Annotated in this window: 49 protein-coding genes and 1 pseudogene (2 of these 50 running past the window's edge); 24 read left to right on the top strand and 26 right to left on the bottom strand. The window is 69.8% G+C overall.

Annotation, left to right across the window (positions count from 1 at the left end):
* Together OH735_RS24590 and OH735_RS24585 are read right to left on the bottom strand one after the other, a co-directional pair.
* Window positions 1–1,407 carry the 5' portion of an ABC transporter family substrate-binding protein gene (locus OH735_RS24590; protein WP_406383691.1) on the bottom strand. Its footprint begins 735 nt before the window's first position, so only the first 1,407 of its 2,142 coding nucleotides appear in the window; the start codon lies at window positions 1,405–1,407; the stop codon falls past the left edge of the window.
* A 365-nt stretch (window positions 1,408–1,772) separates the two neighbouring features.
* Complete coding sequence (locus tag OH735_RS24585) at window positions 1,773–1,934, bottom strand: alpha/beta fold hydrolase (protein ID WP_406386714.1); 162 nt, start codon at window positions 1,932–1,934, stop codon at window positions 1,773–1,775.
* 137 nt (window positions 1,935–2,071) lie between these two features.
* Between OH735_RS24585 and OH735_RS24580 the strand changes: the two are divergent.
* Window positions 2,072–2,203 (top strand): annotated as a pseudogene (locus OH735_RS24580) (glycoside hydrolase family 1 protein); the annotation flags it as partial.
* A gap of 5 nt (window positions 2,204–2,208) precedes the next feature.
* On the opposite strand, the gene OH735_RS24575 reads toward OH735_RS24580, so the two are convergent.
* Window positions 2,209–3,882: an IS200/IS605 family accessory protein TnpB-related protein gene (locus OH735_RS24575; RefSeq protein WP_406383690.1), complete on the bottom strand. Its 1,674-nt coding sequence runs from the start codon at window positions 3,880–3,882 to the stop codon at window positions 2,209–2,211.
* A gap of 310 nt (window positions 3,883–4,192) precedes the next feature.
* On the opposite strand from OH735_RS24575, the gene OH735_RS24570 reads away from it, so the two are divergent.
* Together OH735_RS24570 and OH735_RS24565 are read left to right on the top strand one after the other, a co-directional pair.
* Window positions 4,193–6,304: a TPM domain-containing protein gene (locus tag OH735_RS24570; protein WP_406386713.1), complete on the top strand. Its 2,112-nt coding sequence runs from the start codon at window positions 4,193–4,195 to the stop codon at window positions 6,302–6,304.
* Window positions 6,305–6,367: 63 nt separating this feature from the next.
* Entirely contained in the window at window positions 6,368–7,081 is a 714-nt protein-coding gene (locus OH735_RS24565) for a PspA/IM30 family protein (protein ID WP_406383689.1), read from the top strand.
* A gap of 33 nt (window positions 7,082–7,114) precedes the next feature.
* Here the strand turns inward: OH735_RS24565 and OH735_RS24560 are convergent, their stop codons facing one another.
* The 5 genes from OH735_RS24560 to OH735_RS24540 all read right to left on the bottom strand — a co-directional run bounded on the left by OH735_RS24560 (window position 7,115) and on the right by OH735_RS24540 (window position 12,321).
* Window positions 7,115–9,694 (bottom strand): SpoIIE family protein phosphatase, encoded by a 2,580-nt coding sequence (locus OH735_RS24560; protein ID WP_406386712.1) that lies wholly within the window; start codon window positions 9,692–9,694, stop codon window positions 7,115–7,117.
* A 205-nt stretch (window positions 9,695–9,899) separates the two neighbouring features.
* The gene (locus OH735_RS24555; protein WP_406383688.1) at window positions 9,900–10,328 is read right to left on the bottom strand and encodes an ATP-binding protein; all 429 of its coding nucleotides are present in this window, start codon (window positions 10,326–10,328) and stop codon (window positions 9,900–9,902) included.
* A gap of 273 nt (window positions 10,329–10,601) precedes the next feature.
* Window positions 10,602–11,003 (bottom strand): NUDIX domain-containing protein, encoded by a 402-nt coding sequence (locus OH735_RS24550; RefSeq protein ID WP_406383687.1) that lies wholly within the window; start codon window positions 11,001–11,003, stop codon window positions 10,602–10,604.
* A gap of 84 nt (window positions 11,004–11,087) precedes the next feature.
* A complete protein-coding gene (locus tag OH735_RS24545) occupies window positions 11,088–11,270 on the bottom strand; it encodes an SPOR domain-containing protein (RefSeq protein ID WP_406383686.1) in 183 nt (60 codons plus the stop codon).
* A 298-nt stretch (window positions 11,271–11,568) separates the two neighbouring features.
* Window positions 11,569–12,321 carry a GntR family transcriptional regulator gene (locus OH735_RS24540; protein WP_406383685.1) on the bottom strand — a complete coding sequence of 251 codons (753 nt, stop codon included), beginning with the start codon at window positions 12,319–12,321 and terminating at the stop codon, window positions 11,569–11,571.
* 300 nt (window positions 12,322–12,621) lie between these two features.
* Here OH735_RS24540 and OH735_RS24535 point away from each other — a divergent pair, with 300 nt between their 5' ends.
* Window positions 12,622–15,255, top strand: coding sequence for a discoidin domain-containing protein (locus OH735_RS24535; RefSeq protein ID WP_406383684.1), 2,634 nt, complete (start codon window positions 12,622–12,624; stop codon window positions 15,253–15,255).
* 171 nt (window positions 15,256–15,426) lie between these two features.
* On the opposite strand, the gene OH735_RS24530 is transcribed toward OH735_RS24535, so the two are convergent.
* The 4 genes from OH735_RS24530 to ychF form a co-directional block, all read right to left on the bottom strand.
* On the bottom strand, window positions 15,427–16,713 hold the full coding sequence (locus tag OH735_RS24530) for an IPT/TIG domain-containing protein (protein WP_406383683.1): 1,287 nt from the start codon (window positions 16,711–16,713) through the stop codon (window positions 15,427–15,429).
* Between the two features lie 282 nt (window positions 16,714–16,995).
* Window positions 16,996–17,742 carry an IPT/TIG domain-containing protein gene (locus tag OH735_RS24525; protein ID WP_406383682.1) on the bottom strand — a complete coding sequence of 249 codons (747 nt, stop codon included), beginning with the start codon at window positions 17,740–17,742 and terminating at the stop codon, window positions 16,996–16,998.
* A gap of 872 nt (window positions 17,743–18,614) precedes the next feature.
* Window positions 18,615–19,280, bottom strand: coding sequence for a Fic family protein (locus OH735_RS24520; protein WP_406383681.1), 666 nt, complete (start codon window positions 19,278–19,280; stop codon window positions 18,615–18,617).
* Window positions 19,281–19,506: 226 nt separating this feature from the next.
* Window positions 19,507–20,595 carry a redox-regulated ATPase YchF gene (gene ychF / locus OH735_RS24515; RefSeq protein ID WP_406386710.1) on the bottom strand — a complete coding sequence of 363 codons (1,089 nt, stop codon included), beginning with the start codon at window positions 20,593–20,595 and terminating at the stop codon, window positions 19,507–19,509.
* A gap of 317 nt (window positions 20,596–20,912) precedes the next feature.
* Here ychF and OH735_RS24510 point away from each other — a divergent pair, with 317 nt between their 5' ends.
* Window positions 20,913–21,521, top strand: a complete 609-nt coding sequence (locus OH735_RS24510; protein WP_406383680.1) for a DUF6542 domain-containing protein — start codon at window positions 20,913–20,915, stop codon at window positions 21,519–21,521.
* Window positions 21,522–21,548: 27 nt separating this feature from the next.
* On the opposite strand, the gene ppgK is transcribed toward OH735_RS24510, so the two are convergent.
* Together ppgK and OH735_RS24500 are read right to left on the bottom strand one after the other, a co-directional pair.
* Window positions 21,549–22,289 (bottom strand): polyphosphate--glucose phosphotransferase, encoded by a 741-nt coding sequence (gene ppgK / locus OH735_RS24505; protein ID WP_406383679.1) that lies wholly within the window; start codon window positions 22,287–22,289, stop codon window positions 21,549–21,551.
* A gap of 131 nt (window positions 22,290–22,420) precedes the next feature.
* Window positions 22,421–23,401: a 4-hydroxy-3-methylbut-2-enyl diphosphate reductase gene (locus tag OH735_RS24500; protein ID WP_406383678.1), complete on the bottom strand. Its 981-nt coding sequence runs from the start codon at window positions 23,399–23,401 to the stop codon at window positions 22,421–22,423.
* A gap of 83 nt (window positions 23,402–23,484) precedes the next feature.
* Here OH735_RS24500 and OH735_RS24495 point away from each other — a divergent pair, with 83 nt between their 5' ends.
* The 4 genes from OH735_RS24495 to OH735_RS24480 all read left to right on the top strand — a co-directional run bounded on the left by OH735_RS24495 (window position 23,485) and on the right by OH735_RS24480 (window position 27,612).
* Window positions 23,485–24,876, top strand: a complete 1,392-nt coding sequence (locus OH735_RS24495) for an APC family permease (RefSeq protein ID WP_406383677.1) — start codon at window positions 23,485–23,487, stop codon at window positions 24,874–24,876.
* Window positions 24,877–25,201: 325 nt separating this feature from the next.
* The gene (xseA, locus tag OH735_RS24490; RefSeq protein WP_406383676.1) at window positions 25,202–26,413 is read left to right on the top strand and encodes an exodeoxyribonuclease VII large subunit; all 1,212 of its coding nucleotides are present in this window, start codon (window positions 25,202–25,204) and stop codon (window positions 26,411–26,413) included.
* Between the two features lie 85 nt (window positions 26,414–26,498).
* Entirely contained in the window at window positions 26,499–26,771 is a 273-nt protein-coding gene (locus OH735_RS24485; RefSeq protein ID WP_406383675.1) for an exodeoxyribonuclease VII small subunit, read from the top strand.
* A 250-nt stretch (window positions 26,772–27,021) separates the two neighbouring features.
* Window positions 27,022–27,612 (top strand): malonic semialdehyde reductase, encoded by a 591-nt coding sequence (locus tag OH735_RS24480; protein WP_266748289.1) that lies wholly within the window; start codon window positions 27,022–27,024, stop codon window positions 27,610–27,612.
* 88 nt (window positions 27,613–27,700) lie between these two features.
* Here the strand turns inward: OH735_RS24480 and OH735_RS24475 are convergent, their stop codons facing one another.
* Window positions 27,701–28,219 (bottom strand): DUF4245 domain-containing protein, encoded by a 519-nt coding sequence (locus tag OH735_RS24475; protein ID WP_406383674.1) that lies wholly within the window; start codon window positions 28,217–28,219, stop codon window positions 27,701–27,703.
* A 141-nt stretch (window positions 28,220–28,360) separates the two neighbouring features.
* Between OH735_RS24475 and glpX the strand changes: the two genes are divergently transcribed.
* Window positions 28,361–29,392 (top strand): class II fructose-bisphosphatase, encoded by a 1,032-nt coding sequence (gene glpX / locus OH735_RS24470; RefSeq protein WP_365242733.1) that lies wholly within the window; start codon window positions 28,361–28,363, stop codon window positions 29,390–29,392.
* 283 nt (window positions 29,393–29,675) lie between these two features.
* Here the strand turns inward: glpX and OH735_RS24465 are convergent, their stop codons facing one another.
* Both OH735_RS24465 and OH735_RS24460 read right to left on the bottom strand, forming a co-directional pair.
* Entirely contained in the window at window positions 29,676–30,059 is a 384-nt protein-coding gene (locus OH735_RS24465) for a WhiB family transcriptional regulator (protein WP_406383673.1), read from the bottom strand.
* A 218-nt stretch (window positions 30,060–30,277) separates the two neighbouring features.
* Window positions 30,278–30,940, bottom strand: coding sequence for a DUF1707 domain-containing protein (locus tag OH735_RS24460; protein WP_406383672.1), 663 nt, complete (start codon window positions 30,938–30,940; stop codon window positions 30,278–30,280).
* Window positions 30,941–31,129: 189 nt separating this feature from the next.
* Between OH735_RS24460 and OH735_RS24455 the strand changes: the two genes are divergently transcribed.
* The gene (locus OH735_RS24455) at window positions 31,130–32,806 is read left to right on the top strand and encodes a fumarate hydratase (protein ID WP_406383671.1); all 1,677 of its coding nucleotides are present in this window, start codon (window positions 31,130–31,132) and stop codon (window positions 32,804–32,806) included.
* A 133-nt stretch (window positions 32,807–32,939) separates the two neighbouring features.
* On the opposite strand, the gene OH735_RS24450 is transcribed toward OH735_RS24455, so the two are convergent.
* On the bottom strand, window positions 32,940–33,449 hold the full coding sequence (locus tag OH735_RS24450) for a helix-turn-helix transcriptional regulator (RefSeq protein ID WP_406383670.1): 510 nt from the start codon (window positions 33,447–33,449) through the stop codon (window positions 32,940–32,942).
* Window positions 33,450–33,957: 508 nt separating this feature from the next.
* Between OH735_RS24450 and OH735_RS24445 the strand changes: the two genes are divergently transcribed.
* Window positions 33,958–35,259: a M18 family aminopeptidase gene (locus OH735_RS24445; RefSeq protein ID WP_406383669.1), complete on the top strand. Its 1,302-nt coding sequence runs from the start codon at window positions 33,958–33,960 to the stop codon at window positions 35,257–35,259.
* Window positions 35,260–35,337: 78 nt separating this feature from the next.
* Here OH735_RS24445 and OH735_RS24440 read toward each other — a convergent pair whose 3' ends face one another.
* Window positions 35,338–36,867, bottom strand: a complete 1,530-nt coding sequence (locus OH735_RS24440) for a ricin-type beta-trefoil lectin domain protein (RefSeq protein ID WP_406383668.1) — start codon at window positions 36,865–36,867, stop codon at window positions 35,338–35,340.
* A gap of 107 nt (window positions 36,868–36,974) precedes the next feature.
* Between OH735_RS24440 and OH735_RS24435 the strand changes: the two genes are divergently transcribed.
* Window positions 36,975–38,399: a class II fumarate hydratase gene (locus tag OH735_RS24435; RefSeq protein ID WP_406383667.1), complete on the top strand. Its 1,425-nt coding sequence runs from the start codon at window positions 36,975–36,977 to the stop codon at window positions 38,397–38,399.
* A 273-nt stretch (window positions 38,400–38,672) separates the two neighbouring features.
* On the opposite strand, the gene OH735_RS24430 is transcribed toward OH735_RS24435, so the two are convergent.
* On the bottom strand, window positions 38,673–39,296 hold the full coding sequence (locus tag OH735_RS24430; protein WP_406380869.1) for a transposase: 624 nt from the start codon (window positions 39,294–39,296) through the stop codon (window positions 38,673–38,675).
* Window positions 39,212–39,751, bottom strand: a complete 540-nt coding sequence (locus OH735_RS24425) for a winged helix-turn-helix domain-containing protein (protein ID WP_406383666.1) — start codon at window positions 39,749–39,751, stop codon at window positions 39,212–39,214. Before OH735_RS24425 ends, OH735_RS24430 begins: the two co-directional genes overlap by 85 nt.
* Before the next feature lie 214 nt (window positions 39,752–39,965).
* Between OH735_RS24425 and OH735_RS24420 the strand changes: the two genes are divergently transcribed.
* The 6 genes from OH735_RS24420 (at window position 39,966) to OH735_RS24395 (ending at window position 47,707) form a co-directional block, all read left to right on the top strand.
* A complete protein-coding gene (locus OH735_RS24420) occupies window positions 39,966–40,418 on the top strand; it encodes a hypothetical protein (RefSeq protein WP_406383665.1) in 453 nt (150 codons plus the stop codon).
* 9 nt (window positions 40,419–40,427) lie between these two features.
* The gene (locus OH735_RS24415) at window positions 40,428–42,242 is read left to right on the top strand and encodes an alpha/beta hydrolase (RefSeq protein WP_406383664.1); all 1,815 of its coding nucleotides are present in this window, start codon (window positions 40,428–40,430) and stop codon (window positions 42,240–42,242) included.
* A gap of 46 nt (window positions 42,243–42,288) precedes the next feature.
* Entirely contained in the window at window positions 42,289–42,738 is a 450-nt protein-coding gene (locus OH735_RS24410; protein ID WP_406386709.1) for a hypothetical protein, read from the top strand.
* Between the two features lie 307 nt (window positions 42,739–43,045).
* Window positions 43,046–43,744 carry a DUF402 domain-containing protein gene (locus OH735_RS24405; protein WP_406383662.1) on the top strand — a complete coding sequence of 233 codons (699 nt, stop codon included), beginning with the start codon at window positions 43,046–43,048 and terminating at the stop codon, window positions 43,742–43,744.
* Window positions 43,745–44,115: 371 nt separating this feature from the next.
* Complete coding sequence (locus OH735_RS24400; protein ID WP_406383661.1) at window positions 44,116–46,044, top strand: SpoIIE family protein phosphatase; 1,929 nt, start codon at window positions 44,116–44,118, stop codon at window positions 46,042–46,044.
* Window positions 46,045–46,237: 193 nt separating this feature from the next.
* Window positions 46,238–47,707 (top strand): catalase, encoded by a 1,470-nt coding sequence (locus tag OH735_RS24395; RefSeq protein WP_406383660.1) that lies wholly within the window; start codon window positions 46,238–46,240, stop codon window positions 47,705–47,707.
* A gap of 81 nt (window positions 47,708–47,788) precedes the next feature.
* Here the strand turns inward: OH735_RS24395 and OH735_RS24390 are convergent, their stop codons facing one another.
* Window positions 47,789–50,026 carry a transglycosylase domain-containing protein gene (locus OH735_RS24390; protein WP_406383659.1) on the bottom strand — a complete coding sequence of 746 codons (2,238 nt, stop codon included), beginning with the start codon at window positions 50,024–50,026 and terminating at the stop codon, window positions 47,789–47,791.
* A gap of 242 nt (window positions 50,027–50,268) precedes the next feature.
* Between OH735_RS24390 and OH735_RS24385 the strand changes: the two genes are divergently transcribed.
* Genes OH735_RS24385 through OH735_RS24375 form a run of 3 tightly spaced genes read left to right on the top strand, consistent with a single transcriptional unit; the run spans window position 50,269 to window position 52,103 of the window.
* On the top strand, window positions 50,269–51,240 hold the full coding sequence (locus OH735_RS24385; protein ID WP_406383658.1) for an SPFH domain-containing protein: 972 nt from the start codon (window positions 50,269–50,271) through the stop codon (window positions 51,238–51,240).
* Window positions 51,237–51,485 carry a hypothetical protein gene (locus tag OH735_RS24380; protein ID WP_406383657.1) on the top strand — a complete coding sequence of 83 codons (249 nt, stop codon included), beginning with the start codon at window positions 51,237–51,239 and terminating at the stop codon, window positions 51,483–51,485. Before OH735_RS24385 ends, OH735_RS24380 begins: the two co-directional genes overlap by 4 nt.
* Before the next feature lie 60 nt (window positions 51,486–51,545).
* Entirely contained in the window at window positions 51,546–52,103 is a 558-nt protein-coding gene (locus OH735_RS24375; protein ID WP_406383656.1) for a PadR family transcriptional regulator, read from the top strand.
* 118 nt (window positions 52,104–52,221) lie between these two features.
* On the opposite strand, the gene OH735_RS24370 is transcribed toward OH735_RS24375, so the two are convergent.
* A complete protein-coding gene (locus tag OH735_RS24370) occupies window positions 52,222–53,181 on the bottom strand; it encodes a hydrogen peroxide-inducible genes activator (protein WP_406383655.1) in 960 nt (319 codons plus the stop codon).
* A 131-nt stretch (window positions 53,182–53,312) separates the two neighbouring features.
* Here OH735_RS24370 and OH735_RS24365 point away from each other — a divergent pair, with 131 nt between their 5' ends.
* Complete coding sequence (locus OH735_RS24365) at window positions 53,313–53,867, top strand: peroxiredoxin (RefSeq protein ID WP_189542777.1); 555 nt, start codon at window positions 53,313–53,315, stop codon at window positions 53,865–53,867.
* Between the two features lie 12 nt (window positions 53,868–53,879).
* The gene (locus OH735_RS24360) at window positions 53,880–54,413 is read left to right on the top strand and encodes an alkyl hydroperoxide reductase (RefSeq protein ID WP_406383654.1); all 534 of its coding nucleotides are present in this window, start codon (window positions 53,880–53,882) and stop codon (window positions 54,411–54,413) included.
* Between the two features lie 94 nt (window positions 54,414–54,507).
* Here OH735_RS24360 and OH735_RS24355 read toward each other — a convergent pair whose 3' ends face one another.
* The 3 genes from OH735_RS24355 to OH735_RS24345 form a co-directional block, all read right to left on the bottom strand.
* The gene (locus tag OH735_RS24355; protein ID WP_406383653.1) at window positions 54,508–55,935 is read right to left on the bottom strand and encodes an AI-2E family transporter; all 1,428 of its coding nucleotides are present in this window, start codon (window positions 55,933–55,935) and stop codon (window positions 54,508–54,510) included.
* A 136-nt stretch (window positions 55,936–56,071) separates the two neighbouring features.
* Window positions 56,072–56,776 (bottom strand): transglycosylase SLT domain-containing protein, encoded by a 705-nt coding sequence (locus tag OH735_RS24350; RefSeq protein WP_406383652.1) that lies wholly within the window; start codon window positions 56,774–56,776, stop codon window positions 56,072–56,074.
* A gap of 383 nt (window positions 56,777–57,159) precedes the next feature.
* A protein-coding gene (locus OH735_RS24345) for a PhoH family protein (RefSeq protein WP_406383651.1) crosses the window boundary here: on the bottom strand, window positions 57,160–57,671 show its final stretch. Its footprint extends 811 nt past the window's final position; the window shows 512 of its 1,323 coding nt (coding positions 812–1,323); the start codon falls outside the window, past its right edge; it ends in the stop codon at window positions 57,160–57,162.

Genomic DNA, 57,671 nt, shown 5'->3' with positions numbered 1-57,671 from the left:
GGCCTCGCTGCCCGCCTTGGTGCCGTCCAATTTCTTGATCGCGCCCTCCCGCGTCCAGCCCGCGTCGGCCAGCAGCGCCCGCGCCTCGTCGGTGTCGTGCCCGCCGAGTGCGCCGCTGCTGTCCTTGTACGCCGGCTGCCCGGCCAGGGCCACGTGGCTGCCGAGCGGTGCGGCGGGCAGGCCGAGGGGTTTCAGTACGGTGTCGGCGAGCTCCTGGCGGTTCAGGGCCCGGGCCACCGCCCGGCGTACCCGGTCGTCGGCGAGCGGCCCGGACTCGCCGTTCAGCGCGAGCTGGGTGTAGGCGGGCTCCAGCGACTTGCGGACCACGTACGCGCGCAGCTTGCCCTGCTCGGCCGCGTACGCCTGGGCGGCGGTCCGGTTCTTCTCCCTGGCCGCCTGCGCGGCCGCCGCGGCCTTCTCGTCCGAGCCGTGCGCCTCGGCCCAGGAGCGCAGCGCGGCGGCCGGGCCGGTCCCGGATCCTGGGCCCTGGGCGAGCGGCTGCCCGTTCCCGCCCTTGTCGCGGCCCGCCTGGACGATGCGCTGCGCCGCGGCGGCGTCGATGTCCGCGACGTCGACCTTCCCCTCGGTCAGCGCCTGGGTACGGTCCTGCGGCTTGACGGCCCGGAAGACCAGCGTGTCGAGCTTGGCCGACCTCCCCCACCAGCGCGGATTGCGCTCCAGCGTGACCTCGCCGGTCTGCGCGTCCACGCCGCGCAGCCGGAACGGTCCCGCGGTGGCCTTGAGGGTGGTCCGCGCCCCGTCGTTGAAGGTGCCCGGGGTGCCGGTCACCTCCTTCGGGTACAGCGGGGAGAAGAGCGAGCGCCAGTCCGCGTACGGCTTGGCGAAGGTGACCCGTACCTCCTGCTCGTCGGCGCCGCGCTCGATCTTCTCGATCCGGTCGTAGCCGGCGTTGCGGGCGGTCCAGTACGCCGAGTCCTTGCCGTTCAGCGCCCGCCACTGGGCGACGAAGTCCGCCGCCTCGATCGCCCGGCCGTCGCTCCACACCGCCCGCTGGTTGATCCGGTAGAGCACCACCTGCCTGGGCTCGCGCTCGACCACCTTCGCGGACTCCAGATAGTCCGTGTCGAGTTGCGGCCTGCCCTGGGCGTCCAGCGGGAAGAGCGTCGGCAGCAGGGCGCCGGTGATGCGGGTGGTCGCGGCGTCGGCGTCGGCCTGGAAGACGTTGAGAGTGGCGGGCACGGCATCGATCGCCCAGGTGGCCGTACCGCCCGCCGCGACCAGGTCCCGGGCCGCGACCGCGATGTCCTGAGGGGCTGCGGCGGCGGTGGTGTCGCTGTCGTCAAAGGTGCAGCCGGCCAGCACGGGGAGCGTCAGCACACCCGTCGTGAGGAGCGCGAGCGAGCGGCGCTTTCGGGCCGTCCCCCGCGGGACGCCGACGTGGGACATGGCTGATACCTCCGAGGCCGGCCCGGTCCACCCGCACCGGGGTGGACCGGATTGTGCTGTTTAGTGGCATATGCAGTTGATCACACCGATTCCGTCCCTCCACTGAAGGCGCCCCCGCGCGAGAGGCGGCGCAGACACGGCGCAGCCCCTCCCGAACGTCACCCGTGCGGCGGAGCGGGCCCCTGGGAGACCGGAAGGGCCCGCACCCTTCCCAACAGGGGTGTGACGCGCGACACTCTCAGGCGCATGAACATGACCAACCGCGACTGCGGAAGTGAGAGCAAGTCATGTCACTGCACGAGGAATTGACGGCCATTCAGGACTGCCTCGACGACCTGGTCCGCACCCTGGTCCGGACCGCGCGGTCAGTCCGTGAGGAATCCGCGGATGGCCGCGGCGATCTCACCCGTGTGCGTCTCGAGCGCGAAGTGGCCCGTGTCCAGCAGTCGGACGTTGGCGCCGGGGATGTCACGCTTGAAGGCTTCGGCACCAGCGGGCAGGAAGAACGGGTCGTTGCGGCCCCAGATGGCCAGCAGCGGTGGCCGATGGGTTCAGAAGTACTCCTGGAACGCGGGATAGAGCTCGACGTTGCTCGCGTAGTCCAGAAAGAGGTGCAGTTGAATCTCGTCCGCGCCCGGACGAGCAAGGTAGTGGTTGTCGAGCGCTCTTCATCGAGGCCGCCCGCGGCGACGACTGGATCGGGCTGCAGTCCTACACCTGGACCAAGATCGGTCCCGAAGGACCCATCCCCACGGCGGACGGTGTCGAGCGCACCCTCACGCAGTGGGAGTACTACCGTTCCTAGCCAGTGTGTATGAGTGGGTCCTGGACCCACTGATGTGTACTGGGCGCATCCCGAACGGTGTTGGATGCACTCGGTCCCCGCTTTCGCGTCCCGTTCGGCGGCACGCCTCCAGGGGCGTGGTCCGTTGCGGGTGGGCGGGTTCCGTCACGCCCCCGTACACCTGGCCCGGCCTGGGCGGTCCGATGCCCCACACGATCACTCCGGTCGTGTGGGGGCGGTGCCGTCCTTCCCCAAGCTCTCAACTCCGTTCGAGCAGGGGATACCCCATCCCGGACCGGGTGTCCAAGGGCGCGTCGTCCGATCGCGATACCGGCGGCATCATGACGGGACATTCTGCGGTGCGGGGTGGCCAGTGGCTTCTGCCAGTGCTGGGCACCCCACATCGAGGTGTAGGCGGGATCGACCGCGACGATACTCAGGCCGTGTTCGGCGGCCATGGAGACCAGCCGGGCCTTGAGCTTCCCCGTCGGGATGCCGGAGATCAGCTGCCGGAACCGTTTCCTGCGGCCGTGCTTCTCGCGGGTCTTCTCGGTGGTGAAGTCGAGGTCTTCGATGGCGATCGCGGTAACACCGGCCTGCTTGGCCCAGTTGATCAGGCGGGTCAGGGCGTGGCGGATCTGTGCGTCGCGATGGGTGGTGGTGCCGGACAGGTCGTAGGGGAAGCGGCGTGGGTCGCCGACGGGGTTGCCATGCGGGTCGAGCTGGTAGGCGGCGAAGTGGTCGGCGTTGGTGTCGACGCCGATCATGCCCCGGGCGCGGGCGCGGGCGGTGGCCAGCGGGATGGTCTTCACGACGGGGCGTTGCCAGGACGCGGTGAGGTACCAGCGGCCACGATCCACGTCGAGGTGGATGCGGTAGGCGACGGACCGGTTCGCGGCGATGCGGTCGGCCCACTCCTGCCCCCGGTGCGCAAACGCCACGGTCGAGGTGAGGGTGTACCGGCCATGAGGGGCGTTGGCCAGGTGCGCGAGCGGGGCGGGCAGCTTGATGCTGACCTCGCCGTCCGGGGTGACACGGATCGTTTCGTTCCCGAACCGCTTCCCCGACTCGCCGTCGGCGGCGACGAACCAGCGTTCCGCCTCCCAGCGTTCTCGCCACTGTTCCTCGGTGAGGTGGGCGTCGGCGAGGTGGTGGCGAGTGTTGAGAAGGCGTTTGCCGCCCCGCACGACCCGGACACGTCCGGCCTGCCGGTCACGGACCGCAGCAGCATGCCGCGCCTCCAACGCCGCGAGACGGCGGGACTTGTGGAACCACTCACCCTTGGAACGGTAGCCACCGGCTGCCCGCTTCGTTCCCCTCGCGCCGACCGGGAGGGACAGGCGATGCCGCAGCGTCCCGATCCCGGCCTCCAACGTCCGGACATACGCCGCCTGGCAACGCCGGGCCTGCGCCCACTGATCATGCGTGGCCTTGGTGATCGCACCGGCGATCCGCGACGACGACACCCCGGTCAGGTCCCGCTTACGCGACGCCCAGGCCTCCGCGCCGTGATCCAACCCATCCGCGCAACGGGCCCTGAGATCACGGGAAGCCAGACGCCCCTGATGCTCACCGACAGCACGCAGAACCTTCTCGTCCTGGGGCGTGAGGTGCTTGAGACGGTCCCGGACCGCCACCCCGCACGGCCCGGGCACCACGAACGGCGCCGCCAGCTCCCGCACACCACCCACCACAACACCCCCTCCCACGAGACCGGACACCCGCTACCCAGCCCAACGAGCACCAGCCGCCAAGGTCACCCATTCGGCCCCAGAACCCCCGTTCCCACCCCATGAAGCCGCCGACAGGACCCACTCCTGCTCACTAAAACTCACTTCAGCTCAACAAACCGACAGCAGCTCACAACCCCCTGAGTCCTGCGGTGTGCCGTCGCAGTATGAACGGCATCGCCCCCGTTCCACGCCCGGTTCCGCCCCCCTGGTTCCGCGCCCGGTCGCCGGGTCGCGGGTCACCGAGGGTGGACATAGCCTCACAAACGTGATGCCGCTCGTGAGCCGTACCCGGATACCGATACCGGGCCGGGCCCTTCTCACCGTGCTGTTGGCGGTGTGCTGGCTGGCCCTGCCCGCCGCACCGACCGCTCGCGCCGACGATCCCGTCACCCTGTCCCGGGACGGGCAGATCACCGACCGGGTGGGGGCGCTCGGCGAGCGCAAGGACCAGGTCGCGGCAGCACTCGACCGGCTGTACGACGAACGCCGCATCCAGCTCTTCGTCGTGTATGTACGGGACTTCTCCGGCCGGTCCGCGCAGAGCTGGGCCGATGCGACGGCCGACCGGAACGGCCTCGGCCGCGACGACGTCCTGCTCGCCGTCGCCACCCACGTCCGGCAGTACGCCTACACCGTCGAACAGGGCTCACGCCTCACCGACGCCCAGCTCCAGGACGTGGCGAGCACGGCCGTCGAGCCCGCGCTCCGGAAACACGACTGGGCCGGCGCGGCGATCGGCGCCGCGAACGGATACTCCGCCGTACTGGCCGGCAAGGCCGTGCCCACGCCGACGCTCACGCCCGGCGCCCCCGATCCCGAAACCGGGACTTCCGGCGGGACGAGCGCCGTGGACCTGATTCTTCCGGTGGTCGTCGTCGGCGGGGCGGCAGTGGTCGCCGCCTATGCGTACACCCGGCGCAGGAAGCGGGCCACGACCCGCACCACGCCCGGTGCGACCGGCTGGGGACCGGCTTCAGCCGGACCGGGCGGGCCGCGGCAGCCGACTCCCTTGCCGGAGCTCGATGCCCGGGCGAAGGAGACGCTGGTGGAAACCGATGACGCGGTGCGCACCAGCGAGGAGGAACTGGGCTTCGCCACCGCCCAGTTCGGGGAGGAGGCCGCGGCCCCGTTCACGGAGGCCGTCGGCTACGCGAAGGGCGAGCTGACCGCCGCGTTCCGGTTGCGCCAGCAACTGGACGACGCCTTTCCCGAGGACGATGCGACGCGGCGCCGGATGCTGGACGAAATCATCAGCCGCTGCACGGACGCCGACTCCCGCCTCGACGCCGTGTCCGAGGACTTCGACCGGCTGCGCGCCCTGGAACGCAACGCTCCGCAGGTCCTGGCCACGGCCGAGACCGCCTTCCGTAGCCTCGCCGGCCGCGTCTCCACCGCCGAGGCCGCCCTGATCGCGATGCGCGGCCGGTACGCGGAGTCGGCCGCCGCGCCCGTCGCCGGAGCCGTCGAACAGGCCAAGGACCGGCTCGTCTTCGCCACCTCCGCCCTCAACCGGGCCCGGCAGTCGGTGGACGGCGGCGACAACGCCGCGGCAGCGGTGTACGTACGGGCCGCCGAGGGCGCCGTCGACCAGGCGACGACCCTCGTCGACGCCGTGGACCGGCGCAGCGGGGAACTCGCGGAGGCGGCGGGCCGGCTGCCCGCCGCCCTCACCGGGATGGAGACCGAACTGGCCGATGCGGGCGGACTGCTCGAAGGCACCGGGGCGGGGGTCCCGACGGCGGACCTGCGGGGACGGATCGCCCGTGCGGAGTCGGTGCTCGCAGATGTGCGGGAGGAACTGCGGTCCGGTCCGTACGACCCCATCGACGCGCTGCGCAGGGTGGAGGAGGCGGACACGGTGCTCGACGCGGCGCTGGCCGGCGCCCGCGAACAGGAACAGGGCGATCGCCGGGCCCGTTCCCTCCTGGACCAGGCGACGCTCACCGCGCGTTCGGCGATCGCCGCCGCCGCCGACTACGTCGCCACCAACCGCGGGGCCGTGGGCAGCCAGGCGCGGACCCGCCTCGCGGAGGCCCAGCGGCGGCTCGACCGTTCCCGCGCACTGGCCGGGAGCGACGATCCGCAGGGCGCGCTGGCCGAGGCGCAGCAGGCGGACGCGCTGGCCGGGCAGGCCCGGAGCCTGGCCGAGCAGGATGTGCGGTCGTACGGGGGCCGGGGCGGTCCGGGCGATGTGCGGGGCGGCGGAGGCGATGGGGTCGGCGGCGCGGTGCTCGGCGGAATCATCCTCGGCGGGCTCCTGGGCGGCGGGGGCGGCCGCGGCGGCGGGGGGTACGGAGGAGGGTTCGGCGGGGGCGGCGGGCCCGGCAGCTTCGGCGGTGGGGGCACGCGCGGCCGGCGGGGCGGCGGCGGCCGCTTCTGAACGGTCGGCACGGCCCGCGGCTCAACGCAGCACACGTACGCATTCACCCACAGGAGAGGCGCCATGACCAAGCAGACCATTCTCGGCCGCGTCACCCAACTGGCGAAGGCCAACATCAACGCGTTGCTGGATCAGGCGGAGGATCCGCAGAAGATGCTGGACCAGCTGATCCGCGACTACACGGCCAACATCTCGGAGGCCGAGCAGGCGATCGCCGCGACCATCGGCAATCTGCGGCTGATGGAACAGGACCACCGCGAGGACGTCGAGGCGGCCGAGGAGTGGGGCGGCAAGGCGCTCGCCGCCAGCCGCAAGGCCGACGAGCTGCGGGCGGCCGGGGCGGGCGTGGAGGCGGACAAGTTCGACAATCTGGCCAAGGTCGCGCTCGGGCGTCAACTCCAGTCGGAGAAGGAGGCGAAGACCGCGGAGCCGACCATCGCCTCGCAGACCGCGGTGGTGGACAAGCTCAAGTCCGGCCTGGATCAGATGAAGACCAAGCTGACGGAGCTGAAGTCCAAGCGCGACGAGCTCGTCGCACGCGCCAAGTCCGCCCAGGCACAGAACCGGATGATGGACTCCGTCAAGAACATCGACGTACTCGACCCGACCAGTGAGCTCAGCCGGTTCGAGGACAAGGTGCGGCGCGAGGAGGCGCGGGCGCTGGGCAAGCAGGAGCTCGCCGAGTCGTCCCTGGACGCCCAGTTCGAGCAGCTGGACGCCCTGGGCGACAGCGCCGAGGTCGAGGCCCGGCTCGCCGCCCTGAAGACAGCGTCATGACGACGGCCCCGGCGGCTTCCTGACCCCTTCTCCTCAGAACATGCTCAGCAGCTGCTCGACCGTGGGCTCGGCGGCCGGCTCCCCGTCGGGCAGCGCCAGTTCGAACCAGACGGTCTTGCCGCGCGGTGTCCGCCTGGATCCCCAGCCCACGCTCAGCAGGCCGACCAGCTGGAGCCCGCGCCCGCCCTCGTCGGTGTCGCGCGCCCGCCGTCGGCGCGGCTGGACGAGGCCCGCGTCCCATACCTCGCAGACGAGCGTACGGTCGCGCAGCAGCCTGAGCCGGATCTCGCCCTCCCCGTACCGCAGGGCGTTGGTGACCAGTTCGCTGACCAGCAGTTCGGTGGTGTCCACCAGATCGTCGAGGCCCCAGGCCAGCAGCTGGCCGCGGGCCAGTTCGCGGGCGCGGCCGACGGAGCGGGGTTCGCGGGGCAGCCGCCAGTCCCCGACGGCGTCCACCGGCAGCCCCCGGATGCGGGCCATGAGCAGGGCGATGTCGTCCTCGCCGTGCCGGGTATCGAGGGTGGTCAGCACGTGATCGCAGACGTCTTCGAGCGGCCGGCCCGGTTCGACGAGCGCGCCGCGCAGGGCGTCCAGTCCCTCGTCGAGCGGATGGTCGCGGGACTCGACGAGGCCGTCGGTGTAGAGGGCGAGCAGGGCGCCCTCCTTCAGTTCGACCTCGACCTCCTCGAAGGGTTCGCCGCCGACGCCGAGCGGCATCCCGGGCGGGACGTCGAGCAGCATGGCCGGCTCGCCCGGCTCTACGACGGCCGGGGGGAGATGACCGGCGTTGGCGAAGGTGCACCGCCGGGTGACCGGGTCGTAGACCGCGTACACGCAGGTCGCCAGGTACACCTCGGAGAGGTCCGCCTCGCGGGACTTGTGGGCGGCCCGCGAGGGCCACTGGGCGCCGCCGCCCGAGCCGCCGGAGGAGGAAGAGGTGCCGCCGCCGGGCGTGCCGAGCCCGCGGGCGACCTCGTCGAGCGCGGAGAGCACCTCGGCGGGTTCCAGGTCCAGCAGGGCCAAGGTCCGTACGGCGGTGCGCAGTTCGCCCATGGCCACGGCGGCACGCAGTCCGCGGCCCATGACGTCGCCGACGACGAGGGCGGTGCGGTGGCCGGGGAGTTCGATCACGTCGAACCAGTCGCCGCCGACCTCGGTGGCCGTGTTGCCGGGGAGGTAGCGGCAGGCGATGTCGAGGCCCGCGGCGACGGGGTCGCCAGGGGGCAGGAGGCTGCGCTGGAGGATCAGGGCGCGCTCGTGTTCGCGCCGGTAGAGGCGGGCGTTGTCGATGCAGACCGCGGCTCGGGCGGCGAGTTCGGTGGCCAGGGCACGGTCCCGCTCGCCGAAGGGTTCGCTGCCCTTGGTGCGGGCGAACTGGACGAGGCCGACCACCGCGTCGTGGGCGACCATCGGTACGGCGAGCATGGACTGGACGAAGCCCCGGTCGTCGCCGGGCACATCCTCGACATGGCCGGTGCGCAGGGCGATGGCACAGGGCGAGTTGTACGGGAAGCGGTGTACGGCGCCGAGCGCGGGCCGGCCGGCGCACATGCCGGATGCGGCGGTGTCCGGGGCAGGCACGGTGACGGTGGCGGGAAAGCCGTCCGACACGGCGCTGGCGAGGGCGACGCGGCGCAGCTCGGCGGAGCCGCCGAAGGACTCCTGGCGGAGCGAGTCCCAGCGGCCGGGCGGTGCGTCGTCGCCGGTGAGCAGCCCCTTGTAGAGGTCGACGGAGGCGAGGTCGCAGAAGCCGGGTACGGCGACGTCGAGGAGTTCGCGGGCGGTGGTCTCCAGGTCGAGGGAGTTGCCGATGCGGGCACTGGCCTCGTTGAGCAGCGCGAGGTTGCGGCGGGCGCTGGCGGCCTCGCGGGCGGCGATGTGCCGTCGGGTCACGTCGGTGGCCAGTCCGGCGATGCCGATGGGCCGGCCCGATCCGCTGTGCACGCGGTAGAGGTTCATCGACCAGTGGCGGTTCTCGGTGTCACCGGGCGCGGTGCCGACGAGCTGGAGGTCGGTGACGGAGGAGCCGGTCTCCAGGACGCGCTTCAGCGTGGCGGTGAGCCGGTCCGCCTCGGGGCGGGAGAGGTAGTCGTCGACCGTACGGCCGCGGTGGTCGGTGGCCCGGCCACCGAAGACGGTCGCGAAGCGCTCGTTGGCGCGGATGACCGTGAGGTCCATACCGAACAGCACGAAACCGAAGGGAGATTGACCGAATATCGCCTGTGACGCGGCGAGGTCCGTCTCGATGTGGCGCAGCGCGCGGACGTCCACGACGATGCAGAGCGCGGCCCGTTCCCCGGTCCCGGTCTCGCTCGGCATCACATAGATCTCGGCCAGCCCGTGCACCGGGTCGTCGCCCGGTATCCGGAAGGGGACGAGGCCCGTCCACTCCTTGCCGTCGAGGATCTCGCCGATCCGGCGGCGGCCGTCCGTGCGCAGGTCGGCAGGCATGAACGCCTCGACCGGATCCATGCCCACCGCTTTGTCCGCGGCAATGCCGAAGAGGCCGGCGGCCCGGCGGCTCCACTGCTCGATCAGGCCATCGGGCCCGATCGAGAAGGAGGCGACCCTGATGTAGTCGTAGATCGAGCCAGGCGGGCTGCTCTGCCACACAATGTCGCCCGCTGTCCCAGGTATTTCGCTCACGCGACCGTCCCCTCCAGCTCACACACCGGACCGGTCCTGCCCGCAGTATTCAGCACTATGGTCCCAACCGACACGGCGTTCACGATCACAGCACGGTCTCAGTCGCTTTCGGCCAGATTCCGTCCGGCCTCCGGACCGACCTTTGGTGATCGCTGTGTGTCCCACCCCACTCCTAACCAGGCAGGGGCAGCTCGAACCACACCGTCTTGCCGCTCTTTCCCCGCCGGGTCCCCCAGCGGCGTGCGGAACAGGCCACCAGCTGCAGTCCTCTGCCCCCCTCGTCATCGGGTCCGGCACTGCGTTCGGTGGGCGGATCCGGAAGCGGATCGGAGACTTCCACGAGCAGTCCGGGGTGGGCGGCGGGGGCGTCACCGTTGAGATGAGGCCGTTGCAGCCGCACGCCGATGGGGCCCGCCGTGTACTGCAGGGAATTGGTGACCAACTCGCTGACCAGCAGAACCGTCATGTCCCCGACGGCGTCGTCGAGCCCCCAGCCGCGCAGCGCCTCATGGACGGCATGCCGCGCGGAACGCACCGCGCCCGGCACAGCCGGAAAGGTCCACTCGGCGCAATCGCCTTCGGTGTCGATCACGCCGACCACTTCCCAAGACCAGCAGCGGAGAGTGTCCTGTTTTACGGGGGTTAATCAGCACATACCCGATATTCAGGGCGAACTATCACCGCGATCGACACGTGGGGCGTACGGGTGTATGGGTGCGCACAGGAACAGATGTACACAGGGAGAGGGGCGCACAAGGCCACCGGTGCGCGCCGCAGCCATCCACCCGGGCAGCACCCGACATCGGAGGGCGCGCCATGAGCGCGGCCCCCGGACGGACCCGCCCGGAGAGGTGCAACGGCCTTCGGGCCCTGCTCAGTTCAGCTCGCCCGCCGCCTTGAGGTCGTCGAAGAGCAGCTGATCAACCGGCGGAACGAGCGGACGGTCCGCGTACGAGAACCAGGCCATCTCCTCGATCTCGCTGCTCACCGCCAACGTCCCCTCGTAGTCCGCGGTGTAGCAGCTCATACGCACCACGGCGCCGCTCGGCAGATCGGGCGCCCCGGACTCGTACGTACCCACGTGTACCGCGGTGTGCGGCGCGAGGAGCACCGTCAACTCCTCCTTGATCTCGCGGAGCAGGGTTTCCAGATCGCTTTCCGCGCCCTCCCGCTTGCCACCGGGGATGTAGAAGACGTCCTTCCCCCGTGGCCGCGCGCAGAGAATCCTGCCGCCCTCCACACGCACCCACGCCACCGTGTCGATCAGGACCGACATCACTCCGCCTTCGCCGTCTGGAACCCACGTCAGGCAGGACCTTAGCCGGACAGGCGCCACCCACCGCCCCCTCGGCCCGGCACCCTACGGCCGGGCGCCCTGTCCGATGCGCTCCACCCAGTAGAGCTGCTTGTGACCGCGGGTATCGAGCTTGTCGGCGATCTGCTGGGCCTCGCCCTGCGTGGCATATCTGCCGACGCGGTAGCGATTGCCGTTGTCGTCCTCCCTTATCACCAGCCAAGGGAGCTCGGCACCACCGTCGGTCATCGCGCCCCTCCCGAGCATTGCGCCCCTCCCTCGAACGGCATGTACGTCTCTAAGAATCCCCAGGAAACCGCAGTACGCATATGCCCGACCCTACGCCTGACCTTCACTCAACGAATACGTAATTACACAAAGAGGTACCCATCCGGCCATGAAAAGGGGGGCGCACCCGATTGGATGCGCCCCCCTTAGAAGCGGGACATGACAAGCCATGACGGTCGGCGACAGCCCCTCGGTCATGGGGCCCGGCAGGGGGCCGGCCTGCCGGCACGGGCGCCGGAGAACGCCCTGCGCCCGTCGGTCACCGGACCGGAAGGTGGTAGGCGACCCGGAAGCGGTCGGCGGGCACCACCACGTCCGCGGTCTCGACCGCGCGACCCGACGCGTAATACGTCCGCTCGATCACCATCACCACATGCCCCGGAACACCGCCGAGCGCCAGGAGCTCCTCCGCCAGCCCCGGGCGCGCGCCGACCTGCTCGGCCACGTTGTCGACGACGACATCGATCGCGGCCATCCGCTCGACCACCCCGCAGCCACCCAACGGGCCCTCCTCCGGCAGCATCACCGGCGTACGCCCCGTCACGGCGAGCGGCTCCCAGGAGGTGGAGAGCATCATCGGCTCTCCGGCCTCCCGGAAGGTGTATCTCGTACGCATCACCCGATCGCCCGGTTCGATGCCGAGGCGCTCGGCGATCTCGCCGCTCGCACTCTCCTGCTCGCTGCGGGACTCCCACGTCCCGCACACCCCCTCCGCCGTCTGCTCCTGACGGAACGGGCTGGCCCCGGCCCCGGACCGGTAGCCGGAGCGGGCGATCCGGCGCGGAACGGGGCGCTCGCGCACATACGTACCGGATCCGGAGCGCCCCTCGACCAGCCCCTCGGCCATAAGCACCTTGCGCGCCTCCAGCGCGACGGTGTCCGAGACTCCGTACTCCTCGCGGATACGCGCCTGCGAGGGCAGGCGCGTATGCGGCGGCAGCGAACCGTTGACGATCTTCTCTCTCAGATCGCTTGCAACACGCAGATAGGCGGGCTGCTCACCGAAAGTCACAGGCCACTCCCAACAGGTTGACAGTCTGCAACAGCGTGACAACCGTCGGTTGTGCACCGCAAGCACGGGCCAGAGTTTCACTCGAAGTGATGATTCATTACGGCCTCATGCATGACCCGCCACCGAGCAGCGATGAGAACGGCGATCCCGGGACCGAAGCCCCGGCGTTCCTCGCGAGAATGCACTGAAAGCGGGCCTCGCGAGCCGACGGCAGGCCGGTGAACCGGTGGCGCCCGCCGTTCACCCGCCCGCCGCGCGCCGTGCGGCACCGCTCGGCGCGCGCGTCCATACCTTCGTACGGTGAGCCTCTCGCGCGTCTGTCTCCTCACGTCCCTCGCGTCTTTGACGTCCCTGGTCGCGGGCGCCCTGATCGCGCCGCTGCCACCCCTCTCCTACGCGGCCGCTCCCCTCCCGCCCGCCGCCGCGAGCTGCGGCCAGGACACCGACCCCGCCTGGGCACCGGCCTCCACCCGGTTCGGCGAGGCCGACGGTTACGACCCATATGTCGGCAACGGATATCTGGCCCACCGAGTGCCTGAAACCGGCGCCGGATACGCCGCGTCGGACAGGAAGACCGGCTGGCCGCTGTTCACCCCGCGCTACGACGGCGCCTTCGTCTCCGGCCTGTTCGGGCGCGACAAGAACCTCGCCGAAGGCCGCGAGGTGATCGCCGCACTGCCGAGCTGGACGACCCTCGACGTCCGCGTCGGCAACGAGACCTACGGCTCCGGCACTCCCCCGGACCGGATCTCGCACTACCGCCGAACCGTGTTCCTGCGCTGCGGCCTGGTCCGTACGTCGCTGCGCTGGACCACGGCCGACGGGCGCGCGACCGACCTGACGTACGAGGTGCTCGCGGACCGTTCCGACGTGCACACCGGCGCCGTACGGCTGCGCATGACACCGCACTGGAGCGGCACCGCGACCGTCACCGGGCGCCTTGACCCGCGGGGCGCACGCCGGATCACGGTGAACGCCGACGGAACGTTCCGCACGCAGGGCACCGGGACGGCGGGCGCGATTGTCCAGACCCTGCGCACCGGCGGATCGGAGCCGCAGTCACCCGGCGCGAACCAGCTCCGCAGCACGCCCCGGGTGCGCGCCGGGCGCACGTACACCTTCGAGAAGTACGTGGGGGTGGACACCGCGCTCACCTCGTCCGCCCCGCGCGCCACCGCCCGCGAGGCGTCGCGGCGCGCGGCCGGACGCGGCTGGTCGGCCGTCCTCGCCGCGAACGCCGCCGCCTGGCGGCGGGATTGGGCGGCCGACATCTCCGTACCGGACAGTCCAAAACTGCAGAAGTGGCTGAGATCGGCGCAGTACGGCCTGCTGGCGTCCACCCGTGCCGGCTCCCGCGACAGCATCGCTCCGGCGGGTCTGACCAGCGACAATTACGCGGGCATGGTGTTCTGGGACGCCGAGATCTGGATGTACCCGGGGCTGCTCGCCACCCGCCCCGAGCTGGCCCGTTCGGTCGTCGAGTACCGCTACCGCACGCGCGGCGCCGCCCGCGCCAACGCCCGGAAGCTGGGGTTCCGGGGCCTGTTCTACCCGTGGACGAGCGCGAGCAAGGGCGATCTGTGGTCCGAGTGCCAGAGCTGGGACCCGCCGCACTGCCTCACCCAGATCCACCTCCAGGGCGATGTCTCGTTCGCCGTCTGGCAGTACTACCTGGCGACCGGGGACCGCGACTGGCTGGCCGGGCACGGGTGGCCGCTGCTCCGGGGGATCGCCGACTTCTGGGCCTCTCGGGCCACCGCCGACGCGGACGGCAGCTACTCGGTGAAGGACGTCGCGGGCCCCGACGAGTACAGCAACGGCGTCACCGACGGGGTCTTCACCAACGCGGTCGCGGCCACCGCGCTGCGCAACGCCACCCGGGCGGCGCGGCTGCTCCGGCATGCCGCACCGGCCGAGTGGACGCGGGTCGCGGACGGGCTGCGCATCCCGTACGACCCGAAACGGAAGCTCTTCCTCCAGTACGCGGGCTACAACGGCTCGACGATCAAGCAGGCCGACACGGTGCTGCTGATCTACCCGCTCGAATGGCCGATGGAGCCGGGCGCCCGGGCGGCCACGCTCGACTACTACGCCGAGCGCACCGATCCGGACGGCCCCGCGATGACGGACTCGGTCCATGCGATCGACGCGGCCGCGATCGGGGAGGCGGGCTGCGCGACGTACACCTATCTCCAACGCGCCGTGCGCCCGTTCATGCGCGGCCCGTACGCCCTCTTCAGCGAGGCCCGGGGCGCGAAGGCGGGCGCACAGGACCCGTTGTCGGGGACTCCCGCGGAAGACTTCCTCACCGGGAAGGGCGGATTCCTCCAGGTCTTCACGCACGGACTGACGGGCCTTCGACTGCGGGAGGACGGGGTGCGCCTCGATCCGTTGCTGCCGCCGCAGTTGAGCAGGGGCGTGACGCTGACGGGGCTGCGCTACCGGGGCCGTACGTACGACATCGCGATCGGCCCCCTGACGACGACGGTCCGGTTGACCGCCGGCGCCCCCTTCACCGTCCACACCCCCACCGGCCCCCGCCTCCTCACCGGCACACTCGCCCTCGCCACCCGCCGTCCCGACCTCGCCCGGACGACGGACGCGGCCCGCTGCCGCCCGGCGACGGCGAGCTCCGAGACCCCCGGCCTGTACGCGGCCGCCGCGGTGGACGGCAGCCCGGCCACGACCTGGTCCCCGAACGGTGCGACGGGCAGCCTGACGGTGGACCTGGGGCGCGCGGCCCCGGTGACCTCGATGGAGCCGGAGTGGACGGACGCACGCGTCGTCTCGTACCGCCTGGAGACATCGGTGAACGGCACGGACTGGCAGCGGTACCGGCCGGGTTCGGTGGCCCGCCGGGTACGCCTGACGGTCGATTCGCGGGACGCGGAGAAGCCGGTGGGCGTACGGGAGTTGAGGGTCGAGCAGCCGTAGGCGGACACGTACGCTCCCTCTCCCGGCTCCCGGACGCCCTGTCACGACAGGCAGCGCCCTGCCCGCCTACGGCTGGAAGTAGCGGGCCCCCTTCTCGATCAGGTGCGAGGCGTAGACCCGCCCCAGGGCCGGCTTCCCCACCGACCGAGCCAACCGGACCAACCAGACCGTTCAGATGCCGGGCGAGCCAACTCGGGTGTACGGAAGACCGACACTGGTGCCGCCAGGGGTGACGACCCTGACGGTGACCGCGCCTACCCCGCTGGGCGGCGGCGTGGTCATCAACTGGGTGTCGGAGACCACCGTGAAGCCGGCGGGCGCGCTTCCGAACAGCACTCCGGTGGTATACGCCAGTCCGGAACCGGTGACAGTCACCGTGTTCCCGCCCGCCGACGGCCCCTGGTTGGGTACCAGACCGCTGGCTGCCGGGGCGGTCAGATACAGGTAGGTCAAACCGTTGCTCGTGCCACCGGGCGTGGTGACGGTGACCGGGACCGAGCCGCTGACACCGGGCGGCACCGTCGCTCTGATCTCAGTGGCCGAGGAAATGGTGTAGAAGGTGGCCGCCGTCGCGCCGAAGCGAACCGCCGTGGCCTGGAGGAGATTCGCCCCGGTCAGCGTCACGACGTTGCTGCCACCCACCTGACCGGACCCGGCGACGACACTGCTGAGAGCCGGTGCGCCCAGGTAGAAGTAGGAGACGGCTTGGCTGCTGGTACCACCGGGCGTGGTGACCGTGACGGCAACCGGGCCCGCGCCGCCGGTGGGGACGACCGCGGTCAGCTGAGTCGCCGAGACGAAGGCGAACGAAGCCGCCACGTTCCCACCGAAGTGGACGGACGTCGTTCCGGTGAAGCCGGTCCCGGACAAGGTGATGGTGTTCCCACCCACGAGCGGTCCCTGGGCCGGAGCCACACTGCCCAGAACCGGGGCGGCGACATACGTATAGGGGATCCCGGCACTGGTGCCGTCCGGAGTGGTGATCGTGACATTCACGGTACCGGCGGGCGCGGCGGGGGCGATCGCGGTGGCCTGCGTGGCGGAGACGGTGATGAACGCGGCGGCCACGGTACCGAAACGGACCGAAGTGGCGCCGGTGAAGCCGGTTCCGGTCAACACGACGGTGTTCACGCCCTCGACCGGCCCCTGGTCGGGTGCGAGGGAACTGATCGTGGGCGCCGCGGCCGTGTAGGCGAAGCCGATGCCGTTACTGGTTCCATCGGGCGTGGTCACCGTGATCTGGACGGTGCCCGCACCGGCCGGGGCGACCGCGGTGATCCCGGTCGCGGACACCACGGTGAACGAAGCGGAGGGAGTACCGCCGAAGGTGACCGCGGTCGCGCCGGTGAAGCCGGTACCGGTCAGCGCGACAGCCGTTCCGGCAGCACCCGAGAGAGTGCCGCTCGTGGTGATGACGGGCGCCGCCGCAGCCGTCGACGATTGCGTAGCGTGGGACATCGAGCTCCTGTCGGGGTGATGTGGTCGGCGGGACGTGATCGAGCCGTTCCGAACGAGCGGCCCTGAACGAGCCATCCTGAACAGCGACCGGAATGCGAGGATCGAGGATCGCGGAGCCGCCCGGACCTCCTGGCCGGGCGGCGCCGAGCAAGTAGTGCCGAGTGGGTTGCCCGCCCGGCCGGGCACGGAACGTCCCGGTCCGGGCGGACAACATGCGTCCGGAGGCGGTACCGGCGCCGGGCACTGTTCCGCGTCGGCAGTCGGCACCGCAGCCGTGGCGGATCAGATGCCGGGGCCTGCCGCATAGGTGAAGGCGCCGACGTCCGTGGCACTGCCCGCCGGGTTGGAGAGACCGACGTCGACCGTACCGACGGCCCCGGGCGGGGTGACGGCGGACACCGTCGTCGCGTTGATGACCGAGAACGGTGCCGGCACCGAGTCGAACGTGACCTGACTCGTCGAGGTCAGGTTGGTGCCCGTGATGGTCACCGCCGTTCCGCCGGACGCCGGTCCGGAAGCCGGAGTGATCCCGGTGATGGTCGGGACGTCGATGTACGTGTACGACAGACCGTTGTTGGTGCCTCCGGCGGTCGTCACACTGACGCTCACCGGCCCGGCTGCCGCGCCCGCGGGCACGACGACGCTGATCTGGCTGTCCGACAGCACCGTCGGCGTGACGGAATTGGCCCCGAAGGACACTCCCGTGGCCGTGGACAGGCCGGTGCCGCTGATGACGATGGTGTTGCCGCCCGCGGTGGCACCCGAGCTCACGCTCAGACCGGACTTGAACGGGGCGCCGACGTAGAAGAACGGAATCGGATTGCTGGTTCCGCCCGGGGTGGTCACCGTCACGCCGACCGTGCCGGAGCCGGACGGCGAGACAGCGGTGACCTGGGTGGGTGAGACGTTGGTGACGGCGGTGGCGGGCTTGGTGCCGAAGAGCACAGCACTGGCGCCCGTGAGGTTGGTGCCTGTGACGGTGACGGTGGTATTGCCGCCGGTGGAGCCCTGGTTCGGACTGATTGGCATGGTCGTCCTCCGTGTGTTTGAACTGAACACCCGAATTACGGGAGTTGGCTCCGAGCCGGGTCCGGATCAGGACCCATGGCCACAACTGGGACCACTGGGCCGCTGTCCGGCCCCGGCCGACCTCGCCCGCCTCCTGCGCGACCGGTCCCGCAAGTGCGCCGCTGGGCGCACTCGGGGAAACGTCCGAAAGGTGCCTACTGGGGGAAGACACCTCCAACGGCCGTCGCCGCGCAGGGTGCATGGAGCTTTGATGAGCCATGTCGCGGGCCGACGACCACGCGCATGGCCTCGATGGCGAGGTACTCGGTGTGCGCGTACGGTTCGCGCACCGCTCACTTGCAGAGGCCGGGGGCTGCCGCACCAGCCCCTGCCGCTGTTCGGCAGGGACGACTGGTCGGATCCAAGTCCTCTACAGGGGCGCCCATCGCGGCCATCCGGAGCAAAAGATGCCGAGGTCCGTCATGCGTGGACGGTCGGCGAACAGAACGGTTCCGCGCTCCCCCGGAGAGGGATGGGCGGCCCACCGGTTCGGTTACTCAAGTGACCCACATAAATCGAATATGACACAAGCATCCTGACTGCCAGTCACCTGAAAAGCCGAGCGCACGAGGGCGGATCGACCAGTACGCCGGAGGAACCCGAATCCGCCGCCTCTCCCACCACGCGCTCCCAGGAACCAGCACGCACCTGACCGGTTTCCGGCAACAGCCACACCCGGCGCGGAAGCAGGGAGGGGGCCTCTCCCGACAGAGATGCCCCCGGAGACCCGCGTGATCGCCCGGTCAGTGCTGTGGTGCTGCTCGTGCCGCCGCCCGAGCCGGTTCTGTGGGCCGTCGGTGGCAAAGCGGCCCGCGCCCGCTTGCGCCTGTGGTTCAGCTCCCGCACCGCGCTGAACAATCGCCTTGGCCAAGACGTACCGACGCATTTCCATCCGCCCACGGGTGGATGGAAACGAGGTGCAGATGCGCCATGGCGGCCCGAACCAGCGGGTGGGTGCCGTCGTCCGTGTTCAGCCACTCGACCAGCTCACCCGTCGACGCAGGCACATCGGCCGCGTCCGGCGCCGTGTAGGCCGCGATGCTGGGGTCGCGGGCGTCCGTCACGTACACCGCTCCGCGCCGCCGCTGCCCGGCCGGCTTGCGCGTGGCGTGCCGGTGTCCCTGCAGCATCCAGTGGAGCGCGTTGAGCAACTCCTTGCTGTAACGGAAGTCCGCGACATCGTGCAGCGTCTGGATGTAGGTCATCATCCGCTGATAAGCGAGCGTCTCCTCGCGGTCCTCCTCGGAGACATCGACATCCCGCTCGCCCTCCAGAAGGTCCTCGACGTCGACCGTGGACACTTTGAAGCCCTCGATCGAGTTGGAGGCCGCCACCGCGTCCGCGGTCAGGAACTTACGCAGCCACTCGGTCCACTTCGCCGGAGTGGACCGGACCTGTAGGCGCAACGAGTGACGAAGGTCTTCGATCTCACCGAGGACACGCTGATCCTCGGCGTTGAGAGCAGGCGTGGGGAAGAGCATGCCCACTGACGCAAACATTACGTCAGCGCGTCAGCAGCCCACCAACAGTGCGGCACCAGCTACTGCACATACACAGCCGCCAGAAACCACCTCGCTCACCGAACAGCACAGGCGCCGCCCGCGAGGCACCCCGGAGGGCGGCACCAAGTTCGCACGGGAACGACGAAGGGGCCGAGCTCACAAGAGGACTCGACCCCGGACCCGCACGTCAAACGAGTCGCATTAACGTACAGTACTGGCGCAATTACACATTGAACCGGAACTCCACCACGTCGCCGTCCTGCATCACGTAGTCCTTGCCCTCCATGCGGGCCTTGCCCTTGGCGCGGGCCTCGGCGACCGAGCCTGTTTCGACCAGGTCCTCGAAGGAGACGATCTCCGCCTTGATGAAGCCCTTCTGGAAGTCGGTGTGGATGACACCGGCCGCCTCTGGGGCCGTGGCGCCCTTCTTGATCGTCCAGGCTCGGGCTTCCTTCGGGCCTGCGGTGAGGTAGGTCTGCAGGCCCAGGGTGTCGAAGCCGACGCGGCCGAGGGTGGCGAGGCCGGGCTCTTCCTGGCCCATGGACTGGAGGAGTTCGAGGGCCTCGTCGTCGTCGAGCTCGATCAGCTCGGACTCGATCTTGGCGTTGAGGAAGATCGCCTCGGCGGGGGCGACCAGGGAGCGCTGCTCGTTCTTGAAGTCCTCGTCGACCAGCTCGTCCTCGTCGACGTTGAAGACGTAGAGGAAGGGCTTGGTGGTGAGGAGGTGCAGCTCGTGGAGGAGCTTGCCCCTCTCCGTTCCCGCGGTGATGCCTGCGGAGAAGAGGGTCTGGCCGGACTCGAGGATCTTCTGGGCCTCCTCGACCGCGGCGAGGACCGCGACCTTGTCCTTCTGGAGGCGGGACTCCTTCGTGAGGCGCGGGACGGCCTTCTCGACGGACTGGAGGTCGGCGAGGATCAGCTCGGTGTTGATCGTCTCGATGTCGTCCTTGGGCGAGACCTTGCCGTCGACGTGGACGACGTTCTCGTCCTTGAAAGCGCGGATGACCTGGCAGATCGCGTCGGACTCGCGGATGTTCGCGAGGAACTTGTTGCCCAGGCCCTCACCCTCCGAAGCGCCTCGCACGATGCCGGCGATGTCGACGAAGTCGACCGTCGCGGGGAGCAGGCGCTGCGAGCCGAAGATCTCCGCCAGCTTGTTCAGGCGGGCGTCCGGGACGCCGACGACGCCCACGTTCGGCTCGATCGTGGCGAACGGGTAGTTGGCCGCCAGCACGTCGTTCTTGGTCAGGGCGTTGAACAGGGTCGACTTGCCGACATTCGGCAGGCCGACGATTCCGATCGTGAGCGACACGTTGGCGACTTCCTGAGGAGTGAGGAGGAGGGGTTCGGCGAGGTGGTGGAACACGTCGGCCCGGGTGGGCCGATTCTCCAGTTTACGGGCGGGCGCAACCGGGTACCCACGGGTCCGCTCAGGCACCGGATCAGGCACCGGATCAGGCACCGGATCAGGTACCGATCCAAGCACCGGCTCCAGGCACCGTCCCCGGCACCGATCCCGGCGCTGTTTCGGTCGGCGTTCGGCCGTGTGGCATCGAACTCACCCCCAAGGTCACCGAAAGCGCGTGTCCCGCACCCGTTTCCTCCTGCCCGGCGACCTACGTTGTCCCGGTGGAGCAGCACAGGACACGTCCCCCGCAGCGCAGGCAGTCTCAGCAGGCCCCGCTGTCCCCGCAGGGCACCATCGACGAAGCCGCCGCCGTCTATCGGGTGATGGACGCGAAGCCGGAGGGCGGCCGGTCCCGGCCGGTGCCGCCCGCCGTTCTCGCGCTGCGCAGGCTGCCGAACCCCCGGCTGACGGGCATCGGTGCGGGGCTCTTCGCCGCCGCCTCCATGTTCGTACTGGCGTGCCTCGACGAGCTGCTGCTCGACGGTTCGTCGGCCGTGTTCGGTGTGCTGTTCCTGCCGGTCAGCGCGCTGACCGCGCTGTGGGTGCGGCCCGCGGACCTGGTCACCGCCCCGATCATCGTGCCGATCGCGTTCGCCGTCGGGGTCATTCCGATCTCCGGCGGCCCCGGCGGATTCGCCGGTCAGACCATGGCGCTCGTCACCGCACTCGCCGTACACGCCGGGTGGCTGTACGGCGGAACGCTCATCGCCGGGTTCATCGCGACTGTGCGGAAGGTACGGCTGATGCGGCAGCGGCAGCGTCAGCGCCGGATGCTGCTCGCCGCGCAGACGGCCCGGGCCGCGCAGCCGCCCCGTCGCCCCCAGCGCTGAGCGGGGGCCGGGACGGGGCACACCGTCCTACGCCTTGTCCGCCGCCGCCATCGCCGCTCCCACGATGCCGGCGTTGTTCTGCAGCTCCGCCGGGACCATCTCGGCCCGTACGTGCTCGATCAGCGGCAGGAACTTGTCGGCCTTGCGGCTGACTCCGCCGCCGATGATGAAGAGTTCGGGCGAGAACAGCATCTCCACGTGGGCCAGGTACTTCTGCAGCCGGTGCGCCCAGTGGTGCCAGCTCAGCTCCTCGTCCTCCTTGGCCTTGGTGGAGGCGTGCTTCTCGGCGTCGAGGCCGTTCAGCTCCAGGTGGCCCAGCTCGGTATTGGGGACGAGCTTGCCGTCGATGAACAGGGCGCTGCCGATCCCCGTACCGAGCGTCAGCATGATCACCGTCCCCTTGCGGCTGCGGCCCGCGCCGAACGTCATCTCCGCGATGCCGGCCGCGTCGGCGTCGTTCAGAACGGTGACGGGGAGGCCGAGCCGGTCGCCGAGCAGTCCGCGGGCGTCCGTGTCGATCCAGCCCTTGTCGACATTGGCCGCGGTACGGGTGCAACCGCTGGTGACGACGCCCGGGAAGGTGATGCCCACCGGACCCGACCAGTCGAAATGACCGACCACCTCAGCCACGCACCCGGCCACGTCCTTGGGCGTGGCCGGGTGCGGCGTCAGTACTTTATGGCGCTCCTGCGCCAGCTCTCCGCGGTCCAGGTCAACGGGAGCGCCCTTGATCCCGGATCCGCCGATGTCCACGCCGAAGATCTGCATGCAATCCACGGTACGGGCAGGCGGCCCTGCCCACTTCCCGGAGCGGGACCGGGAACGGGACCCTGAGCCGGAGTCCCGGAACGGGACCCTGAGCCGGAGTCCCGGAGCGGGAGGCCGTCGGCGCTAAGCCGTCACTCCCCGGCGAGTGCCGCGGCCTCGGCGCGCAGATCGCGGCGGAGCTCCTTGGGGAGCGAGAACGTGATGGACTCCTCGGCCGCCTTCACGATCTCCACATCCTCGAAGCCGCGCTCCGAGAGCCAGGCCAGGACGCCGTCGACCAGGACCTCGGGAACGGACGCGCCCGAGGTGACGCCGACCGTGGAGACACCCTCCAGCCAGGCCTCGTCGATCTCGTCCGCGAAGTCGACCAAATGGGAGTCGGCGGCGCCGGCGCCGAGGGCGACCTCGACCAGGCGGACCGAGTTGGAGGAGTTCTTGGAGCCGACGACGATCACGAGGTCGGCGTCCGCGCCCATCTGCTTCACGGCGATCTGGCGGTTCTGCGTGGCGTAGCAGATGTCGTCGCTGGGCGGCGAGATCAGGAGCGGGAACTTCTCCTTGAGCGCGCCGACCGTCTCCATCGTCTCGTCGACGGAGAGCGTGGTCTGGGAGAGCCAGACGACCTTCGACGGGTCGCGCACCTCGACACCCGCGACGTCCTCGGGTCCGTCGACCAGCGTGATGTGGTCGGGGGCCTCGCCGGAGGTGCCGATGACCTCCTCGTGGCCCTCGTGGCCGATCAGGAGGATGTCGAAGTCCTCCTGCGCGAAGCGGACGGCTTCCTTGTGGACCTTGGTGACCAGGGGGCACGTCGCGTCGATAGTGGCGAGCTTCCGCTCGGCCGCCTCCTCGTGCACGGTCGGCGCGACGCCGTGCGCGGAGAACATCACGATCGAGCCCTCGGGCACCTCCGCCGTGTCCTCGACGAAGATCGCGCCCTTTTTCTCCAGGGTCTGTACGACGTACTTGTTGTGGACGATCTCGTGGCGTACGTAGACCGGGGAGCCGTACTGCTCCAGGGCCTTCTCCACGGCGATCACAGCACGGTCCACGCCCGCGCAGTAGCCACGGGGAGCGGCGAGCAGGACGCGGCGGGGTGTCGTAGCAGTCATGCGCACCATCGTAAGGCCGCGTCGGACGCGCGGAAGATCGACGGGGTCACGAGACTGATCCGTACGCGATCGACGGAGGGCTCATGGCGGGGACCGGCAGCGGCAACGGGGGCAGTGGCGGAGGCGTGGAGGTGCGGGGTGCGCACCAGGAGGCGGGCAGGCTGCGGCGGACGCTCGGCTTCCGGGACCTGGTGGTCTACGGGCTCCTCTTCATCGCCCCGATGGCGCCCGTCGGTGTGTTCGGCACGCTCGACGCGAAATCGGGCGGTGCGGTCGCGCTGGTCTACGTCGCGGCGACCGTGGTGATGGCGTTCACGGCCTTCAGTTACGCCCAGATGGTGCGCGTCGCCCCGCTGGCGGGCTCGGTCTTCGCATACGCGCGCCGGGGGCTCGGGGAGGGGCCGGGGTTCATCGCCGGCTGGATGGCGATGCTCGACTATCTGCTGATCCCGGCCGTCGCCTATCTCTTCTCCGGAATCGCGCTGAACGCGCTCGTGCCGTCGGTGTCGCAGTGGGTGTGGACGGCGCTGGCGGTCGTCGTCACCACACTCCTCAATCTCTGGGGCGTGCGGGCCGCCGCCCGGGTCGGCTTCGCGGTGCTCGCGATGGAGATCGTGGTGCTGCTGGTGTTCCTGGTGTCGGCGGTGGTGGTTCTCGTACGGGACGGGGCGCAGCGCGGCTGGCTGACTCCGCTCACGGGTGATTCCGGTTTCTCCCTGTCGGCGGTGCTGGGGGCGGTGTCGGTGGCCGTGCTGTCGTATCTGGGCTTCGACGCGATCGCCTCGTTCGCGGAGGAGGTGACGGGGGGCTCGTCGAAGGTGGCGCGGGCGGTGCTGTTCTGTCTGGTGCTCGCGGGTGTGCTGTTCGTGGCGCAGGGGTACCTGGCGGCGCTGCTGGAGCCGATGACGTCGGCGGAGCTGGCCGCCGATCCGGCCACGCAGGGCTCGGCGTTCTACTACACGGTGGACTCCGCGGTCGGGACCTGGCTGCACGATCTGGTGGCGGTCAGCAAGGCGATCGGGGCGGCCTTCGCGGCGCTGGCCGGGCAGGCGGCCGCCGGGCGGCTGCTGTTCGCGATGGCCAGGGAGCGGCGGCTGCCCGCGCTGCTGTCGAAGGTCGATCCGCGGTCCGGGGTGCCGCGGGTCGCGATCCTGCTGGCCGCGGTGGTGACGCTGGTGGCGGCGGTGTGGGCGGCCCGGCGCGCCGACGGCCTCGACCGTCTGGTGTCGGTCGTCGACATCGGTGCGCTGACGGCGTTCGTGCTGCTGCACGCGTCGGTGGTCGGCTGGTTCGCCGTACGCCGGATGGAGGGGCCGCCGAGCTGGTGGCGGCATGTGCTGGTGCCGGTGTTGGGTGCGGGCGTGCTGATCGCGGTGATCGTGGAGGCGACCGCGAGCGCCCAGGTCGTGGGGGTGTGCTGGCTGGGGGTGGGGCTGGTGGTGCTGGCGTTGCAATTGGGGCGACGCACGGCCTGAGGGGTTGTGTTCCGCTGCGACGAGGTGGAGTGGCTGCCGTGTCGTCGGTGGGGAGGGGCGGGTAGGGGCGGGGCGGGGAGAGGCAGGGGACGCGGCCGTCGTCGGCGGGGAGAGGCGGGGAGATCCGGGGCGACGCTGCTGTCGTCGGCGGGGCTTGGCCGCCGTGCCGGAGCCAAGTACGGCTGCTGTCATCGGCCGGGTGCGGCAGCTGTGCCGGAGCCGCGAGCGGCTGCCGTCATCGTCCGGGAGCGGCAGCCGTGCCGGAGCCGGGAACGCTGCTGTCGTCAGCGGCTGATTGTCGGTGGGGGCGGATACGCTCGCTCGCATGGCTCTCCAAACGTCCGCGGAAGCTCCGCTGCCCGTCGGTGATGTTTCGCGGCTCATCGGCGGGTGGATCGACCGGCTCGGGGCGGTCTGGGTCGAGGGGCAGATCACCCAGTTGTCGCGGCGGCCGGGCGCGGGCGTGGTGTTTCTGACGCTGCGCGACCCTTCGCAGGACATCTCGGTGAGCGTGACGTGCTTCCGCCAGGTCTTCGACCGGATCGCTGACGTGGTGACGGAGGGGGCGCGGGTCGTCGTCCTTGCCAAGCCCGAGTGGTACGCGCCCCGCGGCCAGCTGTCCCTGCGGGCCACGGAGATACGGCCCGTCGGCATCGGTGAGCTGCTTGTCCGCCTTGAGCGGCTGAAGAAGTCGCTGGCCTCGGAGGGGCTCTTCGCGCTCGACCGGAAGAAGCCGCTGCCGTTCCTGCCGCAGCTGATCGGGCTGGTCTGCGGGCGGGCCTCGGCCGCCGAGCGCGACGTCCTGGAGAACGCGCGGCGGCGATGGCCCGCGGTGCGGTTCGAGGTGCGCAACACCGCGGTGCAGGGGGTGCACGCGGTGAATCAGGTGGTGCAGGCCGTGAAGGAGCTGGACGACCTCCCGGACGTCGACGTGATCGTCGTGGCGCGGGGCGGCGGCAGCGTGGAGGACCTGCTGCCGTTCTCGGACGAGCAGCTGATCCGTACGGTCGCCGCGTGCCGTACGCCGGTGGTGTCGGCGATCGGTCATGAGCCCGACTCCCCGCTGCTCGACCTGGTCGCGGACCTGCGCGCCTCCACGCCGACGGACGCCGCGAAGAAGATCGTGCCCGACGTGGGCGAGGAGCTGGACCGGGTGCAGCAGTTGCGGGACCGTGCGCTGCGGACGGTACGGGGGCTGCTGGACCGGGAGGAGCGGGGGCTGGCGCACGCGCTGGGCAGGCCGTCGATGGAGCGTCCCCTGCGGATGGTGGACGAGCGGGCCTCGGAGATCGACGCGCTGATCGGGCGGGGGCGGCGGGTGCTGGGGCATCTGCTGGACCGGGCGGACTCGGAGCTCGCCCACACCCGCGCGCGGGTGGTCGCGTTGTCCCCCGCGGCGACGCTGGAGCGCGGGTACGCGGTGCTGCAGCGGGCGGACGGCCATGTGGTGCGTGCTCCGGCCGACGCCGGGCCGGTGGGCGATGTCCTGCGGGCGCGAGTATCGGGGGGCGAGTTCGCGGTGCGGGTGAGCGAATGAGCGGTGGGCCGGGGGCGGGAGCCCCCGAAGGTGATGACGGACGAGGCCGAAGGCTCCTCACGGGGCGGAACGTAGGGTGGAGCGCATGACGGACGACGGGACCACGGCGGCGGCTGGTGCCACGGGCACGCTCGGCTACGAGCAGGCCCGTGACGAGCTGATCGAGGTGGTACGCCGCTTGGAAGCGGGCGGTACGACGCTGGAGGAGTCCCTCGCGCTGTGGGAGCGGGGCGAGGAGCTGGCGAAGGTGTGCCGGCACTGGCTCGAAGGCGCGCGCGCACGGCTGGACGCGGCCCTGGCGGCGCCCGCGGAGAACGGCGGCGAACCGACAGCCGGCAACGGCAGCAGCAACGGCTGAGGCAGCCTGGACAGGCCCGGCCGGAGCGCGGGTCCGGGCCCTGGCGGGGGCCCGGGCGGGGGCGGGTACGCATCGGCGCGACAGAGCCGCGCAACAGGGCCGCCTTGTGGACCGCCTTGTGGACCGCCCTGTTGGTTGCCCTGTGGAACGGATCACCCCGCTCCCATTTTAGTTGAAAGTTAACCTACCTCTCCGTTACGGTGATCGACGTTGCTTGACCCCCCAGCACGCCCGGAAGGTAATACGCACCATGTCGCTCGTTCTTGACCCCGCCGCCCAGGACCTCCTCTTCCGCGAGGCCCGCACCGCCAACACCTTCACCGACGAGCCGGTGACCGAGGAGCAGGTCCAGGCGATCTACGACCTGGTCAAGTACGGCCCCACCGCCTTCAACCAGTCGCCGCTGCGCGTGATCCTGGTCCGCTCCGACGAGGGCCGCGAGCGCCTCGTCAAGCACATGGCCGAAGGCAACCAGCCGAAGACCCGGACCGCCCCGCTCGTCGCCATCCTGGTCGCCGACAACGAGTTCCACGAGGAGCTCCCGGCCCTGCTGCCGCACTTCCCGCAGGCCAAGGACGCGTTCTTCTCCGAGCGCCCGGTCCGCGAGTCGTCCGCCACGCTCAACGCCGCGCTGCAGGCTGCGTACTTCATCATCGGCGTCCGCGCCGCCGGTCTGGCCGCGGGCCCGATGACCGGCCTCGACGCCGCGGGCATCGAGAAGGAGTTCCTGGACGGCGACCACAAGCTGCTGATGGTCGTCAACATCGGCAAGCCGGGCGAGGACGCCTGGTTCCCGCGCCTGCCGCGTCTCGCCTACGACGAGGTCGTCACGACCGTCTGATCGCCCCCTCCGTACGGATCCGGCCCTGGAGCAGCACGCGTGCTGCTCCAGGGCCGGATCCGTAGGTGCGCGTACGGCGTCAGGGACGTCAGGACGACTTGAGTGCGGCGGCCATCTCGGCCAGCCGCTCCGTCGAGGCGGAGCCCGTGACCACCGTGGTCGCGCCCTTGTCCTGGCGCACGAGGGCGTCGTACTTGTCGCCCTTCCAGTGCTGCCACGTCTCGCCCGCGACCTGCTGCGTACGCCCGGTGTCCTTGGCGTCACGGCTGACCTCGGTCACGTACTTCTTCGCCAGGGAGCTGGACTGCTCCACCGCGACGTACTTGCCCTCCGGGTCGAGGAAGCCCAGGTGCCAGCTGTCACCCGCCTCCCGGTCGTAACTGACCGAGGTCGGCTTCCACTCCTTGGCCAGTCCGTCCGGGGCGGCCACCGGGTACGGTGCCGCGCGCCGCGCCGTCAGGAGCTCCACCCGGTAGTCGACCGCCTTGACCGGGTTGGCGTTCTCGTCGTGCGGAACGAAAATGTAAACGAGTCCCGCCGCGGCGGAGATCACCGCCATCGACAGGAACATGTCCCGCACTGTCTGCTTGCCTCGCTTGCTAGCCACGGGTCCATGGTCGCATCCGGTCCAGGAGGCCGGAGCCCGGGGCAGCCGCTCAAACGTGACCCGGTCTGCTCATTTTGTCGACCTGGCGATAGAGTCACAGCACCCTCTTCCGGTCGTCGTCGTACAGAAAGGTGCGCTCCGATGTCCGAGCATCATCTGCCGTCTCAGCTCGAGGTCTCCCCGGAGGCCCCCGACCGCAACCTCGCCCTGGAGTTGGTCCGGGTCACCGAGGCCGCCGCCATGGCAGCGGGGCGCTGGGTGGGCCGTGGCGACAAGATCGGCGCCGACGGCGCAGCCGTGAAGGCCATGCGGACCCTCGTCTCCACCGTCTCGATGAACGGCGTCGTCGTCATCGGCGAGGGCGAGAAGGACGAAGCTCCCATGCTGTTCAACGGCGAGCACGTCGGTGACGGCACCGGCCCGGAGGTCGACATCGCGGTCGACCCGATCGACGGCACGACCCTGAACGCCAAGGGCATGCCGAACGCGATCGCCGTGCTGGCCGCCGCCGACCGCGGTGCCATGTTCGACCCGTCCGCGGTCTTCTACATGGACAAGCTGGTCACCGGCCCCGAGGCCGCCGACTTCGTCGACATCAATGCGCCCGTCTCGGTGAACATCCGCCGCGTCGCGAAGGCGAAGAACTCCGCCCCCGAGGACGTCACCGTCGTCATCCTCGACCGCCCCCGCCACGACGGCATCGTCAAGGAGATCCGGGAGACCGGCGCCCGGATCAAGTTCATCTCCGACGGCGATGTCGCGGGCTCGATCATGGCCGCCCGCGAAGGCACGGGCGTCGACCTGCTGATGGGCATCGGCGGCACCCCCGAGGGCATCATCTCGGCCTGCGCCATAAAGTGCCTCGGCGGTGTCATCCAGGGCAAGCTCTGGCCGAAGGACGAGGCCGAGCGGCAGCGCGCACTGGACGCCGGGCACGACCTGGACCGGGTGCTGTCCACCGACGACCTGGTCAGCGGCGACAACGTGTTCTTCGTCGCGACCGGCATCACGGACGGTGAGCTGATGCGCGGCGTGCGGTACCGCGCGGAGACGGCGACCACCGAGTCGATCGTCATGCGGTCCAAGTCCGGCACGATCCGGAAGATCGACTCGACGCACCGGCTGTCGAAGCTGCGCGCCTACAGCGCGATCGACTTCGACCGCGCGAAGTAGCCCCCGCCCCGGGTCCGGGGAGGAACGCGAAGAGGCGCCCCCGTGTGCGGTGGGGGCGCCTCTTCGCGCGTACGTGGGGGCGCCTCTTCGCGCGTACGTGGGGGCGCCTCTTCGCGCGTACGGACGTGCACACGGGCCTGCACGGGCGCGTGCGACGTGCACAACTGCGTACGGACGTACACGGGCGCGGACGCGGGCGGACATACCCGCACGGGCACGTGCAGAAACACATGGACGACGGCACGAAGGGACCGGCCAGTCCGGTCCCGCCGGTACCGCCCGGTCAGCCCGCCGCTGCGATGCGGCCCGCCGCGCCGGAGGAGGCGGATGACGCCTTGAGCTCCATCTCGCGCCGTCTGCGACGGGCGAGCACCACACGGCGTTCGGCGGCGGTGAGGCCGCCCCACACCCCGTACGGTTCCGGCTGTATAAGGGCGTGTTCCTGGCATTCGACCATCACCGGACAGCGCGCGCAGACCCGCTTCGCGGACTCCTCGCGCGCGAGTCTGGCAGCAGTCGGCTCCTTCGACGGGGCGAAGAACAGCCCGGCCTCGTCCCGGCGGCACACCGCCTCCGAGTGCCAGGGGCCGGCCTGGTCCTCCCGAGCGGGGGTGCGCTGGGGAGGGGCGGCGGCGACCTGCAGGGGCTGATGCGGCAGTTGCAGCACGGTCTACTCCTGACGACGGCTTACGGCTTCGCGAGCGAGAGACGATGCAGCAGTCCCTACCCGCTGTACGTGCGCCTATGCACTGCGTGGCCCCGGTTCCGGGCCACGCAATTGCGATCGATCAGGGATTTGGCTTGTTCTCGAAGGGAGGAAGGAGTTCGGGAGAGAGAAGGAGAGAAGGGCGGAGCGGGCGGACCACTTCGGCTCCTGGCCGACTCCTAGCCGAAGTGTTTACGCAGCCGGTCCTGGAGATCCGCGATGAACTTCCCGCGCTTGGGCTTCGCCTCGACGCTGCCGAACACCGAATAGCCATTGACGACGACCACGGGCGCCTCGGGGTCGGCGGATTCCAGCGTGGCGACTTCGAAATTACCGAAGACGCCCGTGCCGCTGCCACGCAGCGAGATGTTCTCGGGGACCTTGATCTCGACACTTCCGAAGATGGAGGTCGCGTTGACCACCGTGAGCCTCTGGCCGAAAAGCGCCTCGGTCAGATCGATCTCCACACTGCCGAAGAGCGCGAAGGCGTGCGTACGGCCGCCGACCCGCCAACGGCCCCGGCGGGTGGAGCTGCTGAAGATCGCCACCAGGTTCTCGGCGGGGCCCGTCGGGCTCTCCTGGCCGTGCGCGTCGGCCGCGGCGGCCGGACGGGAGGTACCCGACGGGGCGGGCAGATCCCGTACCAGCGGTTCGAGCTCGCCGACGGTCTTGGCGCGGTAGACCGCGTCGACCCGCTCGGCGTGTTCCTCGGCGGTGAGCCGGCCCTCGGCCATGGCCTCGCGCAGGATGTCCGCGATCCGGTCGCGGTCCGCGTCGGAGGCGCGGATACCGGCCGGTTCCGCCGGCGCTACGGGCTGCTGGGGGTGCTTTTCGAGGTCCACCGGCCCAGCGTACCCAAACGCGATAGATCGCAACTAGCCCCCGCCCCGCCTCCGCCGTGTCGCCCCGCGCCGCCACCCCCGCGCGAACGGCGAACTGAGCCTTACCTCACAGCCCCGGTGTCCGCGCGGCGTTCTAGTCTGGTGGGTGCGCTGCCCAAGGGAGGACAGCCACTGTCTGCCGAGTGAGGAATGGCCGTAATGCCAGAGTTTGCGTACTCCGATCTGCTCCCCCTGGGAGAGGACACCACGCCGTATCGTCTGGTGACCTCCGAGGGTGTCTCCACCTTCGAGGCCGACGGTCGTACGTTCCTCAAGGTCTCCCCGGAGGCGCTGCGCACGCTGGCCGCCGAGGCCATGCACGACATCTCCCACTACCTGCGCCCGGCCCACCTGGCGCAGTTGCGGCGAATCGTGGACGACCCCGAGGCGTCCTCCAACGACAAGTTCGTCGCGCTCGACCTGCTGAAGAACGCGAACATCGCCGCCGCGGGTGTCCTGCCGATGTGCCAGGACACCGGCACCGCGATCGTCATGGGCAAGCGCGGGCAGAACGTACTCACCGAGGGCGGTGACGAAGAGGCCCTGTCGCACGGCATCTTCGACGCGTACACCAATCTCAACCTCCGCTATTCGCAGATGGCTCCGCTCACCATGTGGGAGGAGAGGAACACCGGCTCGAATCTGCCCGCGCAGATCGAGCTGTACGCCACCGACGGCGGCGCGTACAAGTTCCTCTTCATGGCGAAGGGCGGCGGCTCGGCCAACAAGTCGTTCCTCTTCCAGGAGACGAAGGCGGTCCTCAACGAGGCCTCCATGATGAAGTTCCTGGAGGAGAAGATCCGTTCGCTGGGTACGGCCGCCTGCCCGCCGTACCACCTGGCGATCGTCGTCGGCGGTACGTCGGCCGAGTTCGCGCTGAAGACCGCCAAGTACGCCTCCGCGCACTACCTGGACGAGCTGCCCGCCGAGGGCTCTCCCACGGGGCACGGCTTCCGGGACAAGGAGCTGGAGGAGAAGGTCTTCGAGCTGACGCAGAAGATCGGTATCGGCGCCCAGTTCGGCGGCAAGTACTTCTGCCACGACGTGCGCGTCGTCCGCCTGCCCCGGCACGGCGCCTCGCTGCCCGTGGCGATCGCCGTCTCCTGCTCGGCGGACCGCCAGGCCACCGCGAAGATCACCGCCGAGGGCGTCTTCCTGGAGCAGCTGGAGAAGGACCCGGCGCGCTTCCTGCCGGACACCACGGACGAGCACCTCGACGAGTCGGGTGACGTCGTCGAGATCGACCTGAACCGGCCGATGGACGAGATCCTCGCCGAGCTGACCAAGCACCCGGTGAAGACCCGGCTGTCGCTGACCGGTCCGCTGGTCGTGGCGCGCGACATCGCGCACGCCAAGATCAAGGAGCGGCTGGACGCGGGCGAGGACATGCCGCAGTACCTGAAGGACCACCCGGTCTACTACGCGGGCCCGGCAAAGACGCCCGAGGGGTACGCGTCCGGCTCCTTCGGCCCGACGACGGCCGGCCGCATGGACAGTTACGTCGCGCAGTTCCAGGCGGCGGGCGGCTCGAAGGTGATGCTCGCCAAGGGCAACCGCTCCCGGCAGGTCACCGAGGCGTGCGACGCGCACGGCGGTTTCTACCTGGGCTCGATCGGCGGTCCGGCGGCGCGCCTCGCGCAGGACTGCATCAAGAAGGTCGAGGTCGTCGAGTACGAGGAGCTCGGCATGGAAGCGGTGTGGCGGATCGAGGTCGAGAACTTCCCCGCGTTCGTCGTCGTCGACGACAAGGGCAACGACTTCTTCACCGAGCCCGCCCCGGCGCCGACGTTCACCAGCATCCCGGTGCGGGGCCCGGGTCTCGCCTGACGGGGGCAGTCCTTTCGTCCCTCCGTAGCCACGGTTCTCGCGGGGCGTTCCGGCACGTTTCATCGGCCGGGACGCCCCGCGCCGTTCCGCGATCCTCCGTAACACGCCCTCGCTTCTCTTCACTCCTCACTCCTCACTCCTTCAGGAGTCCCGACGTGGCGACCAGGTAGCCGAGTTGGGCGCGGCTGTTGCTGCCCAGCTGCTCGGAAACCCTCCGCACGCGTTCGGCGACGCTGCGGCGGCTCATGCCGAGCCGGCGGGCGATCGACTCGTCCGTCTCGCCGCCCACGACCGCGTGCAGGATGGTCCGTTGCAGGTCGGAGGTGACGACCGGGGTGCGCAGCGGTATGCGTTCCGGGCGGACCGGGACCGCGCGGGCCCAGGTCTCGTCGAAGTGGCGGGCCAGGAAGCGGACCAGGGACGGGTGCTGGATGCGCAGCGCGCTGTGCGGTTCGTCGGAGTACGGGACGGCCTCACGGAGGTCTCGTACACCTGGCATCTGCAGACGCTCCCCGCCGATTCGCGCGGTCACGCGTTCGGGCTCTCCGCCACCGTCGAGAACCTCGGGTTCGGCGTCGGCATGATCGTGGTCGCGGCGGCGCTCGACCGCCACACCCCGCTGACCGTCGTCGCCTGGTCGCACGCGGTGGCCATCGTGATCGCCGTGGTGTTCCTGATCCGGGTGGCGCGGGTGCGCAGGGCACGATCGGGTGCCCGCTCGCCGCTCCGGCGCCGATCGCGGCGGGCCGGTGCCGTGAGGGATCACGTACGACGGTATTCAGCCAATCTTCGGACGCTCCGTACGCGACCGGTCGCCCGGCCCCGTACCGGCACGCCCGGCGCGGATGCCCGGCCGGTACCACCGGCCCGGATCCCGGGGCCGCTCCGGCACCGCAGCTTTCACGCAGCGGGCCGCGTCCCGGGCTTGCACGTCGCCCCGCCGCTGCGGTGGATTGTCGAACGTTCCTGACGTACCGAAGCACTTCCATCGACCCGGGAAGCCGCCCCGGGAAACCGGGAAGCCGACCCGGGAGACCGGGAATCCGCCCTGCGAAACCGGGAAACCACCCTGGGAACCAGGAATCAGACGCCACCCCCCACTCTGATCCACCCTCACTCTCACCGTCGAACATCGGAAAGGCGGACGCCGTATGACGCCGCTTCCCCACCGCAGCCACGCCGACGACCTGCTGTCGTTCATCAGGGCCAGCCCTTCCCCGTACCACGCGGTGGCGAGCGCCGCCCAGCGCCTGGAGAAGGCCGGCTTCCGTGAACTGCACGGCACGGCCGACTGGACGGGCACGACCGGCGGCAGCTACGTCGCCCGCGACGGCGCCCTGATCGCCTGGTACGTCCCCGAGGGCGCCCCCGCCCACACCCCGTTCCGGATCGTCGGCACCCACACCGACTCCCCGAATCTCCGGGTCAAGCCCACTCCCGACACCGGGTCCGCGGGCTGGCGGCAGGTCGCCGTGGAGGTCTACGGCGGCGTGCCGCTGAACACCTGGCTCGACCGCGATCTCGGTATCTCCGGGCGGCTGGCGCTGCGCGGCCCCGGCGGCGGGGTCGAGTCCCGGCTCGTCCAGATCGACGAACCGCTGTTGCGGGTGCCCCAGTTGGCCATCCACCTGGACCGCACGGTCAACGAGGGGCTCGCCCTCGACCGGCAGCGCCATCTCGCCCCGCTGTGGGCGCTCGGGGCGCCCGAGGAGGGCGCGTTGCTGCGCCGGGTCGCGGCGGCCGCAGAGGTGGAGCGGGCGGACGTCCTCGGCTGGGACCTGATGCTCCATGACATCCAGCCGCCCGGGTATCTCGGCGCGGACCGGGAGTTCGTGGTGTCCGCGCGGCTGGACAACCTGGTGTCGGTGCACGCCGGCGTCACGGCTCTGGCGGGTGCGGCGACCGCGGCCGAGGAGCCCTCGTACATCCCCGTCCTGGCGGCCTTCGACCACGAGGAGGTCGGCAGCGGTTCGCACACCGGTGCGCAGAGCCCGCTGCTGGAACGGGTCCTCGGCCGCTCGGTCACCGCGCGCGGCGGCAGCACCGAGGGCTGGTCCCGTGCCCTGTCCGGTTCCTTCTGCGTCTCTGCCGACATGGCGCACGCGGTCCACCCCAACTACGCGGAACGGCACGACCCGGGCCACCACCCGCTGCCCAACGGCGGCGCCACGGTCAAGGTCAACGTCAATCAGCGGTACGCCACCGACAGCACCGGCATGGCGGTGTTCGCGGCCGCATGCGAGCGGGCGGCGGCGCCGTGGCAGCCGTTCGTCTCCAACAACGCGATGCCGTGCGGCACCTCGATCGGCCCGCTCACCGCGGCCCGGCTGGGTGTGCCGACGGTCGACGTGGGGGTGCCGGGGCTGTCCATGCACTCGGCGCGCGAGCTGTGCGGGGCCGCCGACCCCGGCCACCTGGCCGCCGTCCTGGGCGCGTTCGTGACCTCCGGCTGACGCAGGGCCGGGGGTGCGGGGCGGGACGGCCCGGGTCGTGAAAGCCCGGGCCGCCCCGCCCCGTTCCGTATGACGGAGTTACGCGAATCGCTGGTTCGCGCCGCCGTCACAGTTCTGCAGCTTGAGCGGGTCCTTGGCCGCCGCGAGCGTCACACACAGTCCGGTCGAGGCCGCCGGGCGCAGGGTACCCGACTGCTTCACGAACTGCTGGTTGGCCGCGCCCGAGCAGTTGTACAGGATGAGCGTGGCGCCCGCCCTGTAGTCGGCGCCCGGCACGTCCAGGCACCGGTCGTGACTCAGTTCCGTACGGATGGTCTTCGTTCCGGAGTCGTACCACCAGCCCTGGTTGCGGCCGCCGTGGCAGTCCCAGCCGCCGATCTGTGTGTTGTTGCGGGTCACCGAGGCGGGAACGTCCACGCAGGTGCCCGTGGCCTCGTTCTTCAGGGGGTTGAAGGCGTCGTCCCATGCCGTGGCCTGGAGCACCGGCTGTCCGGTGCTGGCCGGGTCGGCGCAGCTCGCCTCGCGCAGGGACGAGTTGTAGATCTGGGTGAGGCAGGAGGCGAAGGCGGCGTGGCCGCGCGCGTTCGGGTGGAAGGACTGCCGGACGGAGTTGGAGTCCGGCGGGAAGTTCGACAGGTCGATGTAGAGGCCGCGGGCCCAGGTGTTCTCGCTGCACACCTCGTGGCCGTGGAAGAGCCGGGAGTTGTCGAGATAGACGGCTCCGGTGTCGGCGGCGGCCTTGCGCATGCCGCGTTCGAAGGCGGGGACCGCCACGTTACGGCCCCAGGCCGCGTCGGAGTCGTATCCGGCGCAGCCGCCGGGAAGCTTGCCGGGGAAGTCCGGGTTGTCGTAGAAGTCCGGGCCGATCGGGCTCGGGTAACCCATGACGACAAGCTTGTAGTCGCCGTTGCCGTAGCCGGCGTCGGACATGACGGTCCTCAGATCGCGCACCGTCTTCTCGACCTTGGGGACGAGTCCGTCGACGCGCGCCTGCCAGCCGCCCTCGTAATTCGGCTGGCAGGCCCCCTGGGAGAACACCCAACGCTGGACGCAGTCCGTCATGACGGGGCCGAACTGGAGGTCGTCATTGGCGCCCGCGACCAGCAGGATCATCTTGATGCGGGTGTTGCGGGCCTTGATGGCGAGGTTGTCGCTCTGCACGAGTTCGTCGGCGTACTGCTTCGATCCGCCGATCACGATGTTGCCGGTGTACGCGCCGGAGCAGGAGACGTTGTACGTGACGTCGGCCGGGATTCCGGTGCGGTGGATGGCGGAGTCGGGCGAGCGGTGGCACCAGTTGTCGGGGCCGTTGGTGCCCGCCTCGTACGTGCCGACGCCCTCGCCGGAGATCTCGCTGTCGCCGAGCGAGATCAGCCCCGTCTTGCGGTCGGCGAGCGGGCGCTCGGCCGGGTCGCCGTACAGCCGGGTGGCTTCGGCGGCGCGGATGGCCTCCAGCTCGGGCGAGAGGGGGGTGGATGCGGTAGTGGTGGTAGCGGTCCGGTCCGCCGCGCCGGCCGGTCCTGCGGCGGCGGCCATACCGCCGAGTGCCGCCGCCATGGCCGCGGCGGCCGCGACCGTACAGCGAAGTCTGTGCCTGGTGCGCCTCATTGAGTCTCCCCGGGTTTGTGGTTACCCCCGGTATTTACTGGTCGGTAGGCGACTTGGGAATAGACAGAACAAGACAAGTGCTCAACTTTTTCAGGAGGTTGCACCCCATGGACGAGTCACAGTTCGGTCCGCAGTACCCCACAGGAGTTACGTATTTCCGCGTCGAGCACGACTCGATGGGCGAGGTGAGGGTGCCCGTGGACGCCAAGTGGCGGGCCCAGACGCAGCGCGCGGTGGAGAATTTCCCGATCTCCGGGCAGCGCCTGGAGCGGGCCCACATCGAGGCCCTGGCCCGGATCAAGGCGGCCGCGGCCAAGGTGAACGCCGAGCTGAAGGTGCTCGACCCGGACATCGCCCTGGCCATCCAGGAGGCCGCCGAGGAGGTCGCCGACGGGCGCTGGGACGCGCACTTCCCGATCGACATCTTCCAGACCGGCTCCGGCACCTCGTCCAACATGAACACCAATGAGGTCGTGGCCACCCTCGCCACCGAGCGCCTGGGCCGCGAGGTCCACCCGAACGACCACGTCAACGCCTCGCAGTCGTCCAACGACGTCTTCCCGTCCTCCATCCACATCGCCGCGACCGCCGCCGTCACCGGCGAGTTGATCCCGGCGCTGGACCATCTGGCCGCCGCACTGGAGCGCAAGTCCGCCGAGTTCACGACGGTCGTGAAGGCGGGTCGTACGCATCTGATGGACGCCACGCCCGTCACCCTGGGCCAGGAGTTCGGCGGCTACGCGGCGCAGATCCGGTACGGCATCGAGCGGCTGCGCGTCTCCCTGCCGCGCCTCGCCGAACTGCCGCTGGGCGGCACGGCCGTCGGCACCGGCATCAACACCCCGCCCCGCTTCTCCGCCGCCGTCATCGCCGAGGTCGCCCGCGTCACCGGGCTGCCGCTCACCGAGGCCAGGGACCACTTCGAGGCGCAGGGCGCGCGGGACGGGCTCGTCGAGACGTCGGGCCAGCTCCGTACCCTCGCCGTCTCGCTCACCAAGATCTCCAACGATCTGCGCTGGATGGCGTCCGGACCGCGCACCGGTCTGGCCGAGATCAGCCTGCCCGATCTCCAGCCGGGCTCGTCGATCATGCCGGGGAAGGTGAATCCGGTCATTCCCGAGGCCGTCCTGATGGTCGCGGCCCAGGTGATGGGCAACGACCAGACGGTCGCCGTCGCGGGCGCGGCCGGCAACTTCGAACTGAATGCAATGCTTCCGGTCATCGCGAAGAACCTGCTGGAGTCGGTACGACTGCTGGCCAACGCCTCCCGGCTGCTCGCGGACCGCACGATCGACGGGATCACCGCGAACGTGGAACGGGCCAGGGAGTACGCCGAGTCCTCGCCGTCCGTCGTCACCCCGCTGAACAAGTACATCGGCTACGAGGAGGCGGCGAAGGTCGCCAAGAAGTCCCTCGCGGAACGCCGGACGATCCGCGAAGTGGTGTTGGACTCGGGATATGTCGAACGCGGCGACCTCACGGTGGAACAGCTCGACGAGGCACTGGACGTGCTGCGCATGACCCGCCCGTGACAGGCGTCGCAGCGAGGGGGCTGTGGCATCTCCGGAGCCCGTCCGGCTGATCAGGGTCGGACGGGGCCCGGCGTCCGGTGCGGTGCATCGCACGGCACCGGAGCGTCCCGAGGTGGCTCCGTATCCGGCTGCAAGTACGCGCCGCCACGGCTCCCGCTATCAGCGCAGCGCAAGTGCAGACGTACTTCAAGTGGCACCCAACCGCTGGGCGGAGCTCACCGAGACGTCCAGAGCATGGGTCGCCAATGCCAAGGCATTACTGACTTCGGCGTATTAGGGTCTGTCCGGTCTGTCGAGAGCGAGGCCCGTCCCGGCGAGGAATCCGCCGAGGATGCCGTGCCGGTACTGCAGCGCTTTGAGCCGCCTGCGGAGCAGAGTCTCCAGCTCGCTGAGGGTGCGGGCGGCCAGGTTGGCCAGGCTCCGCTTGATGTGCGCCCACAGGCCCTCGACCGGGTTGAGGTCGGGCGCATACCCGGGCAGCAGGACCACCGTCAGCCAGTCCCGCTCGGCAACGAGTGCCTTCATCGTCTTGGAGATGTGGGTGTTCAGCCGGTCCCACACCACGATCAGCGGGGCCTTGAGCAGTTGGTGGGCGCCATCCAACAGGCGTATGTAGTCCGCCTCGCCCAGCGAGCGACGCTCGCCCTTGCGGCCGGTATGCCGACGCAGCCGGTAGCACAGACGGGCGGGCAGGCCCGGCCGGTAGCACAGCAGACCGGCCACCGAGAGACGTCCCCGGCTACGGCCGGGCACCTTGACCCTCGGGGTGATGCCGCGCCGGCCCCAGGTGCGGCCCTTGGGCGGCCGACCGGTCACGCCCGCTTCGTCCTCGAAGCAGATGAACGCGCCGGTCGCCGCCCGGAGGGTTTTACCTCCTGCCAGGTCGCCTCCCGCCATGCGGTGATCGCGTCCTCGTCGCGTTCGGCGGCGGGCCGGGCGGGCATCTGCACGCTGTAGCCCATGCGGTGCAGCAGCCGAGTGACCCCGGAGACGCTGTAGGAGAGGTGGAACTTCCGCCCGATCAGCGTGCGTACCCGCGCGGCGGTCCACACCTGGTCGTCCGCCCAGCCGTGCGCGGTCGGCCCCTCATCAAGCCACATCGCGAGCTTGGTCTGCAGGTGTGGGCCGAGCCGACAGTCGTAGCCGCAGGGGCCTCTGGAACGCAGCGCCTCGCGTCCGCCCGTCCTCCAGGTGCGGCGCCACTGGTAGACCGACTTCTCACTCACCCGTAACTCCCGGGCGATGCACGGGACTTCCACGCCCTCATCGAAGAGGTCAACGGCCCGCATCCGTACCTCTTCCCGGCGCCTGCGCTGCTCGGCGGTCAGCCCGCCCCCGTCCGGATACCGCATACCTCCGGCGTACCAGCCCGGACGGACCCCGTCACCCCTCCCGACACAAATCCAGACCCCGAAACGCCGAAATCAGTAACCGCCGCAGGTGCGCGATGCATGCGCGTTTGATTGCGCTTGACAATCCAGGGATCACGGCGCGAGTTGGGCCCTCGAGCGTCCCTGGACTCGGCACCAGAGCTACGGGGTACGGGAACACGGGGAGGATGCGCTGATGGCATGGGACGAGTGGGAGCAACTCAAGGCAGACGCAGCAACACGGTCGACGCAAATGCAGTTGAACCAGTATCCGGCCGATTCCGGAGGCGGTACACCCGGGGCCAACGCCTCAGCCGACCTGAAGTCAGACAAAAGGGCATGGGTGAAGGCGGGCGAGGCCACCAAGGGGCTCGCTGAGCCGATCGGCCCCGCGCTGACGAAACTTGAAGACGGGCAGACGGGGCTGGACGACGCATCCGGCTGCCAGGGCGTGGCGGCACAGAAGGAGCTGTATACCTCCTGGAGCAAGTATGTGAAGAATGTGCGCGAGCGCTGCAAGTCCCTTGGTGGGCTGCTTGAGTCTTCAGGGCATGAACTGTCGAAGACCGATGAGTCGCTGAAGTCCGAACTGGACGCGATCAAGTACACGGACACCCAGGCCGTCGGCGGCCAGTCCAAGGAGAAGTGATCCGGGGGCATGGATCTTGCGACGCTGAAAGCGCTCAAGCCGTCGAAGTTCGAAGATGCCGCAGACGCGTACCGGGCGACGGACGAGATGGCCAGTGCAGCCAAGGACACCATCGACAACCAGATCACCGCGGGGATACGTAACCAACTCGAGGGCGCGGCGGCGAAGGCCGCCCTTCGGGAGCTGGCCGAGTTGTCGAAGAACTTCCACTACATGCAGACCGAATGCGGGCTGGTGAGCACCGCGCTGAACGGTTTCGCATTCGATATGGCGGCGGCGAAGCGGAAGCTGGACGCAGCGCTCGAGGACGCGCGGGCGAACCACTGCACGGTGAACACAGACGGTTCAGTCAGCTTCCCGGCGGGCAGGAAGCCGGGCGAGGACAAGGATGCCGAGGGCGGCACAGTGACCGGTAGCGCCTGGGGTAGCCCGACGTCCGACGCCCTGGAGCGCCAGGCGGTGAACATCCACCCGAACCCCCACTACGGCGCGGCCCTCGGCTATGCCAACCGGGTAGCAAATGCTTTGAAGGAAGCCACTGACGCAGACGCGAAGTGGGCGCCGAAGCTTCGCGCCCTCAAGGCCGACGACGACCTCGTGGTCTCGGACCGGGATTGGGTGGACGTGAAGTCCGACCGGGGTGGGGTACTCAAGGCCGCCGACCTTTACCTGGACAGCATCAAGGCCCCGCCGAAGGAAGCCACGCCCGAGGAGAACGCGGAGTGGTGGAAGAATCTCACCTCGGAGCAGCGGGCCGACTATCTGGCCGTCCATCCGAATTCCATCGGATCGATGAACGGCCTCCCGTCCGGCGTTCGCGACGAGGCGAACCGAATGGTTCTGAACGAGACGAAGGCTACATACCAGCTGGAGCTGGACGCCATTCCGAAAGAGCCAACCAAGTACGGCCCCAACACCGGCGGCAGCTACCCCGCTGCCGTGATCACCCCGGAATGGCGGGAGTGGCAGGACAAGTACGGGAACGAGAAGGCCAGGATGGAGGGCGTGATGAAGGGAATGAACGCCATCCAGGATCGCTTCGACCGCACAGGAAAAGATGGGCTTCCCGAGGCGTACCTGCTCGGCTTCGATCCCACCGGTCTCGGGGACGGAAAGGTCATCCTCGCTAACGGGAATCCGGACACAGCCGATCACGTAGGCGTCTACGTCCCCGGTACGTTCGCAGGCATAGAATCCATCGGCGGCGGCGGGGATACTCATGGGGACCTCGGCCGTGGCGAACGACTCTGGGTCGAGAGTCACCGCCTCACTCCCGGCCAGAACGTCTCCACCGTCACGTGGCTCGACTACAACGCGCCGGACGGCATCCTTTCGGAGGCGACACGCGGGCAGTACGCGGACGAGGGCGGCCCACGACTCTACGACTTCTTGCAGGGGAACGGAGCCGCGCAGCAGACCGCCGACGGTACTCGCGCGCACACCACTGTCATCGGGCACAGCTACGGCAGCACGGTGGTCGGCGTCTCGGCACAGTCGGGGAGTTGGAATGACCCTGAGGCCGCCAACGACTTCGTCTTTGCGGGCAGTCCCGGTGTCCAGGCGGATCACGCGGCGGACCTGGGTGTCGGAGCCGACCATGTCTGGGCAATGGGCGCCCCCTGGGACGATCAGGTGGTCCGGCAGGGCGGTCGACTGATGGGGCTCGGTGACAACGGAGTCATTCCCACCGACGAATCCTTCGGCGGGAACATCATGGAGAGCGACTCCGGCGGACACACCGGATTCTTCGACGACGGCTCTCTCAGCATACGCAATCAGTCAGCCATCATCGCCAGCCAATATGACAAGGTACAACTTGAATAGGCGAATTTCGAAACTCGGGTTCATTATCGCGACGTGCGTGCTGGCGATGGCATGCTCGAACGGAAAAGAGGCGGCGGTGAAGGCACAGGACAGCGATACCGTGAAGGCGGGCGTCGAGAGGACATCCAGTCGGATTCTCGAGATCCTCGACGTCAAGGGGAAGGTCACGGAGACGGGTGCGATGACGTCGCGTTGCTCGGACTACGGCTCCGACGAGGAGGTCTACCGCGCACGTCATCCCTGGAGCATCTACAAGGCTCCCTTTGCGGATATGCAGAAGGGCATGGACCGCCTGCGGGCCGAGCTCCCGAAAGACGGCTGGAAGATCGTCCGGGACGGCATGGACAGCAGCAAGGCCAATAGCCCGCAGATCGTCGCGGAGTCCAAGAGCGGTGAATTCGCAGTCGACGTACGGTTGCACAAAGCGAGCAAAGTCGGAAACGCCCCGGACCTCCTGGAAGTCACCGTCGAATCGGCTTGCTACCGGTCGAAATAGCCCACCGTGAGGCACTATGGCCTGCCCTGCGGGCTGACCAGGCCTCGCCGTTTCGGTTGGAATGAGGGCGGAGGCGGAGTACGGCGGCTCTCGGACGGACGGCTTTCCACCGCCTCGTCGCACTGCCCCGACCAGTCGGCCGACCCGCCGCCCCCGGCCCACCCACGATCCGAAAGACCCAGGAGAACCCGACCACCGCGACGGGACTCCGCCATGCCCAGGCAGCAAAAATGCCGCGGCCACCCAACAGTTAATGGTCAACGACAACGTCTCAACCCAGGCGAAACGGCGAAGCTAGGATCTGCCCATGGCAGGTACGGAATACATCGCGCACTGGGCGCCGGGCGAGCAGATCCTGTGGCGTTATCGCGGCAACGGTCCGCTGCCCGGGGAGGCCGCGCCGGGGCCCGTCCCGCGCCCGGTCCACATCTGTCGGCCCGTCACCGTCGTCCAGGACACCGACGATCTGCTCGCCGTGTGGGTGGCGCCCGGTACCGAGTGCGTGAAGCCGGTGCTGGCCGACGGCACCGAGGTGCACGACGAGCCGCTCGCCACCCGGTACACCGCCCCGCGCACCACCGTCCGCTCCGCCTGGCTCGGCAACGGCGTGCTGAAGCTCGCCCGTCCCGGTGATCCCTGGTCGGTGTGGCTGTTCTGGGATTCCGGCTGGAGGTTCCGCAGCTGGTACGTGAACCTGGAGGAACCGCGCACCCGCTGGGCGGGCGGTGTCGACTCCGAGGATCACTTTCTCGACATCTCCGTCTACCCGGACCACAGCTGGGCCTGGCTCGACGAGGACGAGTTCGCCCAGGCACAGCGGGTCGGCCTGCTGGCCCCGCGAACCGCTCGACGCGTACGGGAGGCGGGCCGCGCGGCCGTCGAGGTGATCCGGGACTGGGGCGCACCGTTCCGGGACGGCTGGGAGAACTGGCGGCCCGATCCGCAGTGGCGCGTTCCGGCGCTCCCGGGTGACTGGGACCGTACCCCCTCCCCCATGACGTCGTGAGACCCTTGATGCACCCCAGGGGGGCAAACGTAGGATCACCCTCCGGAGGGGCGCATCACTCCACCCTGCGGGCGGGGCACCGGACCTGACCGTAAGTCATCGCACGAGCATCACGCACTGCATGAGCTGTATGAGCCACATCAGTCGTACGAATCGTATGAGCCACTACGAGGGGGTGGAGACGTGCTCGCTGTCGCCCGCCCCATCATCGGAAACGTAGTCGGTGAATCACCCTGCAGGCATCCGGTTTCGGCCCCTCTTTCGGGGGCATCCGGTGACAGCCGTTGTTATCGCTGCTCCTGCCGGGGCACAGTAGCGCCCCACGAGGTGATTGCCTCATACAACCGGCCCGGACGGACGGAACCCCACGCGTGACGGAGCATCCCACCTCCCACGAAGGCCGGCAGCCTCTCGCCGCCCGGTCGCAGGAACGCACCCGGCCGCGGCAGCAGGATGCCGCGTCGGCCGCTCCCCCTGCCACCGCCGCGATTCCCGGCCCCGCCACGGCGCCGGGCGCCGGAGCGAATCCGGCGGCCGCGGCGCCCCCCGGCCCCGCGGGACTCGACCCCCAGGCCGCGGCCCGTCGCGAGGGCGACCGGCTGCGTTTCGTGGGGGCGGCCACCCGGCGGATCGCCCGCGGCATAGACCTGGACGAGATCGTGCTCGGCCTGTGCCGGGCCAGTGTGCCGACGTTCTCCGACGCCATACTGGTCTACCTCCGCGACCCGCTCCCGGTCGGTGACGAGCGGCCGGTCTCCCCTTTCGTGCTGCGGCTGCGCCGGTCCGACCGGCTGCGGCTGAACGAGGAGGCGGCGGAAACCCCGTCGGAGATCGAACGCCTGCGGCTGCCCGCCATCGATCCGCACGGCGATCTGCCGCCCGCGGCCGAGCTGTGCGAGGTCCGCTCGGGCGGCGCGCTCGCCGAGGTGCTGCGCGGGGTGCGGCCGGTCTTCGGGGACTCCGCGGCGGCCCGCGCCGCGCTGCCCGAACTGCTCGGCGCCGGCCGGGCCGTACCCACCGGGCACCGCGCGATCCTCGCCCCGCTGCGCGGCCGGCGGCGGGTGATCGGCGCCGCCGTCTTCCTGCGCGGGACCGAGCGGTCGCCCTTCGAGGCCAATGACCTGCTGGTCGCCGCCCAGTTGGCGACGCACACCGCGCTCGGCATCGACAAGGCCGTGCTGTACGGCCGCGAGGCGTACATCGCCGACGAGCTCCAGCGCACCATGCTGCCCGACTCGCTGCCGCAGCCGACCGGCGTCCGGCTCGCCTCCCGCTATCTCCCGGCCGCCGAGACGGCCCGGGTCGGCGGCGACTGGTACGACGCGATCCCGCTGCCCGGGAGCAGGGTCGCCCTGGTCGTCGGGGACGTCATGGGCCACTCCATGACCTCGGCGGCGATCATGGGCCAGCTGCGCACCACCGCGCAGACCCTCGCCGGGCTCGACCTGCCTCCGCAGGAGGTGCTGCACCACCTCGACGAACAGGCGCAGCGGCTCGGCAGCGACCGCATGGCGACGTGCCTCTACGCGGTCTACGACCCCGTCGCGCACCGCATCACCATCGCCAACGCCGGGCATCCGCCGCCCGTCCTGCTCCACCTGGGCGGCCGCGCGGAGGTGCTGAGGGTGCCGTCGGGCGCCCCGATCGGCGTCGGCGGTGTGGACTTCGAGGCCGTCGAGCTGGACGCGCCCGCGGGCGCCACGCTGCTGCTGTACACCGACGGTCTGGTGGAGTCCCGGCTGCGGGACGTCTGGACCGGGATCGAGATGCTGCGCGAACGGCTCGCCGCCACCGCCCGGCTGACCGGCCCGGACCACTCGCCGCCGCTGGAGGCGCTGTGCGACGACGTCCTGGACATGCTCGGCCCCGGCGACCGGGACGACGACATCGCGCTGCTCGCCGCCCGGTTCGACGGGATCGCGCCGAGCGATGTCGCGTACTGGCACCTGGAACCGGAGGAGACCGCTCCGGGGCGGGCCCGCAGGCTGGCCCGCCAGGCGCTGAGCCGCTGGGGGCTCGACGATCTCTCCGACTCGGTGGAGTTGCTGGTCAGCGAGGTGGTGACCAATGCCGTGCGCTATGCGGAGCGGCCGGTGACGCTGCGGCTGCTGCGTACCGACATCCTGCGCTGCGAGGTCGGCGACGACGCCCCGCAGCTGCCCCGGCAGCGCCGGGCCCGCGACATGGACGAGGGCGGCCGCGGCCTGTTCCTTGTGAACCGGCTCGCCCGGCGGTGGGGGGCCACGCGGCTGTCGACGGGCAAGGTCGTCTGGTTCGAGATGCCGGCCCGGGGCCAGTAGAAGAGGCGGAAAGAAGGAGTCCGGACCGGGCGGGGAGAAGGGTTCGCGCCAGGCACGGACAGGCACCGGACCAGGCACGGGCAGGAGCCCTGCACGGACGGTAGCCAAATGTTGCCGACCTCCTGTCGGCGGAGTTGACTTCAGTCGTGAACGAGACGACCTGACCGAAACCCCCACCGACGGGAGGACGCTCGTGCCTGAGGAATCGAAGACCAAGAACACCCCCTACACCACGAACAACGCCGGTATCCCGGTGGAGAGCGACGAACATTCGCTCACCGTCGGATCCGACGGACCGATCCTGCTCCAGGACCACTACCTCATCGAGAAGATGGCCCAGTTCAACCGTGAACGGGTCCCCGAGCGCGTGGTCCACGCCAAGGGTTCCGGCGCCTACGGCTTCTTCAAGGTGACCAACGACGTCAGCCAGTTCACCAAGGCGGACCTCTTCCAACCGGGCAAGCAGACCGCCATGCTCGCCCGCTTCTCCACGGTCGCCGGCGAACAGGGCTCCCCCGACACCTGGCGCGACCCTCGTGGGTTCGCCCTGAAGTTCTACACGGAGCACGGCAACTACGACATGGTCGGCAACAACACGCCGATCTTCTTCGTGCGCGACCCGATGAAGTTCCAGGACTTCATCCGCTCGCAGAAGCGCCGCCCGGAGAGTGCCCTGCGTGACCACGACATGCAGTGGGACTTCTGGACCCTCTCCCCCGAGTCCGCGCACATGGTCACCTGGCTGATGGGCGACCGCGGCATTCCGAAGACGTACCGCAACATGAACGGCTACAGCTCGCACACCTATATGTGGGTGAACGCGGGCGGCGAGAGGTTCTGGGTCAAGTACCGCTTCAAGACCGACCAGGGCATCGACTTCTACCCTCAGGCCGAGGCCGACGAGATCGCGGGCAGCGACGGCGACGTCCACCGCCGCGACCTGTACGAGTCGATCAAGCGCGGTGACCACCCGAGCTGGACGCTGTACGTCCAGATCATGCCGTTCGAGGACGCGCCGGACTACCGGTTCAACCCGTTCGACCTCACGAAGGTGTGGCCGCACGGCGACTACCCGGAGATCGAAGTCGGCCGGATGACGCTCAACGAGAACCCGGAGGACTTCTTCGTCCACATCGAGCAGGCGTCGTTCGAGCCGTCGAACCTGGTGCCCGGCATCGGACCGTCGCCCGACAAGATGCTGCTCGGCCGGCTCTTCTCGTACCCGGACACCCACCGGTACCGGATCGGCCCGAACTACGCGCAGCTGCCCCCGAACCGTCCGCGGTTCGGCCGGAACTCGTACGCGAAGGACGGCCCCATGCGGTACGAGCCGACGCGTACGGGAGCCGTCTACGCACCGAACTCGTACGGCGGTCCGGCAGCGGACACCGAGCGCTTCGGCGACCCGGCGGGCTGGACCACGGCGGGCGAGATGGTGCACGAGGCGTACAAGCTGCACCGCGAGGACGACGACTGGGGCCAGGCGGGCACGATGGTGCGCAAGGTCCTGGACGACGCGGCCCGCGATCGGCTGGTGTCGAACATTTCCGGCCATTTGCTGGACGGTGTGAGCGCCCCGGTCCTGAAGCGGGCGGTGCAGTACTGGCGCAACGTGGACAAGGACCTCGGCGACCGGATCGCCCAGCAGGTCAACGGCGGCTGACCCCGTCGTACGCGATCACACGGGTCAGGGGCGGTGCCGGCCGGCACCGCCCCTGACTCATGCGTTCACTGACTCATGCGTTCACTGACTGGCCGGGTAGTTGTTGGCCTGGTTGTTGCCCGGCCGCCCGGAGCTCAGTCCGTCGCCCGGCAGGACCGGGGACTCGCTCGGCGGCGGCACGTCCGGCGACTGGCTCGGCGGCGGCTCGGGCGACTGGCTGGCCGACTCGCTGGGCGGGTCGCTCGGGCTCTGCTCCGGCGGGGTCGACGGCTGGGACGACGACGGGTCCGGGCTCTGCGACGGCGAGGTGGTCGCCGGCGGGGTGGTCGGCAGGGTGACCTCGCCGCGCTCGACGTCCTGCAGATCGAACCGGGCAGTGGAGCCGCCGCCCAACGCCCCGAGGGTGTAGTCCGCCCAGATCTGCGCCGGGAAGCCGCCGCCGTTGGCACGGCCGGAGTTGGCGGTACCGGTCAGGCTGACCTGGCCGCCGCCGTCCTTGGGGGATTCACCGAAGAGCGCCACGACCGTGGTGAGCTCCGGGGTGTAGCCCGCGAACAGGGCGGCCTTGTTGTTCTCCGAGGTGCCCGTCTTGCCGGCCGCCTCGTAGGCCGAGGTGTTGGCCGCCTGTCCGGAGCCGCTGTCCACGACGCCCTGCAGCACGGAGGTCACGGTGTCGGCGGACTTGCGGCTGATCACCTGGTCGCCGATGCCCTTGACCGGCTCGACCGTCCGTTCGCGGTGCTTGGCGGACTTCACGATGAACGGGGTGACCTTCCGGCCGTGGTTGTCGAGCGTGGCGTACGCGCCCGCCATGTCCCAGGTCGAGGCGTTCATCGTGCCGAGCGTGATGGCGGGACGCTCGGGGAAGTTCTTGTCGGGCAGGCCGAGCGACAGTGCGGTCTTCTTCACCGTGGCGGGGCCGACGTCGACGACCATCTGCGCGAAGACCGAGTTGATCGACTTGTTCATCGCGGTCTGCACGGTGACGTTGCCGTAGCTCCGGTTGTCCTCGTTCTCCGGGGCGAACGGCGTGTCGCTGCCCACGACCGGGCGCTTGCTGGTGCCGTCGTAGCGGGTGTTGACGCCGATCAGATCGCCGTTCTGAGTCTTCGACTCGTTCTCCAGCGCGGAGGCGAGCACCAGCGGCTTGAAGGTGGAGGCGGGCTGGTAGTCCTCGCGCGTGGCGTTGGAGATGTAGTGCTTGACGTAGTCCACGCCGCCGTAGAGCGCGACGACCGCGCCGGTCTTCGGGTCGACGGAGGTGGCACCCGCCTGGACGGTCGCGTCGACCTTGTTGCCGTTGCGGTCCAGCTTGGACTCCAGCTGCCGGTCGACTGCCTTCTCAAGCGCCTTCTGCCGCTTCTTGTCGATGTTGAGCGTGAAGGTCCAGCCGCCGGCCTGCCGCATCTCCGCGGTAATGCCCTGCTTGTCCAGCTCCTTGTTGGCCGCGTCGACGAGGTAACCGGTCTGGCCCTCCATCCCGGGGGCGGGCTTGAGCTTGTCCGGGACCGGGAACTTGAGGGTGTCGCGCTCGGCCTTGTCGAGCCAGTGCATCTCGACCATGTTGTCGAGCGTGTAGCCCCAGCGGTCCTTGACGAGCCTCTTGCCGGTCGGCGTCGCCGTCGCCCAGTCGTACTGGCTGGGGGCCTGGAGCGTCGCGGCAAGATAGGCGCCCTGCGAGACGTTGAGGTCCTTGGCGTCGACCCCGTAGTAGGCCTGTGCGGCGGCCTGGATCCCGCTCGCGCCGCGCCCGTAGAAGGCGGTGTTGATGTATCCGGCGAGGATGTCGTCCTTGCTGGTGTTCTGGTCGATCTTGAGGGAGATCACCAGTTCCTTGAGCTTCCGGCTGATCGTCGGGTCCTGCGTCAGGTAGTAGTTCTTCACGTACTGCTGGGTGATGGTCGAGCCACCCTGCTTGCCCTTGCCGGAGAGCGTGTTGAGGATGCCTCGCGCGGTGCCCTTCAGGTCGATGCCCCGGTCGTTGTAGAACGTCTTGTTCTCGGCCGCGACGAAGGTGTGCTGCACCGCCTTGGGGACCTCGGCGAGGTCGACGATCTGACGGTTGACCCCCTTGCCGGTCCGGGTGAGCAGCGTGCCGTCGCTGTACTGGTAGACGTTGCTCTGCCGCTCGGCCAGGGCGTTGGCCTTGGGTACGTCCACGTACAGGTACAGCGCCACGAAGGCGCCCATGATCAGCAGGCAGAACCCGAAGAACGTGCCCAGCATCTTCCGCCAGGTGAAGAGTCTGCGTATGCCGCCGCTCTTCGCAGCCCGCCGCGACCCACGCCGCTGGGCTCGTCGCGCATCCGCTCGACCCATCTCTGTGTTGCTCCCGATTCTCTGCTTGACCAGATCAGCTCAGCCCCGCCAGCTAACACCGTCGGCCGGGACAAAAAGCAAGCGATGCGGTCTTTTCCGGACGTGACAATCAGCACCCGTTGTTAATGGAACCGACTCATGAGAGGCGCTCAGGGTTGCGAATCCCGGTAATGTGTAATCACATTGCTATCATCGAGTCGGTCTCCGCCGGCTACGTCCGGTCTTTCGAAACGGGGGATTCCATGCCCGACCAAGGCAATCCGAACGCTGTGTCCACGCTGACCGCCGACCTCACGCCCGACGCCCCCGAGATGCCCGAACCGCAGGTTAGAGAGGTGACGGCGCACAGCATCCCCGGCGGCGTCGGCCTGCTGCTGACCGTGATCGGGGTGATCGTCGGCATCGGTCTGGCCATCATCGGCGGCGTCGTCGGCTCGAACGGGAACAACGGAGTGGGCGTCCCGGTCTGCATCTTCGGGATCCTGCTCACCATCGCCTCGTTCTTCTGCATGACGGGTGTGAAGATGGTCGCACCGGGCGAGGCGCGGGTGATCCAGCTCTTCGGCCGGTACGTCGGCACGATCCGTGCCGACGGGCTGCGCTGGATCAATCCGCTCACCAGCAGCCGGAAGATCTCCACCCGGGTCCGCAACCACGAGACCGCGGTCCTGAAGGTCAATGACGCCTACGGCAACCCGATCGAGCTCGCCGCGATCGTCGTCTGGAAGGTCGAGGACACCGCGCAGGCGCTCTTCGAGGTCGACGATTTCCTGGAGTTCGTCGCCACCCAGACCGAGGCGGCGGTCCGGCACATCGCGATCGAGTACCCGTACGACGCCCACGAGGAGGGCGGCCTCTCGCTGCGAGGCAACGCGGAGGAGATCACCGAGAAGCTGGCCGCCGAGCTCACCGCGCGGGTGCGGGCCGCCGGTGTACGGATCATCGAATCGCGCTTCAGTCATCTCGCGTACGCGCCCGAGATCGCCTCCGCCATGCTTCAGCGCCAGCAGGCCGGCGCGGTGGTCGCGGCCCGGCAGCAGATCGTCGAGGGCGCGGTCGGCATGGTCGAGATGGCGCTGACCCGGATCGCCGCACAGGACATCGTCGAGCTGGACTCGGAGCGGAAGGCGGCCATGGTCAGCAATCTGCTGGTGGTGCTGTGCGGCGACCGCGCGGCGCAGCCGGTCCTGAACACGGGCACTCTTTACCAGTGACCGAACAGACCCCGCCGGCCCGCAGGACTTCGCCGCAGCGCAAGCAGATGCTGCTGCGGCTGGATCCCGCGGTGCATGACGCGCTGGCCCGCTGGGCCGCTGACGAGCTGCGCAGCGCGAACGCCCAGATCGAGTTCCTGCTGCGCAGGGCGCTGGCGGAGGCGGGCCGCCTGCCTGGCCCGGCGGGTCCGATCCCCCGCAGGGGGCGGCCCCCGAAGGACGCGCCGGGCCCGCCCGGCGCCTGAGGTCCGGGGGCGGGACCCGGGTATACACCGGGGGTATACACGCCGCGTACAGTGCTGCGCATGTCTATCGGCCACACCTTGCTCGGGCTCCTGGAGTCCGGCCCCCGCCACGGCTACGACCTCAAGCGCGCCTTCGACGAGAAGTTCGGCCACGACCGCCCCCTGCACTACGGGCAGGTCTACTCGACGATGTCCCGGCTCCTCAAGAACGGCCTCGTCGAGGTCGACGGCATCGAGAGCGGGAGCGGCCCCGAGCGCAAGCGGTACGCCATCACCGAGGCGGGCATCACCGACGTCGGCGCCTGGCTCGCGCAGCCGGAGAAGCCCGAGCCGTACCTCCAGTCGACGCTCTACACCAAGGTCGTCCTCGCCCTGCTCACCGGCCGCAGCGCCGAGGACCTGCTGGACACCCAGCGCGCCGAGCACCTGCGTCTCATGCGCATCCTCACCGACCGCAAGCGCAAGGGCGACCTCGCCGATCAGCTGATCTGCGACCACGCGCTCTTCCACCTCGAAGCCGATCTGCGCTGGCTGGAACTGGCCTCCGCCCGGCTGGACCGGCTCGCCGCGGCGGTGGTGGCCGTTCCTGCCGATGGCGGGGGGCGGGCGCGGACCTGATCCTGCTCGTCACTCTGCTGTCACTGCCGCCCCCGTGGCACATGATGCGCCCGGACGGCCTGCGCACCGAGTGACGACGCGGCAACCGCAAGGGGTGCGGCCCCCAAGGCCGCCTCCCTCACACCTTCCCCGTCACCCGTACCGGCAGCGCCCTCATCGCCTCCCGCAGCGCCGCCGCGAACTCCTCGAACTCCTCGTGCCGCGCCGCCCCCGTCCGCATCGCCAGCGCCACCCGCCGCGACGGTGCGGGCTCCCCGAAGTACCCGGTGACCAGCGCGTCGTTGCGGGCGGTCTCGACCGTCACCGCGGTACGCGGCAGCAACGTCACCCCGAGCCCGCCGGCCACCAGCTGCACCAGCGTCGAGAGCCCGGCGGCGGTCGTGGTGACCGGTGCGCCCTCCGTACGCCCCGCCTCCCGGCAAATGTCGAGCGCCTGGTCGCGCAGGCAGTGGCCCTCGTCGAGCAGCAGCAGCGGCAGCTCGCGCAGCGCCTCGCGCGGAATGCCGGTGCGCCCGCCCAGCCAGTGGTCCCGCTCCATCACGAGCACGAAGTCCTCGTCGAAGAGCGGAAGTTCGGTCACTCCCGGCACCCCGAGCGGCACCGCGAGCAGCAGCAGGTCCAGCCTTCCCGCAGCCAGCCCCTCCAGCAGCGAGGAGGTCTGCTCCTCGTGCACCTGGAGGTCGAGTTCCGGGTAGCGGTCGTGGACCAGCCTCAGCACGGCCGGCAGCAGATACGGGGCGACGGTCGGGATCACACCGAGTCTGAGCACTCCGGTGAACGGCGCCCGGACCGCCTCGGCCTCCTCCATCAGCTCACCGACGGCCTCCAGCACCACCCGGGCCCGAACCGCGAGCCGCTCCCCAGCCGGCGAGAGCAGCACCTTGCGCGTCGTACGCTCGATGAGCTGGACACCGAGCGTCTCCTCCAGCGCGGACACGGCTCCGGAGAGCGCGGGCTGACTCATCCCGATTGCTGCCGCCGCATCCCTGAAGTGCAGATGCTCGGCCACGGCCGCGAAGGCGCGCAGCTGCGACAGACTGGGCTGTTTGGGGCGATTGCCCTGGTTGCTCTGCGCCACTGATAGGCACCTCCGATCATCATGACCAAGTATAGCTATTTCCGCGATCAATGCCCTCTGTGTCATGGTGGAGGCCGTCCAACCCTCAGGAACTCCCGTAAAAGGGAATTCCTACGCTGCAAGGAGAGCGCGTGCTCACTGTCGGTGACAAGTTCCCCGAGTTCGACCTGACTGCTTGTGTTTCGCTGGAGAGCGGCAAGGAGTTCGAGCAGATCAACCACAAGACCTACGAGGGCAAGTGGAAGATCGTCTTCGCGTGGCCGAAGGACTTCACCTTCGTGTGCCCCACCGAGATCGCCGCCTTCGGCAAGCTGAACGACGAGTTCGCCGACCGGGACGCCCAGATCCTCGGCTTCTCCGGTGACTCCGAGTTCGTGCACCACGCCTGGCGCAAGGACCACCCGGACCTGACCGACCTGCCCTTCCCGATGATGGCCGACTCGAAGCACGAGCTCATGCGTGACCTCGGCATCGAGGGCGAGGACGGCTTCGCCCAGCGCGCCGTCTTCATCGTCGACCAGAACAACGAGATCCAGTTCACGATGGTGACCGCCGGTTCCGTGGGCCGTAACCCCAAGGAGGTCCTGCGGGTCCTGGACGCCCTGCAGACCGACGAGCTGTGCCCCTGCAACTGGACCAAGGGCGAGAACACCCTCGACCCGGTCGCGCTCCTCGCGGGCGAGTGAGCTGACAGCGACATGGCACTCGACGAACTGAAGGCCGCCGTTCCGGACTTCGCCAAGGACCTGAAGCTGAACCTCGGTTCGGTCATCGGGAACAGCGACCTCCCGCAGCAGCAGCTGTGGGGCACCGTTCTCGCCTGCGCGATCGCCTCGCGCTCGCCGAAGGTGCTGCGCGAGCTGGAGCCGGAGGCGAAGGCCAACCTCTCCGCCCAGGCGTACACCGCCGCGAAGTCGGCCGCCGCCATCATGGCGATGAACAATGTCTTCTACCGGACCCGGCACCTGCTGTCGGACCCCGAGTACGGGACGCTCCGCGCGGGCCTGCGGATGAACGTCATCGGCAAGCCGGGCGTGGAGAAGGTCGACTTCGAGCTGTGGTCGCTCGCCGTCTCCGCGATCAACGGCTGCGGCCAGTGCCTGGACTCCCACGAGCAGGTGCTGCGCAAGGCGGGCGTGGACCGTGAGACCATTCAGGAAGCCGTCAAGATCGCCTCGGTGATCCAGGCGGTCGGCGTGACCCTCGAAGCCGAGGCCGTGCTCGCCGAGTAGGACCAGCGGTACCCCTTGTACGAGAAGGGCCCCGAGGACGACCGACCGTCCACGGGGCCCTTCTTCTGTTCGCCTGGGCCGTCTTGTCGCCCGTTCACTTGGCCGTCTTGTCGCCGCTCTCCTCGTCGTCGCCGTGGCCGATGTCCTTGGGCGGCGAGCCCGGCGCGGGTGTCGGAGCGACATCGAGCGCGGACGCCCCGCGCGGGTCCGGAGCGTGCCGCAGGGCTTCCTCCTGCCCGTACGCGCGCAGATAACCGACGACCGTGTTGGTGACCGCGACCAGCGGCACCGCGACGACCGCTCCGCCGATGCCCGCGATCATGCCGCCCGCGGCGACCGAGAGGACGACGGCGAGCGGATGCACCCGTACCGCGCGTCCCAGGATGAACGGCTGCAGCACATGACCCTCGATCTGCTGCACGGCGAGCACCACGACCAGCACCATCAGCGCGGTGAACACGCCCTCGGTGACGAGCGCGACAACTACCGCGAGCGCCCCGGAGATCACCGCGCCGACCAGCGGGATGAAGGCGAAGAGGAAGATGAAGACGGCGAGCGGCACCGCCATCGGCACCTTCAGGAACCAGATCCCGAGCCCGATGAAGATCGCGTCGATCAGCGCCACGACGACCGTGCCCCGCACATAGGCGGTCAGCGTCCGCCAGGCCCGCGGCCCGGCACCCGCGACACCCGGCCGGGCCTGCGCGGGCACCAGCTTCAGCACCCAGTGCCAGATGCGCTTCCCGTCGTACAGCAGGAAGAGCGTCGAGAACATCGCCAGCAGCGTCCCGGTGAGGAACTCCACCATCACGGTGACGCCCTGCAGTCCGGCGGAGGTTATCTGTTCGGTGTTGGTGCCGATGGTGTCGCTGAGGTTCTTCGCGACGTCGTTGATCTGCTGCTCGGTGACATGGAAGGGGCTGTCGAGCAGCCAGTTCTTCAGGTCGTCGATACCCGTCCGCACCTTGTCGGAGAGGGTGTCGATGTTGTCCATGACCTGCCAGACGACGAACCAGCCGACCAGCCCGATGATGACGAAGCCCAGGATCGCGGTGACCGCGGTGGCCAGTCCGCGCGGCAGACCGTACCCCTTCAGCCGGGCGACGGTCGGCTGCAGCATCGCGGTGACGAGCAGCGCGGCGGCGAAGGCCAGAACGACCAGCTGTACGGCGCTGATCACCCGCATCAGCACCCAGAGCGTGCCCGCCAGGACGAGCAGCCGCCAGCCGGCCTCGGCCGCGACCCGCATGCCCCAGGGGATCGCCGCGACCGGATCGGGCCGGGCGGCCACGGAGGGGGCGTACGCGGGCGGTGGCGGCACCCGGTCACCGGCCGCGCTACCGGCGGGCCGGTCCGCCTCGTCCGGTAAGGCGCCGGCTCTCGCGCGTACGGCGGCGGGCACCGGCGGCTCGGCGTGCTCGGCCTCGCCCCCCTCGGCCTCGACCCTGCGCTGCTCCAGCCGCTCGCCCAGGTCGGTCAGTTCGGCGCCCAGAGGGCCGAGCCACCCCGGTAGTTTCGACACGATCGTTCCTTTTCCCCCGTCAGCTCTCCCCACCGCTCCCCCGCCGAGCGGTCCGGACCGACCGTACACGCGCGAAGCCCCTCGCCGCAGGACGGCAAGGGGCTTCGCGAGGTCGGGACAGGAATCCCGGCAGGTTCTAGTACCAGTGGTTGGCCTGCCAGAAGGACCAGGCACCACACGGGCTTTTGTAGCGGCCGTCCATGTAGCTGAGGCCCCACTTGATCTGCGTGGCCGGGTTGGTCTGCCAGTCCGCGCCGGCGGAGGCCATCTTCGAGCCGGGCAGCGCCTGGACGAGACCGTAGGCACCCGAGGACGGGTTGCTCGCCCGGTAGTTCCAGGTCGACTCGTGGTTCACGATGTTGCTGAAGCACTGGAACTGGTCGGCGGGAACGATCTGCCGCGCCATCGCCTGGACCTCGGCCACGGTGTACGAGCTCTGCTGGGCGAACGTGGAAGCGCTGCGGACCTGGGAACGGCTGGCACGCTCGGCCGCGTCCTTCTTGTCCTGGCGCTCCTTCTCCAGCTTGGCCTCGGCCGCCTGCTTCTTCGACTTGGCGTCCTTGGCGGCCTGGATGCGGGCCGCTTCCTCCACGGACCTCTTCGCCGCCGCGTCGGCCGCGGACGCCTGGGCGTCGGCCTGCTGGGTCAGCGAGGCGGTCTGCACCTGGGCCTGCTGGCCCGCGGGGATGTCTGCGAGCAGCGTGGTGTCGGCTGCGGTCGCCTCGAAGTTGTTGTCGTCGACAGCGGGAGTGCTGCCCGAGGCAACGCCAACGACGGCGCCAACGGTGGTTACGGCGGTGGCGGATGCCACGGCGAACCCCCGGACCGAGATCCGGCTCACACGGTGTCCTTCCAGCATCGCCCGCTTAGGTGACCTCGCGGACGCAATCGTGCCCCTGGCACTGGCCTCCCTACTGCTTGGGTCACGGGAGGCACGGGCCCGATGGGCGACTCCCCGGGGGGAGTGCCGCGTGGTGCTCGCGGGCGGCATACGGACGGCGATTGTTGAGTTGTGTGGCACCTCTGGAGGTGCGGGTGTGCCGTATGCGGGGCCTGACGGAAGCAAGACTCTGCCGGAACGGCACGCCGGGAAGCAATTCTCCGTTGCGTGTGAAAGGTCACACCCCGTTTGGAGCAAGTGATTTACGGAAATGCCACCGCAGCACGATGCCGCCCGGCTAAGCTGCTGCGCTCGCCGGGCGGCACCAACTGTCGTATCCCGTATCAGATGTGCCCGTCCTCCAGCATTTCGGTCACCAGCGCGGCGATCTGCGAGCGCTCGGAGCGGGTGAGCGTGACGTGCGCGAAGAGCGGATGGCCCTTCAGCTTCTCGACCACGGCGACGACTCCGTCGTACCGGCCGACCCTGAGGTTGTCCCGCTGGGCCACGTCATGCGTGAGCACCACCCGGGAATTCGCCCCGATCCGGGACAACACGGTCAGCAGGACGTTCCGTTCGAGGGACTGCGCCTCGTCGACGATCACGAAGGCGTCGTGGAGCGAGCGGCCCCGGATGTGGGTGAGCGGCAGGATCTCCAGCATGCCGCGCCCCAGCACCTCCTCGATCACCTCGCGTCCGGCGACCGCCGAGAGCGTGTCGAAGACGGCCTGCGCCCAGGGACTCATCTTCTCGGCCTCGGTGCCGGGGAGGTAGCCCAGTTCCTGTCCGCCGACCGCGTACAGCGGGCGGAAGACCATCACCTTCTGGTGCTGCCTGCGCTCCAGGACGGCTTCGA

The sequence above is a fragment of the Streptomyces sp. NBC_01618 genome (genome assembly GCF_045209435.1).
In the GTDB taxonomy this organism is placed as follows: Bacteria; Actinomycetota; Actinomycetes; order Streptomycetales; family Streptomycetaceae; genus Streptomyces.
This window is presented reverse-complemented; position numbering and strand designations above follow the sequence as displayed.

What these genes read in the sequence shown, in the direction of transcription:
- OH735_RS24570 (WP_406386713.1), top strand. Translation starts at nt 4,193, where the DNA reads ATGCCGCTCGTGAGCCGTACCCGGATACCGATACCGGGCCGGGCCCTT.
- OH735_RS24565 (WP_406383689.1), top strand. Translation starts at nt 6,368, where the DNA reads ATGACCAAGCAGACCATTCTCGGCCGCGTCACCCAACTGGCGAAGGCC.
- OH735_RS24550 (WP_406383687.1), bottom strand. Translation starts at nt 11,003, where the DNA reads ATGTCGGTCCTGATCGACACGGTGGCGTGGGTGCGTGTGGAGGGCGGC.
- OH735_RS24545 (WP_406383686.1), bottom strand. Translation starts at nt 11,270, where the DNA reads ATGACCGACGGTGGTGCCGAGCTCCCTTGGCTGGTGATAAGGGAGGAC.
- OH735_RS24530 (WP_406383683.1), bottom strand. Translation starts at nt 16,713, where the DNA reads ATGTCCCACGCTACGCAATCGTCGACGGCTGCGGCGGCGCCCGTCATC.
- OH735_RS24525 (WP_406383682.1), bottom strand. Translation starts at nt 17,742, where the DNA reads ATGCCAATCAGTCCGAACCAGGGCTCCACCGGCGGCAATACCACCGTC.
- OH735_RS24520 (WP_406383681.1), bottom strand. Translation starts at nt 19,280, where the DNA reads ATGTTTGCGTCAGTGGGCATGCTCTTCCCCACGCCTGCTCTCAACGCC.
- ppgK (WP_406383679.1), bottom strand. Translation starts at nt 22,289, where the DNA reads ATGCAGATCTTCGGCGTGGACATCGGCGGATCCGGGATCAAGGGCGCT.
- OH735_RS24500 (WP_406383678.1), bottom strand. Translation starts at nt 23,401, where the DNA reads ATGACTGCTACGACACCCCGCCGCGTCCTGCTCGCCGCTCCCCGTGGC.
- OH735_RS24495 (WP_406383677.1), top strand. Translation starts at nt 23,485, where the DNA reads ATGGCGGGGACCGGCAGCGGCAACGGGGGCAGTGGCGGAGGCGTGGAG.
- xseA (WP_406383676.1), top strand. Translation starts at nt 25,202, where the DNA reads ATGGCTCTCCAAACGTCCGCGGAAGCTCCGCTGCCCGTCGGTGATGTT.
- OH735_RS24485 (WP_406383675.1), top strand. Translation starts at nt 26,499, where the DNA reads ATGACGGACGACGGGACCACGGCGGCGGCTGGTGCCACGGGCACGCTC.
- OH735_RS24480 (WP_266748289.1), top strand. Translation starts at nt 27,022, where the DNA reads ATGTCGCTCGTTCTTGACCCCGCCGCCCAGGACCTCCTCTTCCGCGAG.
- glpX (WP_365242733.1), top strand. Translation starts at nt 28,361, where the DNA reads ATGTCCGAGCATCATCTGCCGTCTCAGCTCGAGGTCTCCCCGGAGGCC.
- OH735_RS24455 (WP_406383671.1), top strand. Translation starts at nt 31,130, where the DNA reads ATGGCCGTAATGCCAGAGTTTGCGTACTCCGATCTGCTCCCCCTGGGA.
- OH735_RS24445 (WP_406383669.1), top strand. Translation starts at nt 33,958, where the DNA reads ATGACGCCGCTTCCCCACCGCAGCCACGCCGACGACCTGCTGTCGTTC.
- OH735_RS24440 (WP_406383668.1), bottom strand. Translation starts at nt 36,867, where the DNA reads ATGAGGCGCACCAGGCACAGACTTCGCTGTACGGTCGCGGCCGCCGCG.
- OH735_RS24435 (WP_406383667.1), top strand. Translation starts at nt 36,975, where the DNA reads ATGGACGAGTCACAGTTCGGTCCGCAGTACCCCACAGGAGTTACGTAT.
- OH735_RS24430 (WP_406380869.1), bottom strand. Translation starts at nt 39,296, where the DNA reads ATGGCGGGAGGCGACCTGGCAGGAGGTAAAACCCTCCGGGCGGCGACC.
- OH735_RS24425 (WP_406383666.1), bottom strand. Translation starts at nt 39,751, where the DNA reads ATGCGGTATCCGGACGGGGGCGGGCTGACCGCCGAGCAGCGCAGGCGC.
- OH735_RS24420 (WP_406383665.1), top strand. Translation starts at nt 39,966, where the DNA reads ATGGCATGGGACGAGTGGGAGCAACTCAAGGCAGACGCAGCAACACGG.
- OH735_RS24415 (WP_406383664.1), top strand. Translation starts at nt 40,428, where the DNA reads ATGGATCTTGCGACGCTGAAAGCGCTCAAGCCGTCGAAGTTCGAAGAT.
- OH735_RS24410 (WP_406386709.1), top strand. Translation starts at nt 42,289, where the DNA reads ATGGCATGCTCGAACGGAAAAGAGGCGGCGGTGAAGGCACAGGACAGC.
- OH735_RS24405 (WP_406383662.1), top strand. Translation starts at nt 43,046, where the DNA reads ATGGCAGGTACGGAATACATCGCGCACTGGGCGCCGGGCGAGCAGATC.
- OH735_RS24390 (WP_406383659.1), bottom strand. Translation starts at nt 50,026, where the DNA reads ATGGGTCGAGCGGATGCGCGACGAGCCCAGCGGCGTGGGTCGCGGCGG.
- OH735_RS24385 (WP_406383658.1), top strand. Translation starts at nt 50,269, where the DNA reads ATGCCCGACCAAGGCAATCCGAACGCTGTGTCCACGCTGACCGCCGAC.
- OH735_RS24375 (WP_406383656.1), top strand. Translation starts at nt 51,546, where the DNA reads ATGTCTATCGGCCACACCTTGCTCGGGCTCCTGGAGTCCGGCCCCCGC.
- OH735_RS24360 (WP_406383654.1), top strand. Translation starts at nt 53,880, where the DNA reads ATGGCACTCGACGAACTGAAGGCCGCCGTTCCGGACTTCGCCAAGGAC.